General features: G+C 48.1%; 51 protein-coding genes (2 of these 51 cut by a window edge). 27 read left to right on the top strand and 24 right to left on the bottom strand.

The genetic code is table 11. The features are described 5' to 3' along the window. Together K4H25_RS13385 and K4H25_RS13380 are read right to left on the bottom strand one after the other, a co-directional pair. Window positions 1–136, bottom strand: partial view of a transporter substrate-binding domain-containing protein gene (locus K4H25_RS13385; protein WP_221020954.1) — the beginning only. 674 nt of this gene lie to the left of the window's left edge; 136 of the gene's 810 nt are visible here — the first part of the coding sequence; the start codon lies at window positions 134–136; its stop codon lies off the left edge, out of view. Window positions 137–466: 330 nt separating this feature from the next. After that, window positions 467–643: a hypothetical protein gene (locus tag K4H25_RS13380; protein ID WP_221020953.1), complete on the bottom strand. Its 177-nt coding sequence runs from the start codon at window positions 641–643 to the stop codon at window positions 467–469. A 427-nt stretch (window positions 644–1,070) separates the two neighbouring features. On the opposite strand from K4H25_RS13380, the gene K4H25_RS13375 reads away from it, so the two are divergent. Then, window positions 1,071–2,045 carry a DUF6929 family protein gene (locus K4H25_RS13375; protein WP_221020952.1) on the top strand — a complete coding sequence of 325 codons (975 nt, stop codon included), beginning with the start codon at window positions 1,071–1,073 and terminating at the stop codon, window positions 2,043–2,045. Between the two features lie 243 nt (window positions 2,046–2,288). Here K4H25_RS13375 and glnA read toward each other — a convergent pair whose 3' ends face one another. Further along, window positions 2,289–3,698 carry a type I glutamate--ammonia ligase gene (gene glnA, locus K4H25_RS13370; protein ID WP_221020951.1) on the bottom strand — a complete coding sequence of 470 codons (1,410 nt, stop codon included), beginning with the start codon at window positions 3,696–3,698 and terminating at the stop codon, window positions 2,289–2,291. Window positions 3,699–3,978: 280 nt separating this feature from the next. Between glnA and K4H25_RS13365 the strand changes: the two genes are divergently transcribed. The 6 genes from K4H25_RS13365 (at window position 3,979) to K4H25_RS13340 (ending at window position 9,166) form a co-directional block, all read left to right on the top strand. Continuing rightward, complete coding sequence (locus K4H25_RS13365) at window positions 3,979–4,431, top strand: rhodanese-like domain-containing protein (protein WP_221020950.1); 453 nt, start codon at window positions 3,979–3,981, stop codon at window positions 4,429–4,431. Between the two features lie 198 nt (window positions 4,432–4,629). Next, window positions 4,630–5,511 carry a shikimate dehydrogenase gene (gene aroE, locus K4H25_RS13360; protein WP_221020949.1) on the top strand — a complete coding sequence of 294 codons (882 nt, stop codon included), beginning with the start codon at window positions 4,630–4,632 and terminating at the stop codon, window positions 5,509–5,511. A gap of 62 nt (window positions 5,512–5,573) precedes the next feature. Beyond that, window positions 5,574–6,275 carry a monofunctional biosynthetic peptidoglycan transglycosylase gene (gene mtgA, locus K4H25_RS13355; RefSeq protein WP_221020948.1) on the top strand — a complete coding sequence of 234 codons (702 nt, stop codon included), beginning with the start codon at window positions 5,574–5,576 and terminating at the stop codon, window positions 6,273–6,275. 516 nt (window positions 6,276–6,791) lie between these two features. Next, window positions 6,792–7,619 carry a Stp1/IreP family PP2C-type Ser/Thr phosphatase gene (locus tag K4H25_RS13350; RefSeq protein ID WP_221020947.1) on the top strand — a complete coding sequence of 276 codons (828 nt, stop codon included), beginning with the start codon at window positions 6,792–6,794 and terminating at the stop codon, window positions 7,617–7,619. Between the two features lie 95 nt (window positions 7,620–7,714). After that, window positions 7,715–8,395: an FHA domain-containing protein gene (locus tag K4H25_RS13345; protein ID WP_221020946.1), complete on the top strand. Its 681-nt coding sequence runs from the start codon at window positions 7,715–7,717 to the stop codon at window positions 8,393–8,395. Between the two features lie 3 nt (window positions 8,396–8,398). Further along, window positions 8,399–9,166 (top strand): MBL fold metallo-hydrolase, encoded by a 768-nt coding sequence (locus tag K4H25_RS13340; protein ID WP_221020945.1) that lies wholly within the window; start codon window positions 8,399–8,401, stop codon window positions 9,164–9,166. 13 nt (window positions 9,167–9,179) lie between these two features. Here K4H25_RS13340 and K4H25_RS13335 read toward each other — a convergent pair whose 3' ends face one another. The 7 genes from K4H25_RS13335 to K4H25_RS13305 all read right to left on the bottom strand — a co-directional run bounded on the left by K4H25_RS13335 (window position 9,180) and on the right by K4H25_RS13305 (window position 19,826). Continuing rightward, a complete protein-coding gene (locus K4H25_RS13335; RefSeq protein WP_221020944.1) occupies window positions 9,180–10,787 on the bottom strand; it encodes a hypothetical protein in 1,608 nt (535 codons plus the stop codon). Continuing rightward, window positions 10,784–11,197: an HIT family protein gene (locus K4H25_RS13330; RefSeq protein ID WP_221020943.1), complete on the bottom strand. Its 414-nt coding sequence runs from the start codon at window positions 11,195–11,197 to the stop codon at window positions 10,784–10,786. Before K4H25_RS13330 ends, K4H25_RS13335 begins: the two co-directional genes overlap by 4 nt. A gap of 442 nt (window positions 11,198–11,639) precedes the next feature. Further along, window positions 11,640–15,515, bottom strand: a complete 3,876-nt coding sequence (locus K4H25_RS13325; RefSeq protein WP_255587662.1) for a DUF3683 domain-containing protein — start codon at window positions 15,513–15,515, stop codon at window positions 11,640–11,642. A 285-nt stretch (window positions 15,516–15,800) separates the two neighbouring features. Beyond that, the gene (locus K4H25_RS13320; protein WP_221020942.1) at window positions 15,801–16,808 is read right to left on the bottom strand and encodes a tetratricopeptide repeat protein; all 1,008 of its coding nucleotides are present in this window, start codon (window positions 16,806–16,808) and stop codon (window positions 15,801–15,803) included. Window positions 16,809–16,869: 61 nt separating this feature from the next. Beyond that, window positions 16,870–18,024: an iron-containing alcohol dehydrogenase gene (locus tag K4H25_RS13315; RefSeq protein ID WP_221020941.1), complete on the bottom strand. Its 1,155-nt coding sequence runs from the start codon at window positions 18,022–18,024 to the stop codon at window positions 16,870–16,872. Window positions 18,025–18,103: 79 nt separating this feature from the next. Further along, on the bottom strand, window positions 18,104–19,150 hold the full coding sequence (locus K4H25_RS13310) for a tetratricopeptide repeat protein (protein WP_221020940.1): 1,047 nt from the start codon (window positions 19,148–19,150) through the stop codon (window positions 18,104–18,106). 79 nt (window positions 19,151–19,229) lie between these two features. Next, the gene (locus K4H25_RS13305) at window positions 19,230–19,826 is read right to left on the bottom strand and encodes an IMPACT family protein (RefSeq protein ID WP_221020939.1); all 597 of its coding nucleotides are present in this window, start codon (window positions 19,824–19,826) and stop codon (window positions 19,230–19,232) included. 227 nt (window positions 19,827–20,053) lie between these two features. Here K4H25_RS13305 and K4H25_RS13300 point away from each other — a divergent pair, with 227 nt between their 5' ends. Next, the gene (locus tag K4H25_RS13300; RefSeq protein WP_254456659.1) at window positions 20,054–20,824 is read left to right on the top strand and encodes an HAD-IIA family hydrolase; all 771 of its coding nucleotides are present in this window, start codon (window positions 20,054–20,056) and stop codon (window positions 20,822–20,824) included. A 109-nt stretch (window positions 20,825–20,933) separates the two neighbouring features. Here K4H25_RS13300 and K4H25_RS13295 read toward each other — a convergent pair whose 3' ends face one another. From K4H25_RS13295 to K4H25_RS13280, 4 genes are all read right to left on the bottom strand, one after another. Next, the gene (locus K4H25_RS13295) at window positions 20,934–22,073 is read right to left on the bottom strand and encodes an ABC transporter ATP-binding protein (RefSeq protein ID WP_221020938.1); all 1,140 of its coding nucleotides are present in this window, start codon (window positions 22,071–22,073) and stop codon (window positions 20,934–20,936) included. A 361-nt stretch (window positions 22,074–22,434) separates the two neighbouring features. After that, entirely contained in the window at window positions 22,435–23,274 is an 840-nt protein-coding gene (locus K4H25_RS13290) for a carbohydrate ABC transporter permease (RefSeq protein ID WP_221020937.1), read from the bottom strand. Between the two features lie 159 nt (window positions 23,275–23,433). Continuing rightward, window positions 23,434–24,339 carry a carbohydrate ABC transporter permease gene (locus K4H25_RS13285; protein ID WP_221020936.1) on the bottom strand — a complete coding sequence of 302 codons (906 nt, stop codon included), beginning with the start codon at window positions 24,337–24,339 and terminating at the stop codon, window positions 23,434–23,436. Between the two features lie 158 nt (window positions 24,340–24,497). Beyond that, a complete protein-coding gene (locus K4H25_RS13280) occupies window positions 24,498–25,742 on the bottom strand; it encodes an ABC transporter substrate-binding protein (RefSeq protein ID WP_221020935.1) in 1,245 nt (414 codons plus the stop codon). A gap of 354 nt (window positions 25,743–26,096) precedes the next feature. On the opposite strand from K4H25_RS13280, the gene K4H25_RS13275 reads away from it, so the two are divergent. The 5 genes from K4H25_RS13275 (at window position 26,097) to K4H25_RS13255 (ending at window position 30,724) form a co-directional block, all read left to right on the top strand. Then, on the top strand, window positions 26,097–27,347 hold the full coding sequence (locus K4H25_RS13275; RefSeq protein WP_255587659.1) for an ABC transporter substrate-binding protein: 1,251 nt from the start codon (window positions 26,097–26,099) through the stop codon (window positions 27,345–27,347). Between the two features lie 54 nt (window positions 27,348–27,401). Beyond that, entirely contained in the window at window positions 27,402–28,118 is a 717-nt protein-coding gene (locus K4H25_RS13270; protein ID WP_173532006.1) for a response regulator, read from the top strand. Then, the gene (locus tag K4H25_RS13265; protein ID WP_255587658.1) at window positions 28,111–29,616 is read left to right on the top strand and encodes an ATP-binding protein; all 1,506 of its coding nucleotides are present in this window, start codon (window positions 28,111–28,113) and stop codon (window positions 29,614–29,616) included. The genes K4H25_RS13270 and K4H25_RS13265 overlap by 8 nt, the downstream gene beginning before the upstream one ends. An 82-nt stretch (window positions 29,617–29,698) precedes the next feature. Beyond that, entirely contained in the window at window positions 29,699–30,472 is a 774-nt protein-coding gene (locus K4H25_RS13260; RefSeq protein ID WP_221020934.1) for a phytanoyl-CoA dioxygenase family protein, read from the top strand. Window positions 30,473–30,493: 21 nt separating this feature from the next. Then, window positions 30,494–30,724, top strand: a complete 231-nt coding sequence (locus tag K4H25_RS13255; protein ID WP_221020933.1) for a hypothetical protein — start codon at window positions 30,494–30,496, stop codon at window positions 30,722–30,724. A 235-nt stretch (window positions 30,725–30,959) separates the two neighbouring features. Here K4H25_RS13255 and K4H25_RS13250 read toward each other — a convergent pair whose 3' ends face one another. Continuing rightward, a complete protein-coding gene (locus tag K4H25_RS13250; RefSeq protein WP_221020932.1) occupies window positions 30,960–31,820 on the bottom strand; it encodes a transglycosylase SLT domain-containing protein in 861 nt (286 codons plus the stop codon). Window positions 31,821–31,923: 103 nt separating this feature from the next. On the opposite strand from K4H25_RS13250, the gene K4H25_RS13245 reads away from it, so the two are divergent. The 3 genes from K4H25_RS13245 to K4H25_RS13235 all read left to right on the top strand — a co-directional run bounded on the left by K4H25_RS13245 (window position 31,924) and on the right by K4H25_RS13235 (window position 34,742). Next, window positions 31,924–33,000 carry an enoyl-CoA hydratase/isomerase family protein gene (locus K4H25_RS13245; RefSeq protein WP_221020931.1) on the top strand — a complete coding sequence of 359 codons (1,077 nt, stop codon included), beginning with the start codon at window positions 31,924–31,926 and terminating at the stop codon, window positions 32,998–33,000. Window positions 33,001–33,098: 98 nt separating this feature from the next. Next, a complete protein-coding gene (locus K4H25_RS13240) occupies window positions 33,099–33,788 on the top strand; it encodes a Bax inhibitor-1/YccA family protein (RefSeq protein WP_221020930.1) in 690 nt (229 codons plus the stop codon). Between the two features lie 213 nt (window positions 33,789–34,001). Then, window positions 34,002–34,742 carry a hypothetical protein gene (locus tag K4H25_RS13235; protein ID WP_221020929.1) on the top strand — a complete coding sequence of 247 codons (741 nt, stop codon included), beginning with the start codon at window positions 34,002–34,004 and terminating at the stop codon, window positions 34,740–34,742. Between the two features lie 3 nt (window positions 34,743–34,745). Here K4H25_RS13235 and recR read toward each other — a convergent pair whose 3' ends face one another. The 3 genes from recR to dnaX form a co-directional block, all read right to left on the bottom strand. Continuing rightward, window positions 34,746–35,342, bottom strand: a complete 597-nt coding sequence (gene recR, locus K4H25_RS13230) for a recombination mediator RecR (protein ID WP_221020928.1) — start codon at window positions 35,340–35,342, stop codon at window positions 34,746–34,748. Between the two features lie 195 nt (window positions 35,343–35,537). Continuing rightward, entirely contained in the window at window positions 35,538–35,870 is a 333-nt protein-coding gene (locus K4H25_RS13225; RefSeq protein ID WP_173531996.1) for a YbaB/EbfC family nucleoid-associated protein, read from the bottom strand. A gap of 99 nt (window positions 35,871–35,969) precedes the next feature. Next, entirely contained in the window at window positions 35,970–37,685 is a 1,716-nt protein-coding gene (dnaX, locus tag K4H25_RS13220; RefSeq protein ID WP_221020927.1) for a DNA polymerase III subunit gamma/tau, read from the bottom strand. A gap of 30 nt (window positions 37,686–37,715) precedes the next feature. Between dnaX and K4H25_RS13215 the strand changes: the two genes are divergently transcribed. The 3 genes from K4H25_RS13215 to guaA all read left to right on the top strand — a co-directional run bounded on the left by K4H25_RS13215 (window position 37,716) and on the right by guaA (window position 41,241). Then, the gene (locus K4H25_RS13215; RefSeq protein WP_255587654.1) at window positions 37,716–37,925 is read left to right on the top strand and encodes an oxidoreductase-like domain-containing protein; all 210 of its coding nucleotides are present in this window, start codon (window positions 37,716–37,718) and stop codon (window positions 37,923–37,925) included. A gap of 86 nt (window positions 37,926–38,011) precedes the next feature. Beyond that, window positions 38,012–39,460, top strand: coding sequence for a D-alanyl-D-alanine carboxypeptidase/D-alanyl-D-alanine endopeptidase (gene dacB, locus K4H25_RS13210; protein ID WP_221020926.1), 1,449 nt, complete (start codon window positions 38,012–38,014; stop codon window positions 39,458–39,460). Window positions 39,461–39,687: 227 nt separating this feature from the next. Continuing rightward, on the top strand, window positions 39,688–41,241 hold the full coding sequence (guaA, locus tag K4H25_RS13205; RefSeq protein WP_221020925.1) for a glutamine-hydrolyzing GMP synthase: 1,554 nt from the start codon (window positions 39,688–39,690) through the stop codon (window positions 41,239–41,241). Window positions 41,242–41,400: 159 nt separating this feature from the next. Here the strand turns inward: guaA and K4H25_RS13200 are convergent, their stop codons facing one another. Further along, on the bottom strand, window positions 41,401–41,892 hold the full coding sequence (locus tag K4H25_RS13200; protein ID WP_221020924.1) for a hypothetical protein: 492 nt from the start codon (window positions 41,890–41,892) through the stop codon (window positions 41,401–41,403). 3 nt (window positions 41,893–41,895) lie between these two features. Further along, entirely contained in the window at window positions 41,896–42,930 is a 1,035-nt protein-coding gene (locus tag K4H25_RS13195) for an AAA family ATPase (protein ID WP_221020923.1), read from the bottom strand. Window positions 42,931–44,067: 1,137 nt separating this feature from the next. On the opposite strand from K4H25_RS13195, the gene K4H25_RS13190 reads away from it, so the two are divergent. Next, window positions 44,068–45,555: a carboxypeptidase M32 gene (locus K4H25_RS13190; protein WP_221020922.1), complete on the top strand. Its 1,488-nt coding sequence runs from the start codon at window positions 44,068–44,070 to the stop codon at window positions 45,553–45,555. 253 nt (window positions 45,556–45,808) lie between these two features. Here the strand turns inward: K4H25_RS13190 and K4H25_RS13185 are convergent, their stop codons facing one another. Together K4H25_RS13185 and K4H25_RS13180 are read right to left on the bottom strand one after the other, a co-directional pair. Continuing rightward, window positions 45,809–48,232 carry a hybrid sensor histidine kinase/response regulator gene (locus K4H25_RS13185; RefSeq protein WP_221020921.1) on the bottom strand — a complete coding sequence of 808 codons (2,424 nt, stop codon included), beginning with the start codon at window positions 48,230–48,232 and terminating at the stop codon, window positions 45,809–45,811. Next, window positions 48,229–49,140 (bottom strand): ABC transporter substrate-binding protein, encoded by a 912-nt coding sequence (locus K4H25_RS13180; protein WP_221020920.1) that lies wholly within the window; start codon window positions 49,138–49,140, stop codon window positions 48,229–48,231. The genes K4H25_RS13185 and K4H25_RS13180 overlap by 4 nt, the downstream gene beginning before the upstream one ends. 217 nt (window positions 49,141–49,357) lie before the next feature. Between K4H25_RS13180 and K4H25_RS13175 the strand changes: the two genes are divergently transcribed. Then, window positions 49,358–49,936, top strand: a complete 579-nt coding sequence (locus K4H25_RS13175) for a 3'-5' exonuclease (RefSeq protein ID WP_221020919.1) — start codon at window positions 49,358–49,360, stop codon at window positions 49,934–49,936. A 27-nt stretch (window positions 49,937–49,963) separates the two neighbouring features. Here K4H25_RS13175 and K4H25_RS13170 read toward each other — a convergent pair whose 3' ends face one another. Continuing rightward, window positions 49,964–50,881, bottom strand: coding sequence for a TIGR01777 family oxidoreductase (locus tag K4H25_RS13170; RefSeq protein ID WP_221020918.1), 918 nt, complete (start codon window positions 50,879–50,881; stop codon window positions 49,964–49,966). A gap of 195 nt (window positions 50,882–51,076) precedes the next feature. Here K4H25_RS13170 and K4H25_RS13165 point away from each other — a divergent pair, with 195 nt between their 5' ends. From K4H25_RS13165 to gspN, 6 genes are all read left to right on the top strand, one after another. Further along, on the top strand, window positions 51,077–51,556 hold the full coding sequence (locus tag K4H25_RS13165; RefSeq protein WP_221020917.1) for a hypothetical protein: 480 nt from the start codon (window positions 51,077–51,079) through the stop codon (window positions 51,554–51,556). 216 nt (window positions 51,557–51,772) lie between these two features. Further along, the gene (locus tag K4H25_RS13160) at window positions 51,773–52,762 is read left to right on the top strand and encodes a sulfite exporter TauE/SafE family protein (RefSeq protein ID WP_221020916.1); all 990 of its coding nucleotides are present in this window, start codon (window positions 51,773–51,775) and stop codon (window positions 52,760–52,762) included. 131 nt (window positions 52,763–52,893) lie between these two features. Then, the gene (locus K4H25_RS13155; protein WP_221020915.1) at window positions 52,894–54,096 is read left to right on the top strand and encodes an MFS transporter; all 1,203 of its coding nucleotides are present in this window, start codon (window positions 52,894–52,896) and stop codon (window positions 54,094–54,096) included. 313 nt (window positions 54,097–54,409) lie between these two features. Continuing rightward, entirely contained in the window at window positions 54,410–55,588 is a 1,179-nt protein-coding gene (gspL, locus tag K4H25_RS13150) for a type II secretion system protein GspL (RefSeq protein ID WP_221020914.1), read from the top strand. After that, window positions 55,585–56,082: a type II secretion system protein M gene (gene gspM / locus K4H25_RS13145; RefSeq protein WP_221020913.1), complete on the top strand. Its 498-nt coding sequence runs from the start codon at window positions 55,585–55,587 to the stop codon at window positions 56,080–56,082. The genes gspL and gspM overlap by 4 nt, the downstream gene beginning before the upstream one ends. Then, the gene (gene gspN / locus K4H25_RS13140; RefSeq protein WP_221020912.1) at window positions 56,082–56,813 is read left to right on the top strand and encodes a type II secretion system protein N; all 732 of its coding nucleotides are present in this window, start codon (window positions 56,082–56,084) and stop codon (window positions 56,811–56,813) included. The genes gspM and gspN overlap by 1 nt, the downstream gene beginning before the upstream one ends. 111 nt (window positions 56,814–56,924) lie before the next feature. On the opposite strand, the gene K4H25_RS13135 is transcribed toward gspN, so the two are convergent. After that, window positions 56,925–57,671: the 3' portion of a mechanosensitive ion channel family protein gene (locus tag K4H25_RS13135; RefSeq protein WP_221020911.1), read on the bottom strand. Its footprint extends 120 nt past the window's final position; only the last 747 of its 867 coding nucleotides appear in the window; its start codon lies off the right edge, out of view — the gene reads right to left on this strand; its stop codon occupies window positions 56,925–56,927.

The raw sequence follows: 57,671 nt of genomic DNA, 5'->3' as shown, positions 1-57,671 counted from the left end.
CGAGTTGTGAGAATGGCGGCGAAGAGTCTTTGACGCCAATGACAATTTGGCCACTTTTTTGAATGGTTTCTAGTGATGCCGCTTGAGCTAATTGAAAGACAAGAACGGCTGCTAAAGCCGTGCCAATTTTGAACATAATAATTCCTTGGTTTAAATAGATAATGCGTGGTTCTACTACAACTGCAATATTGAATTTAATTTTTGCAGTCAGATATCAAGCTGGTATTTAAGATCAATAGATCACTTCATTGCGTCCACTCGCGGCGGCCTGACAAGGCTATAAGCTGCGGTTAAAATATCAATGAATAGCGTAAGCGTCAGTGCTAAGTCTGATGGTGGCAGTGGCGCGAAATCTTATTTTGCTATGAGCCCAAAGCCTTTAACACGGCACACTTGCAAAACGTTCGGTATGCGCATCTAGAAAATCTGCCGCCGCACGCGGATTAGCAAACGTTTGTGGCACGAATCAATGCGCTTTGTGCAATAGGACGACCCAATTTGCGTCGTCGGTAAACGCCGTGTTCTTACCAAACAAAACCATCCATTCACCCGCAATATTTAATATCCGCGCATGTCGTTTTGGCTCTTGGCTGCGGATTGGCGCCTGCGTATACAGATCAATACCATTAAATTGCAGCGCCATAATTTAGGTCTTTAATTTATATCACGAGTGCGACCTAGATCAGCTCGCCCAGCATCTTGCCTTGCTGCTTAGTTGGCGAATTTAATTCAGGCATCTAACTATTTTTCTTCATCAAACCAACATAACAATTGAGAGCCTGTTGCATAACGAGGCATAGAAATTTGCAGTGGTATTGCTCGCTAAGTTTTACAAAATAAGAGCTCAAGTCAAATACATCAATACTGTAGGTGTGGCGTAATCCATCCATTTCGATTAAAAATTTAAATCAAATCTCCGTGTTGTATTGAAGAGTGAATGGTGTGATTTTATAGAAAGCAAGGGAAATAATACACACAATTATGTAAAAAAAATGTAATATTTGCGTCATTGTTTGGGGTGATAAAACTGCCCAATTTTATATTTTTACGTCTAATAGAGTAAGGACACCATGCTTAAACATCTTCTCGCCGCAACTCTTGCAGCTACTTTTGCCCTACACGCCAATGCCGAAAGCTACACACTGGAATTGGGTCAGCCTCATATCAATCGTGACCTGCCATCGGCTTCTGGCCTGAATTATCGCAACGGTTTTTTCTATGCGGTGGGTGATGATGCTCAATGGCTGTTTGAGCTCGATAAGAATTTCTATATCACTGATAAACAGTTGATTAAGGAGTATCCAATTGACCCAGTCACCGGTCGGATCAATAAAAAAGTAAAACCTGACTTTGAAGCCTTAGCGCAATTTCGCCAAGGCAAACAAACTTGGAGCTTAACGCTAGGCTCGGGCAGCAAATCAAATCGCGAAGTGGGCTTTTTGCTCTCTAGCGATCGCATTAGCAAACATGAGCGTAGCCTGACGAGCTTATACACGCAGCTGAAAACTGCAGCGGGTATTGCTGAACTCAATATTGAAGGCTTGGCACTGGGCAATGGCAAAGCGTACATCTTCAACCGTGGCAATGGCGGCGGCAATCTGATTTTTGCTGTGAAGCAGCATGAGTTGATTGAATATATGTTCAATAAATTAGAAACCTTCAGCAAAGTAGAGACATTCAAAGTGACTTTGCCGGTAGTGGCGAACTTTGAAGCGGGCCTGTCAGGCGGCGATTTCTGGGCGAAAAATAACAGTTTGGTTTACACCGCCTCAGTGGAAGCTACTGGCGACTCATACAACGACGGCCAAATTTTGGGTAGCTTCATTGGTGTCATTCCATTGGAAAAACTGAAAGACGGTGCGGTACTTAATTTGACGCCAACGTCAGTACCCTTGCTCGACCAAGGCGGTCGCGTCGTGATTACCAAAGCGGAATCTTTGGCGATCATTAGTAGCGAAGAAGACGAAATCAAAGGCGCAATCGCCAGTGATAACGATGATGGTACCAGTGAGTTTTTCTATTTCGAGCTAGAAAAAAATGATTAATTGAGGCAAATCCTCAATTGCTACACAAACCGAATGCCGTTCACTTCAGTGAGCGGCATTTTTTTATCCAGTCTTGCGCGTAAAACATCTTTCATTGGCTGGGGTGACTAGCGTGGCAGTGATAACAGCCGGTGGAGCGGCTGAGCCCTTACCTTGCGATTGTTAGAAATAAAAAACCCGCACAAGCTAAGCTGTATGCGGGTTTGCAGGAACTTATGAGCCTGTATGAAACAGGCTTATAAATTATAGAGAGTAGTACATGTCAAATTCAACTGGATGTACATTCATGCGTGAGCGATTAACATCGTTCATTTTGAGTTCGATGTACGAATCGATCCACTCGTTAGTGAATACGCCGCCACGAGTCAAGAATTCACGGTCTGCATCGAGTGCTGCCAATGCTTCGTCCAGTGAAGAGCAAACTGTAGGGATCAATTTGTCTTCTTCTGGTGGCAAGTCATACAGATTTTTGTCTGCTGGATCGCCTGGGTGAATCTTGTTTTGGATACCATCCAAGCCAGCCATCATCAAAGCGGCAAAGCATAGGTATGGGTTAGCCAATGGATCTGGGAAACGCGCTTCGATACGACGGCCTTTTTCAGACGCAACGTGAGGAATGCGGATCGATGCAGAGCGGTTTTTAGCAGAGTAAGCCAATTTAACCGGTGCTTCGTAATGCGGTACCAAACGTTTGTACGAGTTCGTACCTGGGTTGGTGATCGCGTTCAATGCTTTGGCGTGCTTGATGATACCGCCGATGTAGAACAGAGCAGTTTCAGACAAGCCTGCGTATTCATTACCCGCAAACAAGTTTTTGCCGTCTTTCCAGATTGACTGGTGAACGTGCATGCCCGAACCGTTGTCGCCAACGATTGGCTTTGGCATAAACGTGGCTGTTTTGCCGTATTGGTTGGCAACGTTGTGCACCACGTATTTTAGGATTTGAGTCCAGTCAGCGCGCTGAGTCAAAGTAGAGAATTTAGTACCGATCTCATTTTGACCTGCGTTTGAAACTTCGTGATGGAACACTTCAACTGGCACGCCCATTTCTTCCAAGATCAACACCATAGAGGCGCGGATGTCTTGATGGCTGTCAACTGGTGGTACTGGGAAGTAGCCGCCTTTAACGCGTGGACGGTGACCTAAGTTGCCGCCTTGTACTTCGTCAGCAGTGGCCCAAGCGCCTTCGTCTGAACCGATTTTTACGAACGAGCCTGACATATCCGTGTTCCAACGGATGCTGTCAAAAATAAAGAATTCTGGCTCTGGACCAAAATAAGCGGTGTCGCCGATACCCGTGGTTTTCAAATAAGCTTCAGCGCGGCGGGCTAATGAACGTGGATCACGATCATAACCTTTGCCAGTTGCTGGCTCGATCACATCACAAGTCATGATCAGCGTTGGCTCATCAAAGAATGGATCGATATTGGCTGTTGCAGAGTCTGGCAACAACAGCATGTCGGAAGCTTGAATGCCTTTCCAGCCGGCGATCGATGAACCATCGAAAGCGTGACCCGCTTCGAACCATTCTTCATCAACGACGTGAGAAGGAACGGTTACGTGGTGCTCTTTACCGATAGTGTCGGTGAAGCGCAAGTCAACGAAACGAATGTCGTTTTCTTTAATAAGCTTGAGAACGTCGGCTACCGCCATGTTGTCGCTCCTGTAGGACGAGTATGAACAAAAATTAAAAGTGGGATAAAACGGCATTAAATGCTGTTGCAGTGATTACAAGCACAAAGTGTGCCAAGCAAAATCTTACATGCAATCTATTGTGCCACATCTTTTTGCTGTCGCGGACTTACTTTTGCGTATTTTTTTAGTGCGCGCACCAGTTTGTTGCACTGATTTGGTGCGTCAATAAATGTAGCTGTAACGTAAGACATGCCGCTAAAATAGGCCACTTGATGAATGTACAAATAAGGGGATTTTGATGAGCCAAAATAATGAAATTTTGCAAAATGCGCGTTCTCGTGCCATGAGCCAAGGGTTACCTTACGCTGGCATCGTCACCCCTAGCGAGGCGTGGACTTTATTGCAAAGTCTACCCAGTGTGCAGTTGGTTGATGTTCGCACACATGCTGAATGGCAGTTTGTCGGCGTAGTGCCTGGCGCTGAGATGATCGAATGGAAAACTTATCCAACGATGGCCAATAATCCGCATTTTTTAGTGCAACTCAAAGCCGCCGTTGATCCTGAAGCGGTGGTGCTGTTTTTATGTCGCTCGGGTGCGCGCTCGCATGACGCCGCGGTACTGGCCGCCGAGCATGGTTACACTGCGGCAATGAATATTTTAGAAGGCTTTGAGGGTGATAAAGACGCGCAGAGTCATCGTGGCAGTAAAAATGGTTGGCAGGCGGCAGGTCTACCTTGGACACAGGGTTGATTTTGCGTTGTAGTGGGGCCTGAGTCTGTAAGCTCGTGGCAGTAAGGCATCCACTTCAGTCTTCGCAAAACCGTTGCATGGCAAGGCGTTGAGGCAACAGGTAGCAAATCGACGGGCCTCGAGTACGACAAGGCAAGGCAACGATGCAAGAAACGGTTGCTTAACACTTACACCTCACTTTTTAATGGGTTCTGCACGATGATTCACCCAACGTATGTTGTGATTGGTAATCCGATTGCGCACTCCAAATCACCACAGATTCATGCCGCGTTTGCCGCTCAGTTTGCCGATCATCCTTATGTGGCTGGATTTATCTACCAGCAATTACTCGCGCCCTTAGATGGTTTTTCGGCAACGGTGCAGGGCTTTGCCGATGCGGGGGGGCGTGGGGCGAATGTGACGGTGCCATTCAAAGAAGAAGCTTTTCGTTGGGTCGGTGAGCAATTGACTGAACGTGCTGCTGCTGCCGGTGCGGTGAATACCTTGGTGCGACAAGCTAACGGCACTTGGCAAGGAGACAATACCGATGGCGCCGGTTTAGTCACCGATCTGTTGCGGCACATTAATTTGCGTGGTCAACGAATCTTATTGCTCGGCGCAGGTGGCGCGGCACGCGGCGCATTGTTGCCGCTATTACAGCAGCAACCCCAATCGCTATCGGTTGCTAATCGAACGCAAAGCAAAGCGCAGCAGTTATTAGATGAAGTGGCAGCGCCTTGGCGGCATGCTCAGGGTGTATCACTGCCGGTGCTGGCGCTGGGCTTTGATGATTTACTCGATGAAGTAACCGCTACCAATCTCTCGCAATATGACGTGGTAATTAATGCCACATCCGCCAGCTTAAGTGGCGAGCGTTTGCCGATCAGTGATGCTATTTTTGCGCCCAATGCTTTGGCTTACGACATGATGTATGGCAAGAATCAAACGCCGTTTTTGGCGCAAGCGCGTGAAGCGGGGGTGCAGCAGCGTGTCGACGGCTTGGGGATGCTCGTTGGGCAAGCGGCAGAGGCGTTTGAGTTGTGGACGGGTTTACGGCCGGAAGTTGCGCCGGTATTGCAATGGATGCGCGAACAAATTTAATTAAGTATATGAATGTAGAATTTTATTAATAAGGCCTACATTGATATACCCATAGGTAAAGAATGAAAAAAACGGGGATTCTCGGCTGGATTGGTCGCGGTTTGGCAGCGCTGCTGATTTTGGTTTTATTGTGGAATGTTTGGATGTTTTTGCATATTTTGGCTTGGCGCTGGATTAATCCGAGCGATAGCGCATTTATGCAAACGCAGTTGGAACGGCTACAGGCCGAAAATCCGGCAGCGCAGCTTGAGTTTGAATGGGTCGATTACGCGCAAATTTCACCGCATTTAAAACGCGCCGTAGTAGCAGCAGAAGACGCTAAATTTTTGGATCACGAAGGCTTTGATTGGGAAGGCTTGCAAACGGCGTGGGAAAAAAATATCAAAAAAGGGCGGATCGTTGCTGGAGGTTCGACCATTACGCAGCAGCTGGCAAAGAATTTATTTTTATCGGGCAGTCGCAATCCACTGCGTAAAGTGGAAGAGGCGGTACTCACGGTGATGATTGAAGCTTTGCTCGATAAGCGGCGAATTTTTGAGATTTATCTGAATGTGATCGAGTGGGGCGATGGCGTTTTTGGCGCGCAAGCAGCTGCGCAACATTATTATCGAATCGACGCCAAAAAATTATCCGCCGCGCAATCGGCCAAACTCGCCTCGATGGTGACTAACCCGCGCTATTTTGATCAAAATCGTAAAGATCGACGTTTACTACGTAAAGCGGCGATTATCCAACGGCGCATGCCGTATGCCGAAATTCCATAAATGCCACGTTTGAGCCACAGACCGCATCGATTGCACACATCGAGTTTGCTAGAGCACAGGCAGAGCATGCAATATGTAGTTTGCGAGTTAATTTGCTGCTAACGCGGGTCATTGGCTTTGTCATATTCGGCTGACTGAGTGCTTTAATGAAAGTCAGTGCTGACAGCAGAAAGGCCGCTGCTATCGGTTGCGTTTTTTAAAGTGTTACTGCAATCGCTTTCCGTAGCCATTGGTCGCCGTACTTCGTTATCTTTATATCTTAATGTATAGGCTTGAACAGCAATAATTTAATGGTTTGTGCGAATATACCCCCGAGGTGAGTGCTATTTTAGTGAAAGTAAATTCTGTCAATCTTGCCTCTAACGCGGTCTTGCATCCTCATCTGGTTCAATGGCGTAGCTTGGGCAGGCGATGCAATGTGATTGCACTTGCGGATGCCGCATTGTGTACGCTCATAACGCCTTGCCGTTTAGCTGCGGCCGATGGCTGCGGTGACGATATAGCTAGGAGTGGCCAATGCGCAGCTTAGCCACGGCGCTTGAGATGTCGGGCCTGACGGATGTGGGGCGTTTACGTTCGCACAATGAAGATACGATTCGTATCGATGCCGAATTGGGTTTTTTAGTTTTGGCCGATGGCATGGGTGGCTATAAAGCTGGTGAAGTGGCCAGTAGCATTGCCGTTGAGGTGATGCATGAAGTGATGCAGGCGCAATTGGCCATGATCGCGCTACACAATAAAAATTCGCAAAATTTACCGGCAATTGCCGCTGAAATGCTAACGATTGCGATCGATCGATCCAATTCGATGATTTTTCAAACCGGTGAAAAACATCCGCAGTGCGCTGGCATGGGAACGACCTTGGTCAGTGGCTTATTTTTTGATAATCGGGTGGCGATTGCGCATGTCGGTGATTCACGGGCTTATCGCTTTCGGCAGCAACAGTTGCTGCAGTTGTCGCACGATCATTCCTTGTTGCAAGAGCAGATCGATGCCGGTTTAATCAGTGCTGAGGATGCGCGCCATGCGCCGCATAAAAATCTAGTCACGCGTGCGGTTGGGGTTGGCCCTGAGGTGCAGGCTGAGATTCATGATTTTGCTGTTGAAATCGATGATCTGTATTTATTTTGCTCTGATGGCTTGAGCGATATGCTGACCGATGAAGTGATCGCTTTGCAAATGGCCGCGCCCGAGTGCAATTTAAATTTAATGGCCAGTACCTTAGTTGAATTAGCCAATGCCCATGGTGGTAAAGATAATATTTCAGTGATTTTGGTGAAAATTAATCGGGATTTTTCCGCACAAACAGGCTTATTAAAAAAAGTAGGTGATTGGCTAAGTTAGTTGTTTATTTTAGTCGTTTATTTAAAGCACACCTTGAATTAGGATTTTGAAGGTTTTATGTGTGGCGCTCAGTTTTATGGCAAAACGAGGCCACGATGCAAGACGATGATTGTTTAACGACTAAGTTTGACAGGCAGCATACTGCACTGGGTTTACTGCATTGGAAGTTTGGATTTATGGCTAAATTAGTATTAAGTTTTGAAGATAAACCCGTCAAAGAAATCAATTTAAGCGCCCAACGCACTTTAATTGGGCGTCGATCAAATAATCAAATTCACATTGATCATTTAGCCGTTTCAGGGGTGCATGCGGTGATCGAATGCATTGGGGATCATTACTTTATTGAAGATCAGCAAAGCACCAATGGCACATCGGTGAATGGTAAAAAAATTAAACGGCATACTTTAAATCATGGTGATGAAATTAAAATTGCCAAATATCGTCTGAAATTTATCAGTGATCACCAAATACCGCGGCAACAATCGGCTTCGATCGAGCAAAATCAATCTACACCCAAGCAAGCGGTGATTCGCGTAGTTACGGGGGCGAATGCTGGGCGTGAATTATTGCTCAATAAAGAGCGCAATACTTTGGGTAAAGTAGGGCAGCAAGTGGCGGTGATTTATCGCCGAGAGCAGGATTTTTTTATTGCACATGGTGAAGGACAACAACGCCCATTTGTGAATGGGCGGCCACTTGATGTGGCAGAGCTGCGATTAAATGAAGAAGATTTAATTGAGATTTTAGGCATTCGAATGGCGTTTTTCTTTCGGTAAATTATGACTTCATTGCGTGTATTAGGTTGTAGTGGTGGCATTGGTGGCGCAAACCACACCACCGCTTTTTTGTTGAATCAAACCATTTTGCTGGATGCCGGCACCGGCGTGGCGGATTTAAGTAGTAGCGAATTATTGCAAATTGAACACGTTTTTCTTACGCATGCGCATTTAGATCATATTGCCTATTTGCCTTTATTGCTCGATGCCACTTTGGGCGCACGAACGCGTCCAGTGATCGTGCATGCTGGTGCCGCGACGATTCAAACGCTGAAAACACATATTTTTAATTGGCTGATTTGGCCCGACTTTAGTGTGATTCCGACGGCTGAGCAGCCTTTGCTGCAATTTGTACCCATAGAAGTGGGGCAAATGCACTGTGTGGATGAATTAGTCATCACGGCATTGCCCGCTGAGCACACGGTTGCGGCATTGGCGTTTCAAGTGAGTAATTTAACGGCATCGCTGGTGTTGAGTGGCGATACCATTGGTGGAGCCGCATTTTGGCAGGCGGTGAATCAGATTAGCGACTTAAAGGTGCTGATTATTGAAACCGCTTTTGCCGAATCGAATGCCAAACTCGCCCAGTTAGCCAAACACCTCTGCCCGAGTACTTTAGCCCGCGAGCTAAAATCAGCGCCAGCCGGTATTGAGGTATTGATTACGCATTTAAAACCGAGCGAGGATGAGCAAACTATGGCGCAGATCTTGGCATTGCTGCCCACGACTGCGGTACGGCGCTTAATCCAAGGTGAGATTATTCAGTTTTAGCGTCGCAGTTGCGCTAATCCATAGTGCCTGAGGCAACAAAATGGACGCGCTCAAAATCAGCCCCGCGACTTAAAATACTGACTAAGCGAATTCGTGTTTTGCGGTAGCCATCCCAGAGTTCGAGTAATCGACCTTGGCGAAACCAGCCAGTAGGCAGTAGCAAGCAATTGGGTACCTTTAACGCCACCAGCGCCGGCACTAATAGCACCGGAATATAATCGGTTTGCCCAAAGCGCGCCGCATCTTGGGCGCGAATAGAGGCCGCTTGTGGCACACCGGGTAGCAATTGCACGCCGATGGTGAGCTGTTGCTCTTGCTCAGAAAGCCAACGAATTTGCCCCAACAAATACTGTTGCTGGTCTTGAATAATCAATAATTGCTGTAAAGCAATGCGTTCTTCGCCAATCGGTGCGGCTAAGCGTAAACCAGTGGCGGTTTCATCAATCACCTGCCAAGGCAGGGCACGAATAAGCGGTGCCGATTGCGAAGACGCGCTCGTTTGACCGAATAAACGAATTTGCATTAATTCTTCGCTGCTGATTTGTGCTTCAGCTTGCGGTGGTGGCGTAAAGCGACCTACCGCCATCCATTGCTGTAAATTGCTCAGTCCAAAACCGATTTGGGCGGTTTTTTGGCTTGCCCGACGTGCTAAACAACGCTCAACAGGGTGCTCGCACCATTGCCGATACAAGTCGGTGAGCAGCGCTTCTGCCGCTTGCAGGCTTAATGTGGTACCTAAACCGATTTTTTCTGGCATTTCGCCACGGCGGAGTAATTTAATGCGTTTGCTGAGCGCTTGGGCCAATTGCAAAGTGCTGATGGCCATTTCGCTGTCTTTGCTTGGCCGATCACGACGCTCTGGCGCTGCGGGCAACTCAAAATCAATCGTAAATGCGGGCCGATTGGGTAGCGTTTCGGCAATATGCTCTAAGGCGCAGCGGCTTGAAAATACTTCTAAACACGCGGAAATCCACGTTAGATAGCGCAAATTGTATTGAAATGGGTTGGCTGCCGACAGCAATAAACTATGGATAAACACATTTTCTGGCGTTGCCACGCCGCCAATGGTGATTAAACTATCTTTGGCTTTTTGCTGCGCCACGCCTAAGCGCTGTGCTTGGGTGTAATGACTAAATTGCTGCGCCCATTGTGCTTGTGGAATGACACGGTGCACCAAAATATAACAAATGTTGACTTGTAAGCTGTAATACAAAGTACGCTCAGCCAGTAAAGTCATATATTCAGCAACATCGCTCTGGCCAGCGATGGCCGCTTGCCAAATCGATGCATAGCTTTGTTCTATGTCTTGCCATAGCGTGAGCGCAGCTTGCCAAGATTGATGCTCGATCTCGATCAGTGGTAGCGCTTTTTGTGTGTAACGATTTAAAAAACCGTCTTGTAATACATGGATGGTTTCGCGAAATTGCTCAATAATTTTTAAGCGATCTAAAGCCGCAATTTGACTGTGATTGAGTGCGGTGATCGCTGAGCGGACTTCGGCATGCGCCACCGGCACATTAATTAAAGGCAGTAATTTTAACCAATCTCTGGCGCTTCTGGCGTCTTGAAATGGTGGTGTAGCGCTTAGCGTATCCATAGCAGCGGGTGATGGAATATTCATACAACGATGTGCATTAATTGTTGTTTTAATTTTGCCAGTTGATCATTGCTGACCATTGGTTCAGCTGGGCGTTGTACTTGCGCCCAGATCGGTGCAGGGAAATGTGGGTCATTTTCCCAGCGCGGAATAATATGCCAATGCACATGCGGCACCATATTGCCTAAGCTGGCTAAATTAATTTTATGCGGATTTAAGCAATGCCGAACGATGCGCTCAACTTCCCAAACGATATTCATTAATTCAATTCGCTCGGATGGATTTAAATCGGTCATTTCAACTCGGTGCGCGTTTAAAATCACGCGGCATAGTCCCGGATAGCCCGCCTCATCGGCCAAAATAATTCGAGCAAAATCATTTTGCCACATTAACTCGCCACCCTCGGTGGTACACAGTAGACAGTCGGCCTGCATGAGCAATCCTATACGCGATCGAACTGATCGTTGCAAAAAAATAGAAGTTAAAAAAAGGGCGCTGAAATATCGCGCCCTCTTGCTAGGGTCTGTTGACGTTTGGTTTTCCGCCGCGCTGGATCGATTTTCGCGGCGAATCAAGGCGTAGTAAGCGATGCATAGTCATTCTATGTGAGCTTGCTACAACGTAGAGTCGCCGCGAAAAGCGCCCAGCCCTTAGGGTTTAGCGGCTTTTGGCCTGATGCTGCGTTACAAAGCGCTGGCGTAGAATGACTACGCTACGCGCTTCGTGCCTTGCCTCAGGCCAAAATCCGCGCAAACGCGGTTGGCAAACCAAACGTCAACAGACCCTATATACCTAGTTTGTAACGCAGTATTAGGCTCAACGTCAACAGATCCTAGAGTCAGTGACGTTGGGTGTCGCGCCGCTGCTTACGGTTTTTTAGAGTAACACGCGCTCAATGCCACCTTGGCTGGCTTGTTTGACATAGTCCGGCATCCAGTTCGGGCCAAGCACGTTTTTAGCGATTTCGATGACAATATAATCGGCCGTGGTATCTGCATCATCATCATATCGGCTTAAACCTTGCAGGCATGAAGGGCATGAAGTCAGAATTTTCACTTTGGCTTTGCTGTCATTGGCATCGCTACGCAATTTAGCCGCGCCTTTTTCCATCTCTTCTTGCTTACGGAAACGCACTTGCGTTGAGATGTCAGGACGGGCGACGGCAAACGTGCCCGACTCACCACAGCAGCGATCATTCAGATCAACACGTTGCCCCATCAATTCATTGGCGACATCGATGCCTTTATAGGTTTTCATCGGTGTATGGCATGGCTCATGATACATATACTGGGTACCACTCACACCCTCAAGCTTGACGCCTTTTTCAAGCAAATACTCATGAATATCGAGTAAGCGGCAGCCGGGGAAAATATCTTCAAAGCGATATTTTTGCAGCTGATCCATACACGTGCCACACGACACCACCACGGTTTTTATGTCGAGATAATTCAAGGTGGTGGCCAAGCGATGAAATAACACGCGGTTATCCATCGTAATTTTGTCGCCTTTGTCTTGTTGGCCGCTTGAGGTTTGTGGGTAGCCGCAGCAGAGATAGCCCGGTGGTAACACCGTGGTGGCGCCCACATGCCACAGCATGGCTTGCGTGGCTAAACCCACTTGGCTAAATAAGCGCTCTGAGCCGCAACCGGGGAAGTAAAACACCGCTTCAGTCTCTTCATTCAGGCGTTTTGGATCGCGAATCACCGGCACCACATTGCTGTCTTCAACATCAAGCAAAGCGCGGGCGGTTTTTTTCGGTAAGCCGCCGGGCATCGGTTTATTCACAAAGTGAATCACCTGCGCTTTAAGCGATGCAGTGCCTAGCGTCGCTGGCGGCGCTTTGGTGACGTTTTTAATTAAGCCAAAACGTTTGGCCAGCGTGTGCGCCAAGCGTTGGCCTTTATAGCCCCAGCCTATCATCACCGTGCGCATCAATTTGATGGTCGCAGGGTCTTTCATCGTTAAGAACGCCATGCCGAGCGCTGAGCCCGGATTGAATTTCTTTTTGCCTTCTTTGCGTAAGAAATTACGCATGGCAATCGTTACGTCACCAAAGTCAATTTTGACTGGGCATGGATTTACACAGCGATGGCAAACTGTGCAATGGTCAGCAACGTCGCCGAGTTCTTCAAAATGCTTGAGCGAAATCCCGCGCCGCGTTTGTTCTTCGTACAAGAATGCTTCGGTGAGTAAACCCGTGGCTAAAATTTTATTGCGTGGGCTATACAGCAAGTTGGCGCGTGGTACATGCGTTGAGCAAACCGGTTTACATTTACCGCAGCGCAAACAGTCTTTGACCATATTGCTGATATTGCCGATGTCTGACTGCTCTAAAATCAGCGATTCAGTGCCCAGCAGGCTAAACGAAGGCGTATATGCATCGCGCAAATCTGCGCCGGGCATCAACTTGCCTTTGTTAAAGTGCCCGTTCGGATCGATTCGTTGTTTGTAGGCTTCAAACGGCGCGAGCTCTTCGCGCGTTAAGAATTCATACTTGGTAATCCCGATGCCGTGCTCGCCTGAAATCACGCCATTGAGTTCACGCGCCACCCGCATAATGCGCGCAACGGCATGATGCGCGCGTTGCAGCATCTCGTAATCGTCAGAGTTAACTGGGATATTGGTATGCACATTGCCATCACCGGCGTGCATATGCAGTGCAATCCACGTGCGGCTTTTGAGTACTTTTTGCTGAATCGCATGAATCGCATCCAGAATTAATTTATCGGTTCGCCCGCCAAATAATGTTTCTAGATCGGTGAGCAATTCGCGCTTGTATGAAATCCGCAGTACTGAATCGCGCAGGGCATGAAATACACTTTGCGGTAATTCATCCGGATCGAGGATTTTTTCCAGCGGCATCATTGGGAATGCGGTTTGATACAGTTCAAACGCATCATCCAAATTACGGCCGACCCATTGCCAGTGAATACGTGAGCGTTCAATAAAGGCCAGCGCCGATTCACGGCGATCACCAATCAGCACATCGTGGCTTACCGGTGCATCACTGGTATCAAACGGCAAGCGTCCTTGCTGGAAAAACGCCGTCAGTTTGTCGAGTAATTCGAGTTTATTGTGAATCGACAATTCAATATTAATGCGCTCAATCGCGTCAGAATAGTCACCCAAACGCGGCAGTGGGATCACCACGTCTTCATTGATTTTAAACGCGTTGGTGTGCTTGGCAATCGCGGCCGTACGGGCGCGATCGAGCCAGAATTTTTTGCGTTGTTCAGGTAATACCGCCACAAACCCTTCGCCGCCACGCGCATTGGCCAGCTGCACCACATGGCTGGTGGCTTCGCCGAGTGCGCGCTCATCGTCCGATACAATATCGGCGATCAACACCATTTTAGGGCGACCTTTACTTTTGGCCTTGGTGGCATAGCCAACGGCGCGCACATAGCGCCAATCTAAATGCTCTAAACCAGCCAATTGCACCGTTGGATGGGAATCCAGATAATTTTTAATCTCAACAATCGACGGTACTGCGCGGCTGACTTCACCAAAAAACTCTAAGCACACCGTGCGCACATGATTAGGCATACGGTGCAAAATAAAGCGCGCACTGGTAATTAGGCCATCACAACCTTCTTTTTGAATCCCCGGTAGACCCGATAAAAACTTATCGGTCACATCTTTACCTAGGCCTTCTTTTCTAAATTTGGCCCCTGGAATCACCAAGGTTTCTTCGCCGATTTTGGTTTTGCCATCGGGTTTGAATTTGCTAATGCAAAAAGTCGCTTGCGGCGCATCGTGGATTTTGCCCAGATTGTGATCCATCCGCTCGATGAACAGCCAATTGCCATCGGGGTCGACCATTTTCCAGCTCACCAGATTATCGAGTGCAGTTCCCCACAGCACGGCTTTTTTGCCGCCAGCATTCATGGCCACATTGCCGCCAATACAGGAGGCATCGGCTGAAGTAGGATCCACTGCAAACACTAAACCGGCTTCTTCTGCCGCTTCCATCACGCGGCGGGTGACAACGCCTGCGCCGCAATGAATGGTGGTGACGTCGTGATTAACACCAGCAATGCGCATGGTCTCTACGCCTTGATGGCGATCGAGTTTTTCGGTGTTAATCACTGCCGAAAGCGGCGTGAGTGGCACTGCGCCACCGGTATAGCCGGTGCCGCCGCCACGTGGAATCACGGTTAAACCCAGCTCAATACACGCGGCTACTAGCGGCGCCATTTCGGCTTCGGTATCCGGGCAGAGCACTACAAAAGGATATTCAACGCGCCAATCGGTGGCGTCGGTGACATGACTAACGCGCGCTAAACCATCAAATTGGATATTATCGCGGCGGGTGTGGGCGGCCATTTTTTTAAGCGTTTTTTTGCGCAAAATGGCAACGTCACGAAATTCGCGTTCAAATGCATCCACCGCTTGCCGCGTGCGGGCGAGTAAAATATTTACTCGCTCATTACTTTGGCGGCGTTTTTCAATTTCGTGCAAACGGTGGTGCATCGCCTCAACTAAGAGTTGTAAGCGTTTATTGTTTTCTAGTAAATCGTCTTGGACGTAAGGATTGCGTTTAACGACCCAAATATCACCCAATACTTCAAACAGCATCCGTGCCGATCGGCCGGTTTTACGCTCTTGCCGTAATTCATCCAGTACCCGCCATGCATCTTCGCCCATCAGGCGAATGACAATTTCACGATCGGAAAAAGAAGTGTAGTTGTAGGGAATTTCGCGCAAACGTTCAGGCGAGGTCACGTGGCTCACGGCGGTGGGATCCATCATGAAGGGCGTCTCCGGCAGGCAATTACGGCTAAAGAGTGAATTTTAACGGAAAAATGCTTGGTGAAAGTCGCAAATTTAATGTGGGTATCGTAAAAAAACGTAATTGACTGACGCTAAGCTGGTTTTTTGCTGGTTTTACATTGATTTTTACGCAATATTTTTTGTTTGCTGCTGACTTGTGGCTATTACTCAAGCGTCGTTATCGACAATATTACGCCGAATCTTTTTTAGTCGCGGTGGTGGCGGAGCTTGCGTCTGTTGAAGTTGGGTGCGGGTTAATGGACCCTAGGCAAACGGCAGCTCCATTGTTTCGAGTTCGGCTTGATGTATTTCATTGCGCAATTGCAACCGTAAATGCTGGTGCTGGGCTTGATGATGTTGCGCAGATTCGAGGTCGTGTTTGACGGTATAACTTTGCGCTAAAGCGGCATGAATGCTGGCTTGCTGATGACGAATCCCTAAATGACTGGCGGTATGCAGCGCCGATTGCAGTGTTTCAATGGCTAAATCAACATCACCTTTGGCGGTTTGGCATCGGCCTAAAACCAACATGGTATTGGCTTCGCTCCATTGATGGTGATGCAGACGATTAATTTTAAGCGCTACCATCAAACTAATGGTGGCGCGATCAAGGTCGCCGCGTAAGAATTGAATCAAGCCAATATTCATATAAATCTCACCCTCATTGCGATAGCTTTGATCGGCTTTCACTAAGGGCAGGGCACTTTTTAAGTTGCGATAGGCCTCATCAAGCTGTGCGCAGCCGATTAAATCGGCCGCAATATTTATTAAGATACTGGCGTGTAAATGGTGGTCTTCATGGCTGGCGAGCTCTTGCGCTTTGCGGTGATGGGTGAGCGCTGTTTGATAGTGTTCATGGGCATAATACAGCTGCCCTAAACCAATATGCGCTTGAACGCGAGATTCCAGCGCGATGGCCTCATCGGGCAGGGTAAGGCAGCGATTCCAGCTATCGCGTGCTAGATGATAGGCGCCTAGGGTATATTGCACACGAGCATATAAATTAAGGCGCGCACCCTCATACCTAGCAATGTTTTCGAGATTAGCCAGTGCATTTAAATCGGCTAAATCGCGTAATGATTCAGGGTAGCGACCAAAATTAAAATGCGCTTGCGCGCATAAAAATAGCGCTTGCGCAAATAGGCGGACTGCTTTGAGTTGCTGAGCCAGAGGCTTGGCGCTCAAGGCCAGTTGCAAGGCCTCGGCGCTTTGGGTATGGACTAATTTTTGTGCACGATTGAGGCTACGCTCAAGTTCAACAAGGGTCATCATTGATATCGCATTAGGCGGAATCAGCAGCATACCATTGTTATATTTATTATTTACATGTCTATCAGCTTGTTGTCAGCAAAATGGCACGACAATCCTCGGGTGTTAAGTCAGCTTTCTCGCCAAGTAGTAAGCGATTGTGGCGTATCAGTTGCTCGGCTACGCGATCAGCGGCTTCAGTAGCGTCGATCTGATAGTCGCTGAGGCGAGTGGGCAAACCCATGGCGATAAAAAATTGCTCAGTCGCGGCAATCGCTTGCTGCGCTACGCTGATGTCGTCGCCTGAGAGCTGCCAAACACGGCGGCCCATTTGCGTTAATTTGGCTTGTTTGGCGGTAAAGCGATAACGCCACAGGGCGGGCAAAATAATCGCCAATGTGCGCGCATGATCTAGGCCGTACAAAATCGTTAGCTCATGCCCCATGGCATGCGTTGCCCAATCTTGGGCTTGGCCAACACCAACTAAGCCAAACAAGGCTTGGTTGGCCGCCCACATCATATTGGCACGTGCCGCATAATTGTCAGGGTCATTTAAGGTAATCGGGCCGACTTCAATTAGCGTTTGCAAAATGCCTTCGGCCAAACGATCTTGGACTCGCGCATCGCAAGGATAAGTTAGGTATTGCTCAGTAGTGTGAACAAAGGCATCGACAATGCCATTGCCAATTTGCTGAGCCGGTAAAGACACGGTGCAGTTTGGGTCAAGAATGGCAAAGTTGGGGAAGACTAAAGGATTTTTGAACGACAGTTTGTCATTGGTTTCGCGGCGTGAAATGACCGCTGCAAAATTACTTTCGGAGCCGGTGGCCGGTAGTGTTAACACCACGCCAATCGGTAAGACCTGCTCAAGTGGCGTGCGATTGCCAACGATCAGCCAGCAATCACCAGCATGCGGAATCGCCGCAGCAATAAATTTAGCGCCATCGATGACCGAGCCACCGCCAACGGCCAAGATGTAATCGAGCTGATGCTCGCGGCCAAAGCGCACGGCTTGCATTAAGGTTTCGTATTCAGGGTTGGCTTCAATGCCAGAAAAAGCTTGCCAGTGATGACTTTTAAGCGCGCTGCAAACTTGTTCATACACGCCGTTGCGATGAATGCTGCCGCCGCCATACAGTAATAAAACCCGCGCTTGTGGGGGAATTAAAGTGCTGATTTTGGCGATACTGCCATGACCAAATTCGATACGACAGGGATTGTGAAAGCTAAAATTTTGCATCGTTCGCCACCAAAAAGTCAGTCAATAGACCGAGTATATCGCGGTGTGGTGGCGCAATGCCTTGTTGTGTTCGATTTGTTTATGCTGGCACAAAAGTTGACGGTGTCATTGGATTGCTTTGCAGTAATTGTTGCTCAAGCTGCGCTAGCCGGGCAAACAACTGTGGGTCAAGCAAGCGGTGGAAGTTTTCTTGGTAGAGCCGATGATGATATTCCGCTTCGGGGGCTTGGCCCATTTCACGAAATAGACCGGCTAAAAATTGGTGAATTAAAAAAATCTTATGCCCGCAGCCCATGCGCTTGGACATGTCGAGTGCACTCATAAAGCTAGCTACGGCCGAAGACAATTGCCCTTGCGTTTGCTGGGTTCGGCCATGGACGATGTGCCAGCTAATTTCGCCCCAAGCCCAAAAATGCACGATGTGACGGCCTTCTTGAATATAGGCATTGGCCTCTAGGTATTCACCTCTGGTTAAGGCTAGCAGTGACTTATAGGAAAATACCTCGCCAAGATATTCTAAATGCTGGATGGTACGAGTAATGGCTTCGGCTTTATTGAGTGCGACTTGCGCCGCAGCAAAATCCTCTAATGCATATAAATCAGCCACTAGATTAATACACAACCGAGCTTGTAATTCATGATCGGTTTGCGCGTTGATCCGAGATTCGGCTTGACGATGGTGGCGCAGCGCATCGGCAAAGCGGCTACAGGCGAAATAGATTTGCCCTAAACCAATATGCGCATTAATCCGCGTTTCATTGGCAAATTGGGCATTGCCCAAATCCAGACAATCAGACCAATAATCAATCGCCGTGCTGTATTCACCGAGTGTGTAGTGCGCGACCCCTAAATGATGTAATAGATCACCGCGCTCGGCTTCTAAATCATGGGCTTCGGCGATGACTAAAGCGGGTAGTAGGGCATGACAGCCTTCATGGATTTGGCCAAAAGCAAACAACATGCTCATCTGTTGATGTGAGGCGGCAATCTGCAGACGCGGGGTGCAGCCCGTTTTAGCCAGCTGAGCCGCTTCTGTTGCGAGTGCCAATGAAGTGTTAGGCTCGCTATACGTGAGCTGTTTGCTGCGCTCAAGTAAGGCTAAGACTTGGCTTTCTGATGAATTCATTTTGCTGCGCCTGCACGATGCGGACTTCGAGCTTACGCGTTACGGTGGTGGCTATCAATATATTTAGCGCGAACGGTGATTAAGTGTCACTTTCAAGTAAGCGTGTTTGCCCGCGGCAGAGTTGATGCAGTTGATTGAGCGTGCTTTCCCGTAAATGGCGAGCTAGCGTTAAGCTCAAAATTACTTCGGAATTGGTAAAGTCGCTGCTGCCAATGTCAATGCTGTGTTGCTGCAAGTAGTGGCGAACTTTATTTTCCTCGGCAAACGGCAGCGCTACTTGTAATACATCCATTGGCACAGTCTCGATATATTCAGCGGCCAATAAAGGGCGCGCAATTGCATCGGTGTAGGCCCGCGTTAATCCACCAGCACCGAGTTTAATCCCGCCAAAGTAACGAATCACTACCGCCAAAACACCATCTAAATGCTTATGTTGCAAGACTTGCATCATCGGTCGCGCGGCGGTGCCCGATGGCTCACCATCGTCTGACATTCCCGATTCGCCGCCAGCAAGTAAGGCCCAGCAAACATGCCGCGCTTCGGGGTGTTGTTGTTTAAAGTCAGCAACCAAGGCCAAAGCGTGGGCGCGATGATCCACCGGAATGACATGACCGATAAAACGACTTTTTTTAATAATGATTTCTGCGTTAACCGCATTGGCTAGTGTGGTGCTCATACCGGCATTTTACTCGCCATGCTGGATAAGTCGATCAGTAAAAGTGGGCTTGCCGCTTTGCCGCGCATGTCGCTTGAACTTGGCCGTTTTTTGTTTGATCTATCGCCAATGGTTGGGATATTGAATCGACTGATTGCGTGTTTAGTGCAAAAAAGCGTATTAATCGAGCTGCGCCTAGCGGCCCCTTGGTGTAGCCTTATTGTTTTTTAATGGTGTGGAGTTGCGCTGTGATTAAAAGCATTATTTCTGATATGGATGGCGTAATTTACCGCGGCAAGCAAATGATTCCGGGGGCCGATACCTTTGTACAAAAACTGCTCTCGGCCAATGTGCCGTTTTTGTTTTTGACCAATAATGCCTCACAAACACCGCTCGATTTAAAACTCAAAGTGGAAAGCTTGGGCATTCATGGCCTAACTGAAGACAATTTTATTACCAGCGCGATGGCGACCGCGATGTTTTTACGCAGCCAAAAAGAGGGCGCCAAAGTGTATGTGATTGGCGGCGGCGGCTTGATTAATGAGCTGTATAACGTTGGGTTTTCGATGTCGGAATCCAATCCCGATTATGTGGTGGTTGCCAAATCGACGACGTTTAGTTTTGAGCAACTGAAAAAAGCCGTGCACTTTATCGATCATGGCGCCAAATTTATCGGCACCAACCCCGATATGATTGATCCCGTTGAGGGCGGCTATGAGCCAGCGGCCGGAACGATTTTGGCGGCGATTTCGGCGGCCACCGGCAAAAAACCGTATATCGTCGGCAAGCCGAATTCTTTAATGATGATGATTGCCAGTCGTAAATTGGGCGTTCATCCCGAAGAATGCTTGATGGTCGGCGACCGGATGGACACCGATATTGTTGGCGGACTTGAAGCCGGAATGAAAACCGCGCTGGTGCTGTCGGGTGTTACTAAGCTCGACATGCTCAATGAATTCCCATATCGCCCCGATTATGTATTTAACGACGTGGGCGAAATTGAATTTGCTCAGCTGTAATGGCTGCTAGTTTAATCCGCCGTTGAATGAAGGCTAGCGCTCGATGCTGATAACGCCCGCGATAAGACCATGTCGCGGGCGGGGCTTTGCAATCAAACCTTAACAGACCCTAGGCGGCTATTTTTTGCTGTTGGCGCGATGATTGCATATTGCCGGGTTTTAAGCGGCGTAGTGCTTGACCATCGGCATTAAAGACATGAAACGCATTACTTGGCGCGCTAATACTGATTGGCGTGCCGAGCTTGACTTCGCGTTCACCATCGCCGCGAACGACAATATCGACGCCATTGGCCAGCGTGAGATATAAGTAGTTAGCTTCGCCCAAATGTTCCACCAAGTTAACGACTCCCACTAGTGGTATACCGCTGTGAGCGCCTTCAATTAAATGCTCTGCTCGTATACCTACAGTGACTGCATCGCCCACTTGTGCGCTGTCATTGGCTACTAGTGCGGTAATGTCGATGCCGCCCGCCAAAGTAATTGATAAACCTTCGGGCAAAATTTCTTGTACCACGCCTTTGAGTAAATTCATTTTTGGCGAACCAATAAAGCCCGCGACAAATAAATTTGCCGGTTGCTGGTAGAGCTCAAGCGGCGTACCCGCTTGCTGAATATGGCCGCCTTCCATCACCACGATTTTGTCTCCGAGCGTCATCGCTTCGATTTGATCGTGGGTAACGTAAATCATCGTGGCGTTTAAATCGCGATGTAATTTAGCGATTTCCAATCGCGTTTGTACGCGCAATGCGGCGTCCAAGTTCGATAGCGGTTCGTCAAACAAAAATAATTTGGGCTCACGCACAATCGCCCGACCAATTGCCACCCGCTGGCGCTGGCCGCCCGATAATTCGCGCGGTAGTCGTTCGAGCAAATGATCAATTTTTAAAATCTTGGCGGCATTTTTAATCCGCACGTCGATTTGCGCTTTGTTTTCACCCGCGATTTTGAGGCCAAACGCCATGTTTTTGTACACGCTCATATGTGGATACAGCGCGTAGCTTTGGAATACCATCGCGATGCCACGCTCGGCCGGTGTTAGCGCATTGACCACGGTATCGCCAATTGAGAGTTCACCGCCAGTAATTGATTCCAAGCCGCAAATCATCCGCAGCAGCGTCGATTTACCACAGCCCGAAGGGCCGACTAGCACCACGAACTCGCCGTGCTGTACATCTAGATTGATACCATCCAGTACTTTGGCTTTGCCGTCGTAGGATTTAGACAAATTATTGAGGCGTACATTAGCCATGATGAATTCCTTGTTAATTGGCATTGCAGTAGGTATATCGATTCCAGCTTTTAATCTATTGGTTTTGGTTTAAATACCCATGATTTAGTGTGTTCGTTTAAATGACGTGTTGATGTTTTTATGTGCCTTTGGTACGGCTGTTTACAGTCGCAATCCGCGACGAGGACTTCTTTCTTTGCGTCGCCAAAGAAAGCCGCAAAGAAAGGCGACCCGAGGCACACCTCGCTCCGCGGTTCCCTCGCGTGGCAGGAGCCAAACGATAAAACGGTTTGTCTCCTTTCGTGCTCGGTGTGCTTGGACGGGGGGTTAAGCCCCAACTTAACCATCGCGGCACGGCATCAACATCAAACTCAGATCTCACTTATTTCACCGCCCCAGAAGTCAGGCCTCGTATCAGTTGGCGTGAAAAGATGCTGTATAAAATCAGCACCGGAATCACCGCAAGGCTGAGTGCCGCCAAGACGGAGTTCCAGTCGGTGACGTATTGACCAATAAATTGCTGCACGCCAAGCGTGACGGTTTGCGTTTCTTCGCCGGGGGCTAAAATCAGCGGGAACCACAAATCGTTCCACACTGGAATCATCGTAAATACAGCGACGGTGGCCACGGCAGGACGAATCAGCGGCAGAATCACTTGGAAGAAAATTTTGAATTCACTAACGCCATCACAGCGTGCGGCTTCTTTGAGCTCTTTTGGAATTTGGGCGATAAATTCGCTCAAAATCATCACCGCCAGCGGCAAGCCTTGCGCGGTATACACCAGCACCAAGGCAGTCAGGGTGTTGATCAGATTGAGCTGAACGATGAGTTCTAAAATCGACACCGTGCCCAAGCGAATCGGCACCATAATCCCAATCATCATATAAATCGCCAAAATCCGGTTGCCACGAAATTTGTATTCCGACAGCGCCCAAGCTGCCATTGCGCCAAATAGCAAAATCAACGCCAGTGAAGCCAATGTGACGGTTAAGCTATTGCCGAAATACAGCATGAAATGCGATTTAGCGATGACCTTTTCGAACCCGCCTAAAAAGAAGGTTTCAGCGGTGGGGAAAGCCAGCGGATTATCAAAAATCGCCGCTTTGGTTTTAAAGGCATTCATTAAAATTAAAACAATCGGAAATAAAGCCAGTAGCGTGTAGCCACCCAGCATGCAATGCACGCCGAAGGCGGAGAGTGGTTTACAGATATTTTTTTTCATAGAAACCTCGAAATGATAAAACCCGACGCAGAGGCGCAGAGACGCAGAGGAAAAACGAGTAAATCATGTTTAATTTCGCTCAAATTATTAGAATGAAATGTTTTTTTCTGTCTTGCTCTGCGTCCTCTGTGCCTCTGCGTTGGCCGTTTTTTTAACCAATCACAATTCATAACGCGTTAATTTGCGCTGCACGAAGTAAAAGTAAGCGCCGACGCCACAAAGGATGACGAGGAACATCAATGTCGCTACTGCTGCCCCCATGGTTGGACTGCCGATCTGGCTCTGATAACCAAAGAAGGTGCGGTAAAACAAAGTCCCCAAAATATCGGTACTGTAATTCGGCCCCGCAATCGCGCCTTTGACTGAGTAAATCAAATCAAAGGCATTAAAGTTGCCGACATAAGTCAGAATCGTTACCAAGCCTAGCGTGGGTAAAATCAGTGGTAGTTTGATTTCCCAAAAAATGCGCCAGCTTGACGCGCCTTCGACGTAGGCCGCTTCGACGATGTCTTCAGGTACGGCCAGTAGTGCGGCGTAAATCAGCATCATCGGAATGCCGACGAATTGCCAAACCGAAATTAAAGCCAGGGTAATCAGCGCTGAGCCTTCTTCACCCAGCCATGGCTGGAAATACGCCCCTAGTCCGACAAAATTCATCATCGATTCTGAAACGCCCCACAGTGGCGACAAAATGAGTTGCCAGATAAACCCAATAATCACCACTGAGAGCAGCGTGGGGAGGAAAATAAAAGTGCGATATTGCCGCGCGAACTTGAGCCCTTTGAGCGATAAGAATGTCGCTAAGATCAAGCCGATGGGGTTTTGAATCAGCAAATGAATCAAAAAAAACTTAAAGTTATTACACATCGCATTCCAAAACGCACTTGACCAAGCAGGGTCGGTGAGAATGGTCAGGTAATTACTCAATCCAGAAAAATGGCTGGCACCGGCGTCATTGGTCGCGTAAAAACCAAGGCGCAAAGTGTCGAGTAAAGGTAGGGCGCTAAAGACCGAATAAATCAGTACCGCGGGCGCAAGAAATAAGACGATATGCCAGCGTTTCATCACAACTCCAAAAAATCAAAAAAGACGGGTCAATCACGGTGGATGTCTGTGGTGGGTTGTCGCTTACGCTCCGTAACCCACCCTACCGGTGTCTTCAGGCAGAAAAAAACCGGCGGCAAGCCGCCGGCTCAACTCACGCGGGGTGAGGGGCAGAGTAATTATTTTTGCTGCGGGGCATACCATTTTGCAAAGCCAGTTTGGATTTGCGCAGCGGCTTCTTTTGGCGCCATTTTGCCGTTGAGCACTTGTGAGCTCACATTCCACAATTCATTTTCCATCGCCGGTGTGCCACGGTTCATGATTTGTGCGTTGAGACGAATCGTTGATTTGCAGCTTTTGCGCCAATCGAGCATTTGCTTAGCGACTGGGTCTTGTACCGAAATCAGGTGATTTGAAAGCGAGAAAAAGCCGGTGACTTTATTGGTGTAGAGGTCGGCAAATTCTTGTGAACCAAGCCAAGCCAAAAATTTATACGCATCAGCTTTGTTTTTGGCTTTGGGATTCACGCCCATACCGATGTCGGTGTGATCCGAGATATAGCATTGGTCACCCGCTTTGGCGACTGGTGGTGGGAAGGCGCCAAAATCTAAGCCTTCTTTATTAAAGTAAGCGATGTCCCAGCTACCTGCTGGATACACACCGGCTTTGCCCATGGCAAACAAGTTTTGGCTATCAGCATAGGTTTGCGCTGATGCGCCTTTACCCATCAACGGGCCCATTTTGCTCAGTTGCTCCCAAGCGGCAACAAATTGTGGGTCGGTAAATTTGGCTTTACCAGCGATCAAGGCTTTGCGGCCTTCTTCGCCTTTCCAGCTATTGGCGCCGACATTGGTTAAGACAGTTTGGTTTGACTCCCACTGATCGGCCGTGCCTAAAGCGATTGGCGTTTTGCCTGCGGCTTTGATTTTTTCCATTGCGGCAAAGAACTCAGCTTGCGTTTTTGGTACTGGCAAGTTCAGGTCTTTAAAGATTTTTTTATTGTAAAAATACCCATGAATGACCGAGGCCATTGGCATACAGTACGTCGCTTTGCCATCATCGCTTTGCCATGCCACTTTGGCTGAGGCTGGGAAGTTTTCCATGCCAGCTTTGCCGTCGAGTTTTTCTAGCTGACCTTTTTTAAATAAATCGAGTGATTTATCAAATGGACGGCAAGTGATTAAATCGCCAGCGGTGCCCCCAGTAAGGCGAGCCGTTAAACTTGAATCGTATTCAGTAGGGGCTGTTGGCGTAAATTTAACTTGAATGCCTGGGTTCTTTTTTTGAAACGCTGGAATTAACACTTCTTCCCATAGGGCTTTATCATCGACTCGCCAAGATTCGATATTCACCGTTCCAGCTTGGGCGGTTCCTGCTGCCAATAAAGTCGCTAGTACCAGATGACGTGTGCTGAGAGTGCGCATGCGATTAAATCCTCGTGTGGTGTATGCCGTGATCTATTTGTCTCGGTGGCGCTAAATTAGCATCGAGTAATTTGTGACACTAGCGGCGGGGATTTTTCGCAAAATTATGCTGATGTTGTTGAATTTGTTGGGCTACATGACATTGGCTTGTTTTTTGTACGTTACAAAAAATCACAGGAAAATTGCCAAAAAACAGCAAAATGCTGACAAAGCCTGCTTTATCCTATGTAATCCCCTTGTTTACGCTGATTGCATATCGGCATAAAAAGAAATGTTTTATTACGCTTTTCCTTGGAAGCTTACGATATAGTCGACTTAATTCATGGAGAATTGCGACAGGTGTTTGAATCAATAGTGAAAATCATAAAATACCCTGCCATCAGTCTGGTTTTGTTGCTGCTCAGTTGCGCACTACATGCGGCTGAGCCGCTCGATGTCTTGCATTGGTGGACGTCGCCCAATGAGCGGCGGGCGGCGGATTTCTTGCGGCAAAAAATGGCCGAAGAAAATATTGAATGGCGTGACTCGGCGATTCCAGGCGGCGCCGGCGTTGGCGCGATGAAGGTGCTCAAAAGCCGCGTGTTATCGGGCAAGCCGCCCGCGGTGTCGCAGTTGATCGGTCCGGCGATTAATGAATGGGCTGAGCTGGGCTTGATTTTAGAATTAGATAGTGCGGCGGTGCGTTGGCAAAACCAGTTATTTCCAACCGTGTGGAATCTGGTCGAGCATCGGCAGCATACGGTGGCGGTGCCTTTGGGGATTCATCGCATCAATACCTTGCTGTACAACAAAAAAATATTTGATCGCTTGGGATTAAAACCGCCGCGTGATTTTAACGATTTTCGCCGGATTGCTTTAATATTGCAGGCCGCTGGGATTACCCCTTTGGCGCAAAGCAGCGAAGCTTGGCAAGTGGCCACTTTATTTGAAACGCTGGTGCTGGCCGAGGGCGATGTGGCGTTTTATCGGGATTTATTTGTGCATAAAAATGCTCAGGCGTATTTAGACCCGCGTTTTGCACAAGCTTTAAATCGTTTACGCGAATGGAAAACCTATACGCATAAAACCACAGGTGATTTGCCGTGGACTGAAGTGGCCAAGCAATTTGCTAGCGGGCAAGCGGCGATGTTGGTGATGGGCGACTGGATGAAGGGCGAGCTGGTGGCGCAAGGTTTGGTATTGGACGTGGATTTTGCCTGTAGCGTTGTGCCTAAGACCGATGACGCTCATCTCTATAGCATTGATACGTTAGTGATGTTTGCTGGGGACTATGCCAAGCAAGTCAATCAAGAACGTTTTGCACAATTGATGGTGTCACCGGCGGTGCAAATCGGTTACAACCGGATTAAAGGCTCGATTCCAGTGCGACGGGATATCGATATTAGCAGTTTGGATCGTTGCAGCAAGGCTTCATGGCGCGCTTTTTCGCGCGGCAGCGCGTTTCAAGCACCGAGCTTGGTGCATCGAATGGCGGCAGATGAAACGTTTAAAGATGTGGTCGTGGCGCAGATTCAGACTTTTTATTTAGATGACAAAATTTCAGTCGCCGAAACGCAGCAGCGTTTAGCGGCGATGGTCAAAGCACTTAATCGCAAAGATGAGTAATCGACGCTGCGGATACCGCGGCGCGAAGGATCGCTCGATGGAAAAGGACAGGGAATGAGCCGTAAGATATTAATTGTGGATGATGATTTAAAAACCCGCACGCTGCTCAAAGCGTATTTGGAGCGCAATCAATATGATGTGCGCCTTGCCCCCGATGGCGAAACATTTTTGAGCGAATTTGAGCGCTATAAAGACGAGCTTAGTTTGGTGATTTTAGACGTGATGCTGCCCGACACCGATGGCTTTGCTTTATGCCAAACGGTGCGAAAAAATAGCAATGTACCCATTATTATGCTGACCGCCAGCTCGGATGAAACCGATCGGATTGTCGGCCTTGAATTGGGCGCCGATGATTATATTGCCAAGCCGTATAACCCGCGTGAATTACTGGCGCGCATTAAAGCGATTCATCGTCGTACCGGTATTGAGACGGGCTCTGGGACGGGGCGCTACTATCGTTTTGTCGGTTTTACACTGGATACGGTAGAGCGTAATTTAATGTCGCCCGATGGGGATGTGGTTAAGCTCACAGGCTTAGATTTTCAGTTATTAAAAATGTTTTTAGAGCATCCCGGGCAGATTTTGGATCGCAGCCAATTGGCCGAAGAAACGCGTGGCCGCGATGCTGGGCCACTTGATCGCTCGCTCGATGTGCAAGTGAGCCGCTTACGGCAACGCTTAGAAGACGATGGTAAACACCCCAATCTCATTAAAACCGTGCGCGGCGCGGGTTATGTGCTCTCGGCCGAGGTGACCATTAGTCATGTTTAAAGGGCAGTGGCAATGGCTGCGAGAATTGGCGCGGCGTGCGCGGTTAATGAGCATGCCACGTTGGCTAGAGCATATTTTGCCATCGCGATTATTGGCGCGGTTATTGTGGGTGATGGCGGTTGGGGTGTTGGCGTCGCAATTAATTGGCAATGCCATTTGGGCCAATTATTTGCAAAATAAATCCGAGCAAGAGGTCAGTGCGGCGGCCGATCATATTGCCCTAGGCGCTGTGAGTGCGGTGCATTTTTTTCAAAGTTTACCGCCCAATTATCGGCCGCTGGTGATTCAGCAATTGCGCGAAATGGGCGGTACGCGGTTTTTTGTAACGGTCAATGACAGCCCGATCCCTGTGCAGGGTATTGCCGCACAGCCTTTATCTAATCAGGTTTTGCAGGTTATACGTCGAATATTTGAACAAAAACAACCGCAATTGACTGATTTGCGTTTGGCGTTTGCTTGGCCGAATCAATTGGCAGTGTCTAGCGATGGGATGACCGTTTCGCAATTGCCTGATCACTGGATTAAAAACACCCTGTTGATGGCGCCGCGCCCAGCGCCGGTGTTGGTGATTCAAACTGAAATCGAGCCAGGGCATTGGCTGTATTTGGCCACCTTAATGCCCGATCCTTATTTTTTGGATAATAGCGATCCGATGCCGCCTGAGCGTTGGCTATTGCAATTGATTACCTTATTTACGGTCTTGCTGTTGACTTGGGTGGTGGTGCGCTGGATTACCCGGCCATTGGCGGCGCTGTCTGAGGCGGCCGAAGCTTTTGGTAAGGGTGAGTCGCCACCATTACCAGCCGAAGGCAGCGAAGAATTTATTCGCACGGCGAATGCGTTTGGTGCGATGCGCGAGCGAATTCAACGCTATTTAGAAGACCGTGAAAAACTCTTTGCCGCGATTTCGCATGATTTACGCACCCCCATCACGCGGCTGAAATTACGCACCGAAATGCTCGATGATGAAGCGGTGCGGTTGGAGTTTCATGAAGACCTCGATGAGCTCGACATGATGGTTAAAGGCGCTTTGCAAAGCGTGAAAGACAGCGATATTCATGAAAACCGCACCCGAATTCGCTTAGATGCTTTATTGGGCCGCATGGTCAGAGATTCGCGCATGGCAGGGCATGAAATTGCCTATAGCCGCTGCGGTTTATGGGTAATGGTTAAGCCTTTGGCACTCAAGCGCGCCTTAAGTAATTTGATCGACAACGCACTGTTTTACGGTGAACGGGTTGAGATTTCGGTACTTGAAGGCGTGGGCAAGGTAGTGATTGTGGTGCGCGATCATGGCCCGGGCGTTCCTGATGAGGCGCTGGCGACGTTGTTTGATCCCTATGTTCGGCTAGATCATGGCCGTCAGCACAATCATCAAGGGCATGGTTTGGGCTTGGGGATCGCGCGCAATATTATTCAGGCTCACGGTGGTGTTTTAGAGCTAAGCAATCATTCGCAAGGCGGTTTGCAAGCGATGATTATTTTGCCTAAGGATTGAAATCTGGGTGAAATCCCATGGGCGCATGGCGGCGAGAGTTGCAGTACAATCCAAATTTTCGAATCTTTTATAAGGCAATACGGTGCTTGAATTTTCTCATCCGATCGATATATCGGCTTTGCGTGCCACGTTTGCTGAGCAAGGATTGGTTATTTTACGCGGCTTTGCACCGCCGGCTGAAGTCGCTTTGATTCGAGATGCGGCCATGCAGGCGCTGGCAGCGCGTCAAGAACCGCTGGAACTGGAGGCAAGCTTGGCGTATCCGGGCGCGCCAAGCTCGATTGATGCGCAAGGCGGGCAGACGATTCGACGTTTACGCGGCATGGTGGCGCGCTCGCCGATTTTTATGCAATGGGCGACGAATCCAAGCTTGTTGGCGCTGCTGCGGCCTTTGCTCGGCGAGCGTCTTACCTTAACGCAGGTGCATCACAATAGTTTGATGACCAAGCAGCCGAGCTTTAGTAGCGATACGTTATGGCACCGTGATTTACGCTATTGGCGTTTTAGTCGGCCGCAATTGGTGTCTTGCTGGTTGGCTTTAGGCGATGAAAACCCAGAAAATGGCGGCTTGGGGTTTATTCCTGGATCGCAAAATTTAACCCTTCCTGAAGCGGCTTTTGATGAGCGCGAATTTTTGCTCGCCGATCATCCTGATGCTGCGCCGTGGATTGCCAACGCGCAGTTCCCACGCTTGAGCGCCGGCGATGTGGTGTTATTTGATGCGCGCACTTTTCATGCCGCAAGTCGCAATAGCACCGAAAAAACCAAGTATTCTTTAGTGATGAGCTACCATGCCAGTGACAATTTACCACTAGAAAATAGTCGGTCTGCGGCTGAACCTGGTGTAGATTGCTAGTTATTTTTCAAGGAGATTCAGATGCCAGTCAGCCCAGAGCAGTTCTCGTCCCTGATTCAGTTAGTGTCTCAATTGCAGCCCATGCCGGCGTATCAAGCGGCCAAAGAGCTGGAAATGCTCAAACCGGAAATGACCGATGAGCAGCGTCATGCCTATGAGCAAGCTTTGGGTGACGCTCAGCGCCAGCGCAAAGAAATTGAAAAAGCCAATGCTGCAGCCACTGAAGACGCGTTTGATCAAGACGAAGATTAGGCCGGTAGCAATTTAAGCGGCGTTGCTCAGATTAGGTGCTGCTCGTTTTTAAGTGCCTGCCGAGCGCGCCCAGTTCAACCCGCGCGGCATAGCATCAACATCAAATCCTGAACATTTCCTTCGAAACCACCTCGGTGGCCGCCTTGCTATTCAGCTAAGCGCGTTAGCTGGTTTTGCAGTATGGCTTTTTTAATCTACATAGGTATATGCAGCTGGGCTTTTAAAAATAAAGTGTCTAGCGATATACCTTTATTTTTTTGCTTTTAGCTGGTTCTGGAAACACATTGATGTCGCGCCCGCGATCGGCAGCGGTTTGGTGTACTGAAAAAGGGTAGAGTTGCAGTACTTTTTTCACGTATTGCTGTGTTTCTGGATAGGGCGGAATCCCACGGTAGTGATCGACTTTTCCTTCTCCTGCATTGTAACTGGCTGCCACTAAGGCGATATTGCCTTGGTAGCGATCAAGTAGCCAGCGTAAATAGCGCACGCCGCCTTTCACATTTTGGCTGGTATTAAAGACATCTTTAACATTAAACCGCGCAGCAGTTTCGGGAATAAGCTGCATTACGCCCATCGCTGATTTGGGGGAAACTGCGCTGCTATTGAGCCCCGATTCAACTTTAGCGATAGTCAGTGCAAACGAGGGGTCAACACCATGCCAAGTGGCGATTTTGCTAATAATATTGGCGACCACTTGCTGATTGGCATTCATTTTGCTGCTGATGACGGTATGTTTGCTCATTTCGGGTTCGACATCGGCTTCAACACAGCGCGGCAAACGATGGCCGGTGATGCGAATGGTTTCTAGCATTTTTTGTGCTTCTTGGTGGCCTTGTTCGGCGGCAATAGATAATAAGCTGGCTGCAGCAACGCGGTCTTCAGGTACGCCAATGCCAAAAGCATACAACATGGCTAAGCGATATTGTGCTTCGGTAATGCCTAAACGCGCGGCGTAGCAATATGTAACTGCCGCTGCCCATGGATTATGCATTTCTTGTTGTGTCGCTTTTGCCAATCTGGCTTGCCATTGCGCTTCGTTATCATTGCCAGAAGCCACTGATAATGCCAAGGTTATGCTGAATATTGTTGTCAGCATGGCGGTTTTCCTAATGGTTGACGTTAGGGATTCAGCATAGTCTCAATCAGATTGTGCGAGTTATAACGTCTGATTAAAGGCTTTAAGTAAAAAGGATATATGAATGACAGTTCACGTGCGACTGATGACCGGCCACAATGGCTCTCAGATTGGTATTTTGGCTTTATCAGCGCCAGAGCGGATTAATGCGCAAAATTTAAGCATGGTTCGGCAAATCTGTGCCGCGTTGAACGATTGGCGTGATCAAGCGCAAATTGTTGCAGTGGTCATGATTGGTGCTGGGGAGCGTGGCTTTTGCGCTGGTGGTGATTTAAAAGCCTTGCATGCGGCGATGACTTTGCCGGGAGAACTAGCGCAAGGTGATGCTTTTTTTGCTGAAGAATACTTGCTGTGCCAAATGATTCGTGACTATGCCAAACCGGTGATGGCGTGGGGGCATGGCATTGTAATGGGCGGCGGTTGGGGTTTATTTGCAGCCGCCAGCCATAAAGTCGTCACTGAACGCAGCAAATTGGCGATGCCAGAAACGGCGATTGGTTTGTTTCCTGATGTGGCGGCGAGTCGCTGGCTGGCTGAGTTAGCTGGGTTTGGCCCTTTTTTAGCGCTGTCTGGTGTGGCAATCAATGCCAGTGATGCGCTGTACTGTGGTGCAGCTCAGTGGGCCTTACCCGAATCAAGTCGGCATCAAGTTTTGATGGATTTAAGCGCTTTAGCTTGGCAGGGGCAGCCAGAATTAGATCGCGCGGTATTGAGTGATTACTTAACGCAAGCAGCACAGCAAGCCATGCTAACGCTGCCTGAAGGACATTTAGCCGCGCATCAAGATTTGCTACGTGCTTGTGCCAACGGTAGTTTGAGTGATGCTTTACACCACATTAGTTACTTTTCGACTTTGGATGATGCTTGGCTTGCTGCTGCGGCACTGCGGGTGCAACGCGCGTCACCAACGTCTTTGTGGCTGGCGTGGACTTTGCAAAAACGCTGTGCAGCATTGTCGTTTGTGCAGACGGTGCAATTAGAAACCGAGGTGAGCGCGGCGTGTTTACGCTATGGTGACTTTGCCGCTGGCATTTATGCCACATTGTTTGATCGCAGCCATTTTCCGGTTTGGCAGCAAGGTCAAGCCAATCAGTTGGAAGTCTCTAATTTAGCGCAGGCGTTTCCGATGTTATGTAATTGATTATTTGTATAATCGATGTGAAAGTTTGAAACTTTTTGTCTTTGCCGCCCTCTTAGCAGGTGATACAGTATCGACACCGATCAATCAGGAGATTCAAAATGCAATCTTTTAATACTAACACCACGACATATGGCAATAGCGCCTTGTCGGCAGAACGCAACCAAGTGCTGCGTAATACCTACTTTTTATTAGCATTGACGATGTTGCCAACCGCAGCAGGCGCCTTGCTTGGTATGTCTATGCAGTTCCGTATGAGCGGCTTTTTAGGCTTTGGCTTATTTATGTTGGTGAGTTTCGGGGCGTTTTATGCCATCGAAAAAACCAAAGAAAGCAGTGCTGGCGTGTTTATTTTGTTGGGCTGGACTGGCTTTATGGGTTTGTGGCTCAGCCAAATTTTGCAAATGGCTATGAAGTTTAGCAATGGTCCAGAAATGATTGGTATGGCGGCAATTGGCACTGGCGCGATTTTCTTTACCTTGGCGACCATCGCAACGGTGACGAAAAAAGACTTTTCCTTTATGGGTAAATTCTTGTTTATCGGCATGGTGATTGTCTTATTGGCGGCGGTAGCCAATATTTTCTTTGCGATTCCTGCTTTGTCATTGGCGATTTCTGCTGTCGTAATCATGATTTTCTCTGGGTATATCTTGTACGATGTGAGCCGTATCGTGAATGGTGGTGAAACCAATTACATCAGCGCCACATTAAGGTTGTACCTGAATGTGTACAATATTTTTGTTAGCTTGCTCAATATCATTATGGCGTTCACCGGCAGCAGCCGAGATTAATCTACGCTAAATCCACTTAAAAACGTCACCTAAGGGTGGCGTTTTTTTATGTTTAAAAATTGAATTGCTGCCTTAAATTGCCGATATAAACCACAAGTAAAAATGAATTGCCTGACGGGATTTTGTCTGGCTCAAGCTTGAGTTTTTAACGTATTACTGAGCGAGTGTATTGATTACGCCTCAAGATTTTGCCGGTCGCCGCAGGAGTTACTGATGCAAATTAATCCTTCATTTAATTTCAAAGCCTTGATTCGCAATGATGTTGATGAGCAAAGCAAAGCCAAAACCACGCCAATTTGGCAACAAGAAGCGCTGACAAAAATATCCGCATGGCCAGAGTCGATGAGTCGTTCGCGTAAAAATGCGGCCAAACAAAGAATTGCTGAGCTAAAAATGCAGCTCGATATGATGATGAAATTTGCTGTGGTGGGTAAAGGTAACCCAGCTGCGGCGATTCGCTTGGCTAAAGAATTAGCTGCCGCCGTTCGCGCTTATGGCGGCGGAGGCGGTGGTGACGTGGGGGACGTTAGTCAGGGCTTGGCCTTAACAGCTGGTGAGGGGCAGGGCGCGGAAAAAGCGGCAGAATCCTCTGTTGAAAAAACCACCGCCGATGCCGCAGCGCAAAGTACCGCAGAAGCCGATCAGTTAGCTAAAGCAGTCTTGTCACAAGTGACTGCGCAAGCGAGCTTGGCAAGCAGCAAGGGCGGGGTGTGCGCGGAAGATCAACAGTTTTTGCATGAAGCTAAAGCGTTATTGGGTCGAATTAAGGTGTTAATTGGCCTAGAAACCAAAACGGCCGAAGACGAAAAAAAAGCCCGCGCAGCGATTCGCGAAGTTGAGGGCGCGCTAGAAGATGCACCGGGTGATTTAGCCCAATCGACTGAGACAACTAGCTATACCGCTGGGGGTGAGGGAGTGGTGGACACTGCGCCATCGCTCTCGGTAAGCGCTTAGCGCTTATAAGCCACGGCGCTCGATCAGTGCTTGCGCCAAGGTGCCGGGGTCAACATGTTCTAGCTCACCACCTACTGGTAATCCGCGGGCAATACGGCTGACTTTTAGACCGCGCGCGCGCAGCATTTCAGCGACATAATGCGCGGTGGCTTCGCCTTCGGTGGTGAAATTGGTCGCCAAAATCACTTCGCTCACTTGGCCATCACTGGCGCGCTCGAGTAATTGTTTGAGTGCAATATCGTGTGGGCCTATGCCATCGAGCGGGCTTAAACGGCCCATTAAGACAAAATACAATCCTTCATAACTACGAGTTTGCTCGATCGACATGAGATCGGTTGGCATTTCGATGACGCATAATTGCGCATGATTGCGTTGCTCATCCAAGCAGATGTCGCAGGTTTCAGCCTCGGTAAAGGTATTGCAATGCCGACAATGCTTCAGCGTCCCCAAGGCGTTTTCTAGCGCATGGGCTAAGTCCGACGCGCCGATTTGATCGCGCTGCACCAAATGAAACGCCATCCGCGCTGCCGATTTGGGGCCAACGCCGGGTAAAACGCGCAATGCATCAATTAGATTTTGTAATGAGGCAGGGATAGGCATAGGTATTGCTCTGGTGGCGTTTGTGGTCGGTGCCTAAATAGCAATACCACGGGTTTTGTTATGGCGTGGAAAACAAGTTTTGGTATTAGTAAGGCGTTATCTCGTAGAGATAACGCCTGAGGTGCTGCCTAGTATCACGACTAAATCTCGCCATTGATCACCACTTGCGCGCGACGATATGGCGATGTGAGCCCATTAAAATGGCATTTTAAAGCCGGGTGGCAATTGCATGCCGGCGGTAAAACCGCCCATTTTGGCTTGACTGGTGGCTTCTACTTTGCGCAGTGCATCATTAAATGCAGCAGCGATCAAGTCTTCGAGCATGTCTTTGTCGTCCGACAATAGGCTGTCGTCAATGGCAACGCGGCGAACGACGTTGCTGCAGGTCATGGTGATTTTAACCATGCCAGCGCCAGATTGACCTTCAACTTCGACGTTGGCCAATTCGTCTTGCGCTTTTTTCATATTCTCTTGCATTTGCTGCGCTTGTTTCATCAAGCCAGCCATTCCGCCTTTACCACCAAACATAAGATTTCCTTTTTAATCATGAAGAGAAAAGCTGCCAGCGAAAAGATGGGGCTTAAAGATTAGCTCGCGGCCTATCTTTATTTCGCTGGCTGATTTTTTTTAAATGGGTTTGATTGAGTCCAATGCAATACTTGCGCCAAATTCTTTCACCATCGTTTGCACGAAAGGATCGTTATTGATCGCCGCAACGGCTTGATCTTGGCGCTCTTGCTTTTCACGGTAATGAATATCGGCAGGCGTTTCAGTTTGTACTTCGCCAATTTGTACATTGAGTGCGATATCGCGACCAAAATGCTCGCTTAGCGCGCTGCGTAATTTTTCTTGGTAATCGCGCGTTGCCACACTGCGATGCACTTCTTCAACTTTAATATTGAACTGTATATCGCTGTAGCTGAGTAGCTCTGAGTGCTGCGCGAGCATACCTGCCTGACCCAACTTGAGGTGCACCACCAGTGCCCGCCAATCACCATTAAATTGAGCCGGCTTAACAGGCGCACTGGCGCGAGCGGGCGTCGGAGCTGGCATCGACATGGCCGCTGGCGCGGCATCTTGCTGCCAAGGCGGTGATTCATTGCGAGCTGGGGCGCTGCCGGGGGCAGGCTTGCTCGATGCAAGATTGTTTGGCGCTGGATTACTTGGTACTTGATTCGTTGAGGTTTGACTTGTTGGCGCTGGCGCACTCGGTGCAGCAGGGGGATTACTGCTGGCTGGCAACGCCGTATGGCCTGCGCTGCTCGGTGCAAACGCCAGCATCCGCAAAATCGTCATCGTAAAGCCGGCGTATTCATCTGGCGCTAGCGGTAAATCGCGTCGCCCATGCAGCGCGATTTGGTAATACAGCTGGATGTCTTCGGGAGAAATCACTTGCGCTGCGGCGACAATTTGCTCGCGTAGTGGTAAATCATCCGCCAGCGCATTAGGCACGGCTTGCACTAGCGCAATCTGTTGTAATAAAGAGGCTAATTCATGCAAAGCGGCCTCATACGAGAGTCCTCGCTCGGCAATGGCATCGGCGGTTTTAAGTAAGGTGCTGCCGTCTTTGGCAACCAGTGCCGTGAGTAAATCAAATAAATAGCTTTGATCCACAGCACCGAGCATGGCGCGCACACCGGCTTCTTCAACTTTACCCGCGCCGTAGGCGATGGCTTGGTCGAGCAAAGACAAACCGTCGCGCATCGAGCCGCTGGCGGCGTGGCCGATAAGATTGAGTGCCAGTGGCTCAAATTCGATCTGCTCGGCTTGTAATACTTGATGCAAATGGCCAGTGACTTGCTGCGGCGTCATTTGTCGTAATGAAAACTGCAGACAACGGCTCAGTACCGTAATGGGTACTTTTTGCGGATCGGTCGTTGCCAGAATAAATTTAACGTGGCTAGGCGGCTCTTCGAGTGTTTTTAGCATGGCATTGAATGCCGACTTGGAGAGCATGTGCACTTCGTCGATAATGTAAACTTTGAAACGGCCCGCTGTCGGTGCATACTGCGCGTTGTCCAAAACTTCGCGAATATTATCGATGCCGGTGTTGGACGCTGCGTCGATTTCAAGTAGATCGACAAAACGCCCCGCATCAATTTGCGTACACGCTGAGCAAACACCGCAAGGCTCAGACGTAATGCCGGTTTCGCAATTGAGCGCTTTGGCCATAATCCGGGCAATGGTGGTTTTACCCACACCACGAGTGCCGGTGAGCAAATAGGCATGATGCAAGCGCTCGGAGGCAAACGCATTTGCCAGCGCTTTAATCACGTGTTCTTGCCCGACCAATTGGGCAAAAGTTTTTGGTCGCCACTTACGGGCTAGTACTTGATAGCTCATAGCGACATTCTAACAGATGCGATAGATGAAATGACGATGAATCCGCCTGAAGCATTACCAGAAAACCACGATCCAAAGCCTGAAGCGCCGATTGAACCGCCACTTGAGGCGTGTTGCACTAGTGGCTGCTATCCCTGCATTTTTGATGTGTATACCGAAGAGCTGCAGCAATATCGGCTCGATTTAGCGGCTTGGCAAGCGCGGCAAAGTGGCGCTACTGCAGCGCCTGAGTCGATTTAAATATCCCAAGCTGGGCTTCGTTTTGACATCAGCCCGAATGGCTTGGGCACCAAGCCTTGTTTCTTTTATGAGTTAACAGGAATTTCATGTTGAAAAAATGGATCACTTTGCTGGCCTTGGTTATGGGTAGTAGCTGGGCAGCAGAAAAAACAACAATGCAGGCATTACCGCTTGGCGTGAGCAATGCTTTAAAAGCGGCCAAAATTCCAGCCGATGCGATTTCGATTGCGATGCTACCGCTCGATGGCGCGGGGCAGGCGCAATTGTATCGGGCAGATGTGCCATCCAATCCAGCCTCAACGATGAAATTAATCACCACCTACGCTGGCTTGGAATTATTAGGGCCTGCATGGCAATGGCGTACCGAGTTGCGTGCCAATGCTTTGCCGAATAAAAATGGCGTCTTAGAAGGCTCGGTGTATTTAAAAGGCTCGGGAGACCCAAAGCTAACGCTTGAGCGTATGTGGTTATTGGTGCGCGATTTAAAAGCCGCTGGGGTAGATGACATTCGCGGTGATATCGTGCTCGATCGCAGTGCTTTTGTCATCGATGAAAAAGAACCGGCGTTTGACGATGATGGCGAGGCCAGTGATCGACCGTTTATGGTTAAACCTGATGCTTTACTGACTAACTTTAAATCTATTCGCTTACGTATTCGTAGTGATGGCGAACGTGTTCGGGTGTCGGCCGAGCCCGATTGGCCAGAAGTGCGCCTGAGTAATCAATTGGCGATCGCGGCAGGCGGCAGTTGCGATGCGTGGCAAAAACGCGTGCAATTTCGGCTTGGGCAAGCTACGCCGCAATTGATGCTGCAATTGGTCGGTGAAGTACCTGCTGGGTGTATTGGCGACAAATATATGTCGGTATTTGATGCACCGACCTATACCTATCAGTTGTTTCGTAATTTATGGCTAGAAGCGGGTGGCAAAATCAGCGGCAAAATGCAGCTGGGCACGACGCCAAACTCGAGCGTGTTACTCGCTAGCAGCCAGTCTGACTCGCTCACTAATACCATTCGCGATATTAATAAATACAGTAACAATATGATGGCGCGGCAATTGTATTTAACGCTGGGCGCAGTGCAAGGCTTGCCACAAGACGGCGCATATAGCGCCGTGCGCGCCAATGCGGTGATTACGCGCTGGTTGCAAAACAAGGGTTTCAATTACAAAGAATTGGTACTCGAAAATGGCGCCGGTTTATCGCGTAAAGAGCAAATAAGCGCCCGACATTTGGCAGAGCTGCTGAAAGACGCATGGCAGTCGCCATTGGCGGCTGAATTTATCGCCTCATTACCGATTGTTGGCCTAGATGGCACGATGAAAAAACGGCTCAAAGACGAGCTCAATGCCGGGCAAGGGCACATTAAAACCGGCACGCTCAAAGACGTGCGTGCGGTTGCGGGCTATATCCGCGATGCACAAGGCAAAACATGGGCAGTGGCGGCGATGATTAACCATGCCAACGCACCCGCAGGCATGGCCGCTCTTGATGAATTACTGCAATCAGTGCGTAAAACGCCGGCGCTGAATTAATCGTCTGCCAGCGTGCGCCTGCAGTTTTGGCATCAGGCGCCGATTTCTCCACTATTTTTGTCGTCACGATGCCGCTATTCAGGTTTGAAGCACGGTTTTAAGCCTCAATAGCGGCAAAAATACAGGTATTTTTGCAGTCCAGCGCCCAATTGATAAAGAGCTTGGGAAGGAAGTATTAAATGCTGGTAAAATGCCGCGTTTTCCCGCACACCATTGGACAATTCGATATGGATAAGATTCTCATTCTTGATTTCGGCTCACAAGTTACGCAGCTGATTGCCCGTCGTGTGCGCGAAGCGCATGTGTATTGCGAACTGCATTCGTTTGATGTGTCGCTCGACTTTATTAAAGAATTTAATCCGAAGGGCATTATTTTGTCCGGCGGCCCTAACTCGGTTTACGAGTCTGATTACCAAGCTGACCCAGCTTTGTTTGAGCTTGGCATTCCGGTGATGGGCATTTGCTACGGCATGCAATGGATGGCGCAAAGCTTGGGCGGTAAAGTTGAAGCTGGCACGGTGCGCGAATTTGGCTTTGCAGAAATCGAAGTCAACGCAGCCAACCCATTATTTAAAGGTTTGTCAGACCGCGTTCACGGTGACAAAACTTGCCTTGAAGTGTGGATGAGCCACGGTGACAAAGTGACGGCAATGCCAGCCGGCTTTGAAGTGATCGCCAGCAACGCGTCTTGCCCAATCGCCGCGATGGCCGATGTAACGCGCAATTTCTACGCGGTCCAATACCATCCAGAAGTAACGCACACGCTCAAGGGCCGCGAAATGATTAATCATTTCGTGCTCGATATTTGTGGCTCGCAACCGAGCTGGACTATGCCCAACTACATCGACCAAGCCGTGGCCAAAATCCGCGAACAAGTTGGTTCTGATGAAGTGATTTTGGGTTTGTCTGGCGGCGTTGATTCATCGGTTGCTGCAGCATTGATTCACCGCGCGATTGGCGATCAACTGACTTGCGTGTTTGTGGATAACGGTTTGCTGCGTTTAAACGAAGGCAAACAAGTCATGGAAACCTTCGCCGAGCATTTAGGCGTTAAAGTGATCCATGTCGATGCTTCAGAACAATTTATGGGCCACTTGGCAGGCGTTACTGACCCAGAAGCCAAGCGCAAAATCATTGGCCGCGAATTCGTTGAAGTATTCCAAGCTGAATCGGCCAAATTGCCAAGCGCTAAATGGTTAGCACAAGGCACGATTTATCCTGACGTGATCGAATCGGCCGGCGCCAAAACCGGTAAAGCACATGCGATCAAGAGCCATCACAATGTGGGCGGCTTGCCAGAAACCATGAAGCTCAGCCTTCTTGAACCACTGCGCGAATTGTTTAAAGATGAAGTGCGTGAACTGGGTGTAGCGCTTGGCCTTGCGCCAGAGCTGGTTTACCGTCATCCATTCCCAGGCCCAGGCCTTGGCGTGCGTATCTTGGGCGAAGTGAAAAAAGAATTCGCTGATTTATTGCGTTACGCTGATGCGATCTTTATCGAAGAACTTCGCGCCGCCGGTTGGTACGCTAAAACAAGCCAAGCGTTTGTGGTGTTCTTGCCAGTTAAATCAGTTGGCGTAATGGGCGACGGTCGCACTTACGACTACGTTGTGGCCCTGCGCGCCGTGGTTACTAGCGACTTTATGACTGCCAAATGGGCTGAATTACCTTACGATTTGTTAGGTAAAGTCTCTAACCGCATCATCAACGAAGTAAAAGGCATCAATCGCGTGGTTTACGATGTATCTGGCAAACCACCAGCAACGATTGAGTGGGAATGATCCCGTGTCTGGCAACGTCCGGCACTAAGTAGCAGCAAACACCCCTCAAGCCCGCATTCCTGCGGGCTTTTTCACGTCTTGGCTTGGCATTGACTGGCAATGTTTAGCCTAAGCCTATATTGGAGCTGGTAACGTTATGTGCTTGGCCGTGTCATCGTTCTATTCCAATCTATTAGTTCTAATGATATTAAACCAACGCTCGTAATCACCTTCAATGTCACTTCCATTCTCTTGAATTAGCTTTTTAATATTTTCTATTTTTTCAACAGAAAGCTTTGATATTTGAAGAGTCAACATTCTGGCTAAAGGAGTCCTCTCTTTTGGAGTTTCCTCTTTTCCCCCTAAATCTATATATAACTCTCTCAGCCTCCCGAGTGGAATTTTGGAATTCTTTATGGAGGCCAATCTATATATTTTCATTAACACTTCAGCAGTTTCTGGTTCAGTTTCTACTGGAAGAGTAAACTTAGATAGTCCAACTTTGCGCTTTGTTTGATTTTGTTTTCTTGCTGGTTGCTTCTGCATATTCTCGATTGAGCTTAAATATGTGGCACCATTTTTAAGTGCTGCGACAGCAAGTTGCCAATCATTGGCATCGTACTTAATCAACAAGTCCGCCAATTCTTTAATTAACTGCTCAGCTTTAGACATTTTTTATGTCAACCTTTTTAAAAATTCGTCACCCACCTGCTCAAACTCAGAGATTTTTGAGTTCCGCGCATGATCTGTTAAAAAAATTGGCTTCCCTGCACGAGAGCCAGCAGGATAAGAGTCGGAATGGCTTATCTGTGAATTAAAAATTGGCCATTGATTTGCAGTGGCAACTTTTTTTACTGTTCTCACTGATCTATTGTGTTCAAGCTTATCGCCAATATCGTTGAATATAATCCCTCCAACAGTAGGCACTTTTTCAGTCGGGTGCACGATAGCAAACTCACTCATAGAACGTGCGAGTAAAGGCAATCCAATGGTTGATAAGAACTCAGGTTTAACAGGGATGAATATGCTGTCTGCTGCAAAGTATGAGGCTGTAGACATGCTTGATTCTGTTGGTGCACAATCCATGATAATCAGATCATATTCAGTACGCAACGTTTCTAATTTGTCTCGAAGCATATGCTCGTGGCCTTGAATATTACGCATTGAGAATGCCAATTCCAAATTAGCAGGGATAATATGAATGCAAGAATCATCATCCCATTCATGGACTTTTTGAATCAACTTGCCAATATCAATGCAGTTACTATTCTTTTCAAAAATTACCTCTACCGTAGGAGATTTTGCATCTATCAGCTTTTCGTAGCCGTTAGCACCAAGTACATATTGACTCAAGTTGAACTGAGGATCCAAGTCAACAAATAAAATGCGCATTCCTTTTTTATATGCAGCATACCAACCTATATTCTGTGTAAGAGTAGATTTCCCCACCCCACCTTTCATGTTCATCATTGCAACAATAGAAGCATAACGACTAGACCCCTTGTTCTCAATGGAACCAACTACTTTTTCAGAAATGGTGATACCTTCAGTTTCAGCCCAACTTTCAATGTCTTCAGCGAGCCATACAGGGCCACTAGCAAGTGTGCTAATCGGTTGTGGAAACCCTTCTTTTCGACTTTTCCAGTTGGAAATTACTTGACGAGAAACGTTGAGTAATGTTGCAATCTCAGAGATTCCTAAAAGTTTCATAATGATGCTCCGCTGTTGTTTGTTGTGTAAACAATAAATTAGTGTGTTTTTGTTGTCAACACAAAGGTGATGGCTTTTTGCCTAATGTTATGATTCTATTGTAAAATTTTTTATCAAATGGAAATGCCCGTTGGCTGGCAAAGTAGCAAAGGTTCGTTATTGGTCGATAGCTACTTGGTTCCGACACAAAATCGATTACTCCGCCGCAAAAACAGTTATAAAGTGTGGTTTTTTAATCAAAATGGTTATAGCGGAAGGGTTTGGGGCTGGTTAACTTTGTTGGTTTGCTTGCGCATTGGTTAGCTAGAGGTGTGAAAAACTCTATGGTCTGATCATGGCATTTTTCATGGTGTTATGTTTATTGATTGATAAATTTGTTAAATAAATCATTAGGTTATGCTGATTGTTGATGATTGAGTGGGAATGATCCCGTGTCTGGCAACGTCCGGCACTAAGTAGCAGCAAACACCCCTCAAGCCCGCATTCCTGCGGGCTTTTTGTTTTAAATGGTTTTTTCAGTTTGGCTGATATGGTTGATTAGCCAGCTGCATGCGAGCCCTAGCTTGGCGTGGCGTGACCAGATGACATTGGTTTGTATTGTGTGTGGCCCGTTGGGTAGTTTGAGTTGCGCTAGGGTTGTGCGGAAAAAACAGTGCCATATTCTGTTTGCGCGCGGATCAAACCCAGTTGTGCGCGACCACTCTGTAATAGATGAAGTACATAGCTTTAGTCAGAGCCGGGCGCAGCGAGCGGTGGCCAGCTCAATCAATCGACCGTAGTCGATCTGTGATCACTTTCAATTTCAGCGAGTGTCTGCCGTTCAGAATCTTGCTGCGTGGATGGCGGATTAATGAACCAGCCAAACTGGTAATTTTGCTGAGTGGTGACGTAAGTTTAATTCAACCCTTGGATTGAGTGTAACTAGTTGTTGATTTTTTTTATAGGTATAAGGCTGTAGGCTATTATTTATAAGTTATGTAGAGCTATACCTATAGTTTTTGATTGTAAGCATACAGTCACGCTCGCCAAATTAATTTAAGGGACCAGATTGCGGTCCCACCAAAAATAAATACCGATTGCATTTGCCGCTGGCACTGTCATGATCGGGGTACTTTTTGAAATTTTTGAGATTGAGTTATGCCAGCCACAGCTTACCAACAGCTTGTCACGATATTTACCCGACTGTATCGCTATGAACATCTTGCCGCGATGGTGGGGTGGGATCAAGCTGTGATGATGCCGCCGGAGGGCAATGAGGCGCGTGGCGCAGCGATGGCCGAGTTGGATGTGCTAATGCATCGCACATTAACCGATGCGGCCTTGGCCGAGTTGTTGACGGCGGCGAGCCGTGAGCCACTTAGCGACGCTGAGCAAGTGAGTTTACGAGAAATGAAGCGGCAATGGCAGTTGGCCAATTTGTTGCCTGCCAGTTTGATTGAGGCCAAAACCTTGGCCGGATCAAAATGCTCGTATGCATGGCGCACGCAAAGAGCGAATAACGATTGGGAAGGCTTTTTGGCTAATTTTCGGGCGGTGGTGAGTTTAGCGCGCGAAGAAGGCATTTTATTGAGCCATCAAACTGGTTTGTCGCCGTATGAATCTTTGCTCAACAAATACGAGCCGGGCATGACTTGCGCTGAGCTCGATCGGATTTTTGCCGATGTTAAAAGTTGGCTCCCCGCGCTGATTCAACAAGCCATGGCCAAGCAGGCGACTGAAACACGCATCACGGCGACGGGGCCATTTGCCATTGAGGCGCAGCGCGCTTTGGGCGTGGAGGTGATGGCGCTATTGGGGTTTAACTTTGCTGCGGGACGTTTGGATGTATCGCATCATCCGTTTTGTGGTGGCGTGGCCGAGGATGTGCGGATTACGACGCGCTATACCGAGGCGGATTTTAGCCAAAGTTTGATGGGGATTGTGCACGAAACCGGACATGCGCGTTACGAGCAAAACCTACCGCAGGATACACGCCATTTGCCGGTAGGGCGGGCAAGGTCGATGGGGATTCATGAAAGCCAAAGCTTAGCTTTTGAAATGCAGTTGGGTCGAAATCCGGCCTTTTTGGCTTTGATTACGCCGTTGATTGAGCAGCATTTGGGGCCGCAAGCGGCGTTTACCCCTGCGAATTTGGCACAAATCTACACCCAAGTTCAGCCCGACTTTATTCGGGTGGATGCCGATGAGCTGACTTATCCGGCACATGTGATTTTGCGCTATGAAATTGAGCGCGCTTTGATTAATGGTGAAATCGAGCCCGATGATGTGCCTGCGTTGTGGGATCAAAAAATGCAGGCGTATTTGGGCGTTGATACTACGGGTAATTTTAAAGATGGCTGCATGCAAGACATTCATTGGACCGACGGCAGCTTTGGTTATTTCCCCAGCTACACCTTAGGGGCAATGTATGCCGCGCAGTACTTTGCCACGCTACGACGCCTCTATCCGGATTTAGATCAGCGCATCGCCGAAGGCGATTTAGCGCCGATTTTCACTTGGCTCAATACCCATATCTGGCAGCAAGCTAGCCATCTGAACACTGACGAACTAATCCGCAGCGCAACAGGCGAGTCTCTCAATCCGCTGTATTTCCGTCAGCATTTGGAGCAGCGTTACTTGGCTTAAGCGGGTTTGCAGGCGCTAACGTGGTTTGCCGTTAAATCAAACTAACGCCATATTCAACGTTTAAAAGCACGCGAAGGCGTGCTTTTTTGTATTGTGTATTTTGGCGAAGCCAGCATAAATGGGCTTTGTTATTGTCGATTTTTTTAAATTTTGCTGGTGTATATGTTTGGACTTGATTATTTAAAAGCTTTATGGGGTTATACCTAAGAGTTGGTTTGTTTGGTCGCGACGAAGTGAAACTGCTAAAGCAAAATCATTCGCTGCTTGATGTCTGAAGTGGTGTTGATGGTGAGCCGGGGTGAAGATGCCGGTCTAATGCGGTTTTAAGCGCGGCGAGCGTGATAGGTTTGCTTAAGAAGTCATCCATTCCCGCTTGCTGGCAGCGCACAATGTCTTCTTTAAACACATTGGCCGTGAGCGCCACAATGGGCAGGTGCTGGCCAGGCAGCTCTGAGGTACGAATGCACTCGGTGGCGGCGTAGCCATCCATATTGGGCATTTGGCAATCCATCAACACAAGATCATAGTTTTGAGCTGCGACAGCGGCGACACCGAGCGCACCATCGTTGGCAATATCGACACGGCAGTTAAGTTTTTCTAGCATTTTAACCGCCACCTGCTGATTCACTGGGTTGTCTTCTACGACCAAAATATAGTGTTTTTTGGTGGCGAGCTGTTCGGCAATTTGATGCATTGTGACTAAAGCCTGCTCTGGGGTGTTATGTTGATTGAGCACTAATTCAATCGCGCTATATAAAGTATTGCTGCGAATGGGTTTACTTAAAAATGCCGCGTAACCAGCGGCTTTGGCCGATTCGGCTTGTCCAATCATGCTGTTGCTGGTGAGTAAAATCAGCGGCAAGTTGTGCTGCAAAGGGAGTGCATGAATATCGGTGGCGAGCTGCTGACTACTATGGGAGTCTAAATTCTTACTGATTAGCGCAATATCAAAAGCGTGCGTGGCTTTGCTTAATGCGGCTAAGGTATCAAAGCTATTACTAATCATGGTAACAATGAAGCCCATTTCGCTTAATTGCTGGCAGAGTCGCTCACGGCTAGCGGGTAAATCATCGACAATGATGGCGTGTTTATTGTGAAGCACGATGTTTTGATTATTATTTTCTTCGCTATGGCGTGCTTCGAGTGTGATTTCAAACCAAAATGTTGAGCCTGTATTGGGTTGGCTAATGACATCAATATGCCCTTGCATTGCCTCGACGAGCCTGCGACAAATGGATAAACCCAAGCCGGTACCACCAAAGCGGCGCGTGGTTGATGCATCGCCTTGAACAAAGGGTTGAAATAAAGTTTTGATTTCAGCTGCGCTAATGCCAATGCCGCTGTCTTTCACTTCAATATACAGGCGATGAAAAGGGGGCGCTAATGGTGTACTGCGCATTCGTAATACGATTTCTCCTTGATTAGAAAATTTGATCGCATTATTCAGTAAATTAAGCAAAATTTGCCGTAATCGACTCGGATCACCACTGAGTTTTTTGGGTACTGATGAATCAACAATACCGATGATTTCAATGGATTTTTCTCTTGCTTTTTGTGACATTAAATCAATGGTGTCTTCAATTAAATAACGAAAGTCAAAATCTATTTTCTCTAAGATGAGCTTCCCAGCTTCAATTTTTGAAAAATCCAGTATGTCATTAATTTGAATTAATAAAGATTGCCCGCCAATGTCGATTGATCTGAGGAAGTCTTTTTGCTCTAAATTTAATGGTGTCTGTGCGAGTAATTCAGAAAATCCAAGAATTGCATTTAATGGCGTTCTAATTTCATGGCTCATATTGGCCAGAAATTCGCTTTTTGCTTCGTTAGCCTGTACTGCGGTTTCTTTGGCGAGAGTTAAATCGATTTCGTTCTGAGTTAATTCTTTTGCCTGTTGCTCTAGTGTCGAAATAGCCGCTGCGGTGGTGCTCATTGCAATTTGTAGTGATTGGGCTAAGTGGCCGATTTCATCTTCTTGTTGTGCTTCGTGCCAAGTAAAATTGCGATGCTCATCCCACTGTTTAACATGGTGCTCAATCGTTTCTAGGCGTTGTAGAATGTTTTTTCTGAATAAATAATAACTTAAACCACTAATTAATAAAATTCCTAAAAGGCAGGCGATCGAAAACTGAAGTGTAATGAGGTTGATTTCTTTTTGTGCTTGCTCGGTGTTGAGTTGAATAAAAATAAAAGCTTGGTTTTTTTCTATGTCGATCGATTTGCTAAGTAGTAGTGGTTTGATAATTAGGTGTTGAAATTGCTCTGGGGTGAATAGATTGTATGATTTTTTTAAGTCGGCATGTTCAAGCAACTGGTTTTTTAAATTTTCGTTTTCAATGTCGTTGATGTTTTTTCCGATTAGGTTTAGTTTGGTCGATGCGATTATTTCTTTACTGTCATTATCAACAATGATGATGATATCAACGCCTTCTTCTGCACCGAGGGCGGTGATAATTCGCACAAGCTCACCTTGTCGAGTAATGCTTTCAGCAACATAGTTGATGGTATTGGCCATCAGCTCACCACGTTCTTCTATTTTTGACTTTAATTGGTTTTTTGATGTTTGATAAATCACGGTGATGGCTAGCGTTGCCAATAAAATACTAGCAAGTGCCAAAGGGAGTAGCAGTTTAAAGTTTAATGATCTTAGCCATTTTTCTTTAATTAATTGAATCATTTTGTTTCAGGTCGACTTAATGGCGAAATGATTTTTTTGGTTTGGTCGCTGCCTTTAATTTGCTGGTTTTGCCTTAATATTTTATCTGTACGCAGAATGACTTCATCCAGTTTGCCGTTGTTTTTAAAATAAGCGGCTTGTTCGGCCAAGCTGATTATTTTTATTCCGTCATTTAATGCATGTTTAAATTCATCTGCAGTAATTCCTTCGCGGGCCGCCATAATGGCATAGGCTTGGTCGGGGTGGATTAAGCTATATTGATAAGCAGCTTCAAATGCCGCAATAAATTGTTTGACGGCCGCAGGGTGTTGTTGAATGAATTGTTCATCAATGGCAATGACATCGAGCACTTCACCTGAAATGGCTTTGGTGTCAAACAGGGTATGAAAATCTGGATTGGCTAGTAATTTAATACTGGTCGGCGGGTAGGTCACAATGGCATCGAGCTCGCCCGCTTGCAGGGCTTCTGCGAGTGATTGTTGATTTAATGACTGTAAATTTAGGTCATTCAAAGTCAGGCCATTTTTTTCTAATGCCCGCGCCAAGACATAAACGCCAAGCGAAGAAAGCTCTAGACCGACGGTTTTCCCTTTAAGACTCTTGATATCCGGTATTTTTTTATTGGCAATAATCAGATCGGCACCATCGGAATAATCACTGACGCTGACGATTTGTAATGATCTATCGGTGTTTTCTCTGGATTGTAAAACTTCAATCACTGTCGTGCCTAAGGCATCAATCTGACCGCGTTCAAAAGCGCGTCGCGCATCGGATAAGGAATTAAATTCGATTAATTTAACGTCAATTCCGATTTTTTTATACAGCCCCAGTTCTTGAGCTAAGTAAATAAACTCGTAACCTGGCCATGCATTAATACCGACGCGAAGTGTGGGCGGTGCTTTGCTCACACAGCTAGTCAAAAAAACCATGCAGCAGATTAAAAAAAATATTTTAAACGGTATTTTTTTGCAGCTCATTACCGCGCCTCTAGGCTAATTGATTGATTCAGACTAGGATGATAGGTATAAAGTTACAAGAAAATTACCCAGCGCTTTTATTTTGATGATGGTGTGGCTTGGCTTGATCAGAGCAACTGACTGCGCGTTGCTGGGTTATCATGGCGACATGACAGATGAAATCCTAATCCCTCCTTATATTGGCATTGATGCGCGCAGCATTATTGTCGTGAACTCGCCCGCTGACGCTTTAATCGCTAGCCGCATATTGGCTGCCGCCGATGTGTTAGGCTTTGATTCCGAATCAAAACCCGTCTTTATGAAAGGGCAGGTTTCGCAAGGACCGCATTTAATTCAATTGGCCACGCAAGATAGGGTGTTTTTATTTCCGATTCGGCGCGGTGAATCTTATCCTGCATTGCAAGCTATTTTGGAATCGACCTCGATTTTAAAAGTGGGTTTTGGCTTGGGCGACGATCAGCAACGATTGCAAGCCAAGCTGGGTATTGCGATCAATCCGGTGCTGGATTTGGCGCGGGCGCTACGCACTGATTCGCGCTGTGATGTCGGCGCTAAAACGGCGGTAGCGCAGTTTTTTGGCCAGAAATTACAAAAATCAAAAAAAATCTCGACGTCCAATTGGGCTTTATTGCCACTGACGGATAAGCAAAAACAATACGCCGCCGATGATGCGCATGTGGCACTTAGAATTTATCGCGCATGGCAGGCGGAGTGCGATCAAGGATAAAGAGCACTTTTCGCACTGCCATGGATATTATTTTTTGCCTAGGTATGCATCGAGCGCGCTTTTTAAATCAGGATATTTAAAGCGATACCCCGCCTCAAGGAGTCGCTGAGGGATGACGCGTTGCCCGCGGGTAAATAGTGCGCCCATTTCTCCGGCTACAGCATCAATTAAGCAAGCGGGTGTGCTGAACCACGTTGGGCGGTGTAGCGCTTGGCCAACCGCTTTGGCAAATTGCGCTTGCGTGGGAGCCTTCGGCGCGGTGAGGTTGTAAGCGCCGCTAAAACTTGCGTCCGCCATTGCCAGCGAGATCACTGCGAGTACATCATCGCGATGCACCCAGCTCATCACTTGCTCACCATGGCCCATTTTGCCGCCTAAACCCCAGTAATAAGGTAAAACCAGTTTAGGTAAGGCGCCGCCTGGATCTTGCTTAGAACAAAATACCAAACCTAAGCGCAGGCAAACCACGCGCAGCCCCAGTGCTTGGGCTTTGTTCGCCGACGCTTCCCATTGCTGGCAGAGTTCAGACATAAATTCAGATTGCGGTGGCGCAGTTTCATCGAGCGCTTCGTCGCCACGGCAACCGTAATAACCAATTGCCGAGCCGTTGATGAGGACCGCCGGCCGGGTTTGCGCTTGGGCTAGCCAGGCAATTAAATGCTCGGTGGTTCCCACGCGACTATCTAGCAGTAACTGCTTACGTGCCGTAGACCAGCGTGGGCCAACCACGGGGCTGCCGGCCAAATTAATCACCGCATCAAAAACACTGTTCGGGCTGAGCGTTTGCCAGTCGGCAAACGCGCTGACTTGGCCTTCAAACTGCGCGATTGCCGCCTGCGGGTGGCGGCTATACAGCGTAATTTGGTCGCCAGCGGCCAGTCGCTCTTTAACCAAAGCACTGCCAATAAAGCCGGTACCACCGGTAATCAGTAAGCGTTGTGGCATGGTGTAAATCCTTTTCTTTCCGTTCTACGATTAAAGCATGCTGCGGGCGGCTGCTTGCGGTATTTTTGTAATCCGTAGCAAGAAGGATGCAGCTGTGTTACGGTTTATATCTTCTTTATAGCTTTCGTTATGTTTTCATCTTGTGTTGGTTAAGTCTGGCTTGGTTTTTCTTATTGATCCCTAGGAGTTATCCCGATGAGTATTTTTGATAAAGCAAAATCACTACTTGATACCGCAGAGCAGTCGATGAATGCCGCTGCCGAGCAGGCGGCTTTAAAAGTCTCTGAATTAGCCGATAAAGCTGGCGATCTTGCCGATCAAGCCGTGCACAGCGCCGAAGAGCTCGGCGATAAGGCCAAAATCGCCGCCGATCATGCTTGGGATAGTAGCAAGCAAGCCGCGACAGAGTTAGCGCACAAGGCCGGTGGGTTATCGGATGATGTCTCGGCAAAAGCGGCTGAGTTCGGGGCTAAAGCGGCGCAAGCCACTGAACAAGCTTTGGATGCCAGTAAACAAAAAGCCAGTGAACTGGGGGCGAAAGTTAGCGATGCCGCTGGCCATGTGGCAGAAAAGGCCAGTGGATGGGTGGATAAAACCGCCGATGTGGCGGAAAAAGATTTACAACAGCCTAGCGTGAAAAACGTAATTGGCCACGATAGTGTGAAGCCAGAGTAAATGCAGACTTTCTGCGGCGCCAAAAACCGAGCTTGCTCGGTTTTTTCTTTTTGCGGTGTGAAGATTGCGCGTGCAATCAGATTAATCGCGCCTTAGCGCAATGGCGGATGGTATAGAACATTTGCTTCTTTAGGTGTTGCTAAACAGTCTTTTTGATTTTAAATATTCCCCTTACACTCGCGCTCAATTATTTGCTGCTCAATTGAGGCGTAATCCATGAAAATTCGTCATCCAGATTTAAGCGACAGTCCAGAAAATCGATTGCATCAAGAGATCGGTTTGCCCCCGCTGGATACGGCGATCGGCAGCGAGCGTCGCCTGTGGCAAAGCAAACGCTTGGCTGGTTTGACCTTGCTGATCGCGATGGGCATTAGCGTTTATATCGTTCAGCATCTAATGCAAGGGCAATCGGCGGTGCTGGGTAATCAATTGCTGCTGGCCGCACAGCAAGTGATTAGCTCGCCGCAGTTTTGGGCCGCAGTGGCGGTGGGCTTTGCCGCGCAAGCGATCGATGGCGCATTAGGTATGGCCTACGGTATTAGCTCGAATACTTTTTTGATTGGGGTGGGTGCCAGTCCGGCGGCGGCATCAGCGGCGGTGCATGTGGCGGAAGTCTTTACTACCGGTTTTTCTGGCTTATCCCATTTAAAGTTTGGCAACGTGGATAAGGCCTTATTTCGGCGGTTGGTGATTCCGGGGGTGATCGGCGGGGTGGCCGGCGCTTATTTGCTGACCAGTATTGACGGGCATTTGATCAAGCCCTATATCGCGGCTTATTTATTGCTGATGGGTTTGTATATTTTGCGCAAAGCGTGGTTGGCGACGCATCCTAAACCGCATTCGAGTGAAATTAAGCATGTGAGTCCTTTGGCGCTATTGGGCGGTTTTGTTGACGCCGTTGGCGGTGGCGGTTGGGGGCCGGTGGTGACGTCGACTTTGGTCGGGCGCGGAAATGATCCACGCAAAACCATTGGCACGGTGAATGCGGCAGAATTTTTTATCGCATTTTCTACTGCAGGAGCATTTTTGCTGTGGGCCGAAATGGAACATTGGTTATTGGTTGCTGGCTTAATTGTAGGCGGTTTATTTGCCGCGCCGTTTGCCGCATGGCTTTGCCATAAATTAAATGCGCGCACCTTATTGTGGATGGTTGGGACGTTGATTTCGGTATTAAGCGTATTTAACTTGTACGTTGCGCTGCGTTAAATCAGAGATTGGGTATTGCGATCTAATCAATATTAGATCTGGGGCGGCAGGCAATACCCTTTGATGTGTAATTCTCCATTGTCATCATCCTTGGCTGGAGTAGACTCATAGCACTCTTTTGTTTTGGTTTGATGATGCCCAACGCCGCCCGTAAAGAATTTGCCATGCTGATCTCCTTGATGCTGGTGATGTTTACTGCCATTGCTGACTTTATGATTATGATGCCGCTGGCTTCGTATTTAATGGCCGAGTTTCAGATCAATACCGCCCACTTTGGTCTTTTAGTCTCGTCGTATTCTTTGGCTGCGGGTTGCTCAGCTTTGCTGGCGTCCTCGCAAGCCGATCGCTTTGATCGCCGTCACGCTTTATTGTTTTGCTACGGCGGATTAATGCTGGCCACATTGGCGTGTGCGCTCAGTAATTCCTACTTCACCCTATTATTAGCTCGGGTCTTGGCTGGCGTATTTGGTGGCGTCTTGGGCTCAATTTCACTGGCGATTGTTGGCGATTTAATTCCGCCCGAACGCCGCGGCCGCGCGATGAGCTGGGTAATGCTGGGTTTTTCATTATCAGCAGTGGCGGGGGTGCCATTGGGTTTATGGTTGGCAGCGCATAGTGGCTGGCGATTGCCATTTTTGGTCTTAACCGGTATTTGCGCCATGGTGGCCTTAGCGATTATTCGGTATATCCCATCGGTACGTGGTCATTTGGCGAGCTTAAATCAAGCCGCTAATTGGCTGGATAATTACCGAGAGTTATTGCGCGTTCCCAATCATTGGTGGGCGGTGAGTTTAACCGCGATGTTAATGGTTTCGGGATTTTTGGTGATTCCATTTATTGCCCCTACTTTAATTGCGAATGTCGGTTTGGCGCCCGCAGATTTAATGTATTTTTATTTAGTCGGTGGTGCGGCAACTATTTTTAGCCGTCCAATGATTGGCCGCTTGACCGATCGTTACCCTGCCAAAAAAGTCGTCGCGTATTTGGTTGTCGCTAGTTTTATTCCGATTGTTTTAGTAACGCAAAATTTAGCTGTGAGTTTGCCTTGGCATTTGGCGATTTCGGTATTGTTTTTTATTTTTGTTAGTGGCCGTTTTATTCCATCGTCGACGATGGTGGCAGCCGCTACTCAGCCGCATTTACGCGGGCGCTTAATGGCATTTAATTCGGCGGTACAAAATTTTGCTTCGGGCGCTGCCTCTTTGCTGGCCGGATTAATTTTAACCCAGCAAAGCGATGGCCATTTAGCCAACTATGGATGGATTGGTGTCCTCAGTTGCGGCGCTGGTTTGTTGGCGATTGTCTTAGCCCGCAAAATTAAAGCTATTTCTTAAATTTGCTGTTTCAGCTGTTAGCTCTTTTTTGGGTCAATATCGAATTATCTGCGGCCGATTTAATGCTTAATTCACTATGGATCAAGATCTATTTGAGTTGTGCTAGCCCGTTTTATGCCTAGGCGTGATCGGGTCGCTGCTTGCCTGCCTCAATGACTAAGCTAATTTTTTTGTCGCGATACTTGTCGCTAAAGTAGCAAATCAGCGTTTTATTTTGCGGCGCACGCCGCATTGTCAAATCAACTTCATTAAAATCGTTTATTCTCTATTTCCTATTTTTATTTCGGCATTGCATTTCATTGGCATGTGATAAATGCCATTGGCTGGCGGTTTATTTCGTATTCCGATTGCGACGATTGCGAATGGCTTAATACGTCAGCCGTATGAGCTGAGATTGATTATTGCGGTGGATATTTTTAATCCACCTTGTTTTGAGGTTTTGATGACAATAGCGCGTGTAGTTGTTCGGCTTCATGCTCAGGGTGCGCTGGGAATTGAAGATTGGCTGGGCTTTGATGCCAATGGGCGTCAAGTGGCGCATGGGCAGTCGGCGGTGTTGCCGGCAGCGGCAACGTATGACATTGCGCTAGCCGCGAGCTGGCTCACCGTGCATTGCTTGACCTTACCGGCGGTGGCTGCCAAACAGCAGCAAAAATTGATTTGCCAAGCCTTGGAAGATCGGGTTTTAGGTGCTTTAGATTCACTGATTTGGCGCGCCAGTCCGCCTGTGGCGGGTAAAACCTGGGTGTATTTACTTGAACAATCGCGCTGCGATCAAGTAGGGCAGTGGCTTGCCAGCCAATCATGGACCGCGACGCGCTGGGTACCTGAATTTGCTTTATTGCCGGCGGGGGCAGCATGTTATGCGCCAAGTGCTAATGGCGTAATGATGGCTCATCACGATGAGTATGCTTGGCTCGATAACGAGGCCGATTTACTTGCGCTTTATCCGGATGAAACTTGGCAGGCACTGACTACGGCAGATTTAATTGCGCCAGATGCGGCGAGTGTGTCTTTTTTAAAAGCGAATAAATCCAAGGTATCGCTAGCAATGCATTGGCAGCAATGGCGTAGCGCAGCATACCTATTGCTCGCGTGCGTAGCCTTGCTGTTGCTGAGTACCATCATAGAGTGGCGTAGCAGCGTAGGACAAGAGCGTGCTTTGCGGCAAGAAATTCGACAAACCTTTGCCAGCGTCTATCCCGGCGTGCCGATTGTTGACCCTATCTTGCAATGGCAAAGTCAGCAAAAAGCCGGAGAATCAACTGGGCGCATTGGGCAGGGCGATGCATTGGATTTACTGTATCAACTGGCTGGGCAAATTGATTTAGAAGTGGGAATTGAGAGTTTGAGCGTGAAAGACGGCAAATTACAAATGGTGATGAGTGAGGGTAAATCAGCGCCGTTGATCGCCAAATTGACGGCACAAGGTAGCAAAATGAAGAGCCAGTCGATGGGTGATGGTCGTATCCGGATTGAGGTTGAGCCATGAGCGCGTATACAAAATATCTAGCCCAAGCGCAAAGCTATGGGGCGCGCTGGCGGATGTATTGGCTGGCGCGCAATCCCCGCGAGAGAAAAATGCTGCTGATTTGGGCGTTTTTAGTCATCAGTGGACTACTGTATTTTGCGGTGTACGCGCCGCTTAACGCGCAAATTAATCGCCTGCAAAGGCAGATTCCACAGTTAGAAAACCAACTAATGGCTATGCGTGGTAGCAAGCCTATCGCGATTGCCTCGCGTGCTGCCAGTACGCAGGATTTGCGTTCGGCTACATTTGCTGAGTTATCCAGCAAAGGCATCAGTGCCGATGTGCGCTCGATTTCTAATCAACAGCTTGAGGTGCGGAGTAATTTGCCAAGTATTGCTGAAGCTTTACAGTTGGCCAATGCCTTACGCCATAGCGTTCAAGCCAAAATTACGGCGATTCAAATTACACCCGATGCCGCTAGCGTGAGCTTGGTGTTGGTATTGGAGCGTCAATAATGCCAAAAATAATACAGCAGCGTGGCCTGTGGATCAGCGTTGCGGGGCTCTTTTTGCTACTGATTTTAGTGCTGCGCATGCCGGTGAGTACCATCAATTGGTTTTTACCCAATAATGTGAGCTTGGTGCAGCCGCAAGGCACGATTTGGTATGGGCGCGCTAGCGCTGTAGGTTTAGAAGGCGTGGTGTTGCAACAAAATCTGCGCTGGGCCTTTCTGCCTAAGGCTTTATTGACTGGGCAATTGGCGTGGCAAATGCAAAGTGAAGCTTTGGATACACCAAATCAGGCTCGCGTTTTCATTGGTTTTGCTGGCGTGGCGCTCGAGCAAGTGGACGTGACATTGCCGCTCGAAGGTATTTTTCGCGCTATACCGCAAGTGGCGCAATGGGGTTTAGGTGGGCGCGCCACCTTGCGTAGCGCGCATCTCTCAAAACAAGTCGGCGCACAAGCCGAGCTGTTGCTCGATCCAGTCTTTAGCCAGTTGGTACCTAGTCTAATGCCAATGACTACCTTGCGTGCTCAGCTCGCAGTGGTGGCTGATGGGGCGACATGGCAAATTTCGCCTGCTGGGGCCAGCGCGATTGCAGTCAATGGTCAAGGGCAATTGGCGTGGCGTGGCGCGGCACACGGCACGATTAATTTGAATCCCGATGAAAAAGTTCGCCAGCAATTAGCGCCCTTACTCATGCAAGTGCCCGCCACGGCCGAGGGCTACCAAATTAAGTTTTAAGTCTTGATAAGCGCGGCAACGCGTTGACGTAGTTCGGGCAAGACTTCGCTGGCAAACCAAGGATTTTGTTTGCGCCAAGGTTTGTTGCGCGGTCAGCCCCAAGCTCGAATATTAATTTGGGATGGTTTGATTGCTGATGGATTTGTCGGTGATGCTGACATCCAAAATATTAAATGGAATATCCACGCCTTCTTGCGTTAATTTTTCCAATAAAAATGCCATTAATTCTCCACGAACTTGATAGTAATTGTCTCTAGCGGTCCACACCATAAATAAGATATTAATGCTGGAATCGCCATAGCTCATCACATGAATAAACGGCGTTTGGTTTTGATCTAGCCCTGGATAACTGGCGGCAATATTTTCTAAAATTTGCAGCACTTTTTTCATGTCGGAATCATAAGCGACAGAAACGGTAATTTTAATTCTGCGAATTGGATTGGTGTCGTAGTTGATGATATTGCCACTAATCATGACATTATTCGGGATGATAATTCGTCGTCCATCAAGGCTGTTGATGTGGGTGGAGAATATTTCAATTTCAGTCACATTGCCCATCACGCCATTGACTTTAATAAAGTCACCAATGACAAAAGGGCGAGAAAAAAACAGCACCACTCCACCGGCAAAATTAGATAAAAATTCCTTTAAAGAAATACCAATTCCTAAGCCTATGGCACTAATCATCGTGGCTATAGAGCGCTCGCTAAAGCCAAAAGCAAGTAAACCAAGTAAGAAAAAAGCAATATATAAACCTAGCTTGGTCATTGATCGGCTAAATTGTTTGGTGTTTTCGTCGGTATTGAGGATGTAGACCTTAGAAAAATATTTATCGACTTTTTTTACCAAGTAAGAACC

Source organism: Deefgea piscis, from assembly GCF_019665785.1.
Taxonomy (GTDB): domain Bacteria; phylum Pseudomonadota; class Gammaproteobacteria; order Burkholderiales; family Chitinibacteraceae; genus Deefgea.
The sequence above is the reverse complement of the archived record's forward strand: the minus strand, read 5'-3'. Positions and strand labels throughout refer to the sequence as shown.

Coding starts and splice junctions, on each gene's coding strand:
- K4H25_RS13215 (WP_255587654.1), top strand. CDS start 37,716: ATGACGATGAATCCGCCTGAAGCATTACCAGAAAACCACGATCCAAAG.
- gspN (WP_221020912.1), top strand. CDS start 56,082: ATGCCAAAAATAATACAGCAGCGTGGCCTGTGGATCAGCGTTGCGGGG.
- K4H25_RS13335 (WP_221020944.1), bottom strand. CDS start 10,787: ATGAATATTCCATCACCCGCTGCTATGGATACGCTAAGCGCTACACCA.
- K4H25_RS13155 (WP_221020915.1), top strand. CDS start 52,894: ATGATGCCCAACGCCGCCCGTAAAGAATTTGCCATGCTGATCTCCTTG.
- K4H25_RS13305 (WP_221020939.1), bottom strand. CDS start 19,826: ATGAGCACCACACTAGCCAATGCGGTTAACGCAGAAATCATTATTAAA.
- K4H25_RS13170 (WP_221020918.1), bottom strand. CDS start 50,881: ATGCCACAACGCTTACTGATTACCGGTGGTACCGGCTTTATTGGCAGT.
- K4H25_RS13235 (WP_221020929.1), top strand. CDS start 34,002: ATGCAAATTAATCCTTCATTTAATTTCAAAGCCTTGATTCGCAATGAT.
- K4H25_RS13365 (WP_221020950.1), top strand. CDS start 3,979: ATGAGCCAAAATAATGAAATTTTGCAAAATGCGCGTTCTCGTGCCATG.
- K4H25_RS13225 (WP_173531996.1), bottom strand. CDS start 35,870: ATGTTTGGTGGTAAAGGCGGAATGGCTGGCTTGATGAAACAAGCGCAG.
- K4H25_RS13175 (WP_221020919.1), top strand. CDS start 49,358: ATGACAGATGAAATCCTAATCCCTCCTTATATTGGCATTGATGCGCGC.
- K4H25_RS13280 (WP_221020935.1), bottom strand. CDS start 25,742: ATGCGCACTCTCAGCACACGTCATCTGGTACTAGCGACTTTATTGGCA.
- K4H25_RS13190 (WP_221020922.1), top strand. CDS start 44,068: ATGCCAGCCACAGCTTACCAACAGCTTGTCACGATATTTACCCGACTG.
- aroE (WP_221020949.1), top strand. CDS start 4,630: ATGATTCACCCAACGTATGTTGTGATTGGTAATCCGATTGCGCACTCC.
- K4H25_RS13240 (WP_221020930.1), top strand. CDS start 33,099: ATGCAATCTTTTAATACTAACACCACGACATATGGCAATAGCGCCTTG.
- K4H25_RS13185 (WP_221020921.1), bottom strand. CDS start 48,232: ATGATTCAATTAATTAAAGAAAAATGGCTAAGATCATTAAACTTTAAA.
- K4H25_RS13320 (WP_221020942.1), bottom strand. CDS start 16,808: ATGATGACCCTTGTTGAACTTGAGCGTAGCCTCAATCGTGCACAAAAA.
- K4H25_RS13350 (WP_221020947.1), top strand. CDS start 6,792: ATGCGCAGCTTAGCCACGGCGCTTGAGATGTCGGGCCTGACGGATGTG.
- K4H25_RS13200 (WP_221020924.1), bottom strand. CDS start 41,892: ATGTCTAAAGCTGAGCAGTTAATTAAAGAATTGGCGGACTTGTTGATT.
- K4H25_RS13380 (WP_221020953.1), bottom strand. CDS start 643: ATGGCGCTGCAATTTAATGGTATTGATCTGTATACGCAGGCGCCAATC.
- recR (WP_221020928.1), bottom strand. CDS start 35,342: ATGCCTATCCCTGCCTCATTACAAAATCTAATTGATGCATTGCGCGTT.
- K4H25_RS13270 (WP_173532006.1), top strand. CDS start 27,402: ATGAGCCGTAAGATATTAATTGTGGATGATGATTTAAAAACCCGCACG.
- K4H25_RS13345 (WP_221020946.1), top strand. CDS start 7,715: ATGCAAGACGATGATTGTTTAACGACTAAGTTTGACAGGCAGCATACT.
- K4H25_RS13165 (WP_221020917.1), top strand. CDS start 51,077: ATGAGTATTTTTGATAAAGCAAAATCACTACTTGATACCGCAGAGCAG.
- K4H25_RS13245 (WP_221020931.1), top strand. CDS start 31,924: ATGACAGTTCACGTGCGACTGATGACCGGCCACAATGGCTCTCAGATT.
- K4H25_RS13285 (WP_221020936.1), bottom strand. CDS start 24,339: ATGAAACGCTGGCATATCGTCTTATTTCTTGCGCCCGCGGTACTGATT.
- K4H25_RS13195 (WP_221020923.1), bottom strand. CDS start 42,930: ATGAAACTTTTAGGAATCTCTGAGATTGCAACATTACTCAACGTTTCT.
- K4H25_RS13340 (WP_221020945.1), top strand. CDS start 8,399: ATGACTTCATTGCGTGTATTAGGTTGTAGTGGTGGCATTGGTGGCGCA.
- K4H25_RS13315 (WP_221020941.1), bottom strand. CDS start 18,024: ATGCAAAATTTTAGCTTTCACAATCCCTGTCGTATCGAATTTGGTCAT.
- guaA (WP_221020925.1), top strand. CDS start 39,688: ATGGATAAGATTCTCATTCTTGATTTCGGCTCACAAGTTACGCAGCTG.
- K4H25_RS13255 (WP_221020933.1), top strand. CDS start 30,494: ATGCCAGTCAGCCCAGAGCAGTTCTCGTCCCTGATTCAGTTAGTGTCT.
- K4H25_RS13330 (WP_221020943.1), bottom strand. CDS start 11,197: ATGCAGGCCGACTGTCTACTGTGTACCACCGAGGGTGGCGAGTTAATG.
- mtgA (WP_221020948.1), top strand. CDS start 5,574: ATGAAAAAAACGGGGATTCTCGGCTGGATTGGTCGCGGTTTGGCAGCG.
- K4H25_RS13295 (WP_221020938.1), bottom strand. CDS start 22,073: ATGGCTAATGTACGCCTCAATAATTTGTCTAAATCCTACGACGGCAAA.
- dnaX (WP_221020927.1), bottom strand. CDS start 37,685: ATGAGCTATCAAGTACTAGCCCGTAAGTGGCGACCAAAAACTTTTGCC.
- K4H25_RS13250 (WP_221020932.1), bottom strand. CDS start 31,820: ATGCTGACAACAATATTCAGCATAACCTTGGCATTATCAGTGGCTTCT.
- gspM (WP_221020913.1), top strand. CDS start 55,585: ATGAGCGCGTATACAAAATATCTAGCCCAAGCGCAAAGCTATGGGGCG.
- K4H25_RS13290 (WP_221020937.1), bottom strand. CDS start 23,274: ATGAAAAAAAATATCTGTAAACCACTCTCCGCCTTCGGCGTGCATTGC.
- K4H25_RS13310 (WP_221020940.1), bottom strand. CDS start 19,150: ATGAATTCATCAGAAAGCCAAGTCTTAGCCTTACTTGAGCGCAGCAAA.
- K4H25_RS13375 (WP_221020952.1), top strand. CDS start 1,071: ATGCTTAAACATCTTCTCGCCGCAACTCTTGCAGCTACTTTTGCCCTA.
- dacB (WP_221020926.1), top strand. CDS start 38,012: ATGTTGAAAAAATGGATCACTTTGCTGGCCTTGGTTATGGGTAGTAGC.
- gspL (WP_221020914.1), top strand. CDS start 54,410: ATGCCATTGGCTGGCGGTTTATTTCGTATTCCGATTGCGACGATTGCG.
- glnA (WP_221020951.1), bottom strand. CDS start 3,698: ATGGCGGTAGCCGACGTTCTCAAGCTTATTAAAGAAAACGACATTCGT.
- K4H25_RS13325 (WP_255587662.1), bottom strand. CDS start 15,515: ATGATGGATCCCACCGCCGTGAGCCACGTGACCTCGCCTGAACGTTTG.
- K4H25_RS13265 (WP_255587658.1), top strand. CDS start 28,111: ATGTTTAAAGGGCAGTGGCAATGGCTGCGAGAATTGGCGCGGCGTGCG.
- K4H25_RS13160 (WP_221020916.1), top strand. CDS start 51,773: ATGAAAATTCGTCATCCAGATTTAAGCGACAGTCCAGAAAATCGATTG.